The organism is Dactylosporangium roseum (assembly GCF_025264685.1).
In the GTDB taxonomy this organism is placed as follows: Bacteria; Actinomycetota; Actinomycetes; order Mycobacteriales; family Micromonosporaceae; genus Dactylosporangium; species Dactylosporangium roseum.
Genome location: NZ_CP073721.1, coordinates 2043378 through 2100230 on the forward strand (window position 1 = coordinate 2043378; position 56853 = coordinate 2100230).

At 72.4% G+C, this 56853-nt stretch carries 53 protein-coding genes (2 of these 53 running past the window's edge); 27 read left to right on the plus strand and 26 right to left on the minus strand.

The window, feature by feature from the left end:
* The 7 genes from Drose_RS10275 to Drose_RS10305 all read left to right on the plus strand — a co-directional run.
* Positions 1–84, plus strand: the end of a protein-coding gene (locus Drose_RS10275; RefSeq protein WP_260727940.1) for an ABC transporter ATP-binding protein. It extends 618 nt beyond the left edge of the window; only the last 84 of its 702 coding nucleotides appear in the window; its start codon lies off the left edge, out of view; the stop codon is at positions 82–84.
* A 544-nt stretch (positions 85–628) separates the two neighbouring features.
* Complete coding sequence (locus Drose_RS10280; RefSeq protein WP_260727941.1) at positions 629–1327, plus strand: energy-coupling factor ABC transporter permease; 699 nt, start codon at positions 629–631, stop codon at positions 1325–1327.
* Complete coding sequence (locus Drose_RS10285) at positions 1324–1707, plus strand: PDGLE domain-containing protein (protein ID WP_260727942.1); 384 nt, start codon at positions 1324–1326, stop codon at positions 1705–1707. Before Drose_RS10280 ends, Drose_RS10285 begins: the two co-directional genes overlap by 4 nt.
* Positions 1707–2471, plus strand: a complete 765-nt coding sequence (gene cbiQ / locus Drose_RS10290; RefSeq protein WP_260727943.1) for a cobalt ECF transporter T component CbiQ — start codon at positions 1707–1709, stop codon at positions 2469–2471. Before Drose_RS10285 ends, cbiQ begins: the two co-directional genes overlap by 1 nt.
* Positions 2468–3226, plus strand: a complete 759-nt coding sequence (locus Drose_RS10295) for an energy-coupling factor ABC transporter ATP-binding protein (RefSeq protein WP_260727944.1) — start codon at positions 2468–2470, stop codon at positions 3224–3226. The genes cbiQ and Drose_RS10295 overlap by 4 nt, the downstream gene beginning before the upstream one ends.
* On the plus strand, positions 3223–4059 hold the full coding sequence (locus tag Drose_RS10300; protein ID WP_260727945.1) for an AraC family transcriptional regulator: 837 nt from the start codon (positions 3223–3225) through the stop codon (positions 4057–4059). Before Drose_RS10295 ends, Drose_RS10300 begins: the two co-directional genes overlap by 4 nt.
* A gap of 10 nt (positions 4060–4069) precedes the next feature.
* Positions 4070–4975 (plus strand): DMT family transporter, encoded by a 906-nt coding sequence (locus Drose_RS10305; protein WP_260727946.1) that lies wholly within the window; start codon positions 4070–4072, stop codon positions 4973–4975.
* 199 nt (positions 4976–5174) lie between these two features.
* Here the strand turns inward: Drose_RS10305 and Drose_RS10310 are convergent, their stop codons facing one another.
* Positions 5175–5870, minus strand: a complete 696-nt coding sequence (locus tag Drose_RS10310) for a hypothetical protein (RefSeq protein WP_260727947.1) — start codon at positions 5868–5870, stop codon at positions 5175–5177.
* A 146-nt stretch (positions 5871–6016) separates the two neighbouring features.
* Between Drose_RS10310 and Drose_RS10315 the strand changes: the two genes are divergently transcribed.
* Positions 6017–6406: a DUF2795 domain-containing protein gene (locus Drose_RS10315; RefSeq protein ID WP_260727948.1), complete on the plus strand. Its 390-nt coding sequence runs from the start codon at positions 6017–6019 to the stop codon at positions 6404–6406.
* Here the strand turns inward: Drose_RS10315 and Drose_RS10320 are convergent.
* Complete coding sequence (locus Drose_RS10320) at positions 6403–8040, minus strand: RecQ family ATP-dependent DNA helicase (protein ID WP_260727949.1); 1638 nt, start codon at positions 8038–8040, stop codon at positions 6403–6405. The genes Drose_RS10315 and Drose_RS10320 overlap by 4 nt on opposite strands.
* A 126-nt stretch (positions 8041–8166) precedes the next feature.
* On the opposite strand from Drose_RS10320, the gene Drose_RS10325 reads away from it, so the two are divergent.
* Positions 8167–9252: an S-(hydroxymethyl)mycothiol dehydrogenase gene (locus Drose_RS10325; RefSeq protein WP_260727950.1), complete on the plus strand. Its 1086-nt coding sequence runs from the start codon at positions 8167–8169 to the stop codon at positions 9250–9252.
* 313 nt (positions 9253–9565) lie between these two features.
* A complete protein-coding gene (locus Drose_RS10330) occupies positions 9566–10138 on the plus strand; it encodes a PadR family transcriptional regulator (protein ID WP_260727951.1) in 573 nt (190 codons plus the stop codon).
* Positions 10139–10212: 74 nt separating this feature from the next.
* Here the strand turns inward: Drose_RS10330 and Drose_RS10335 are convergent, their stop codons facing one another.
* Positions 10213–12534, minus strand: coding sequence for a putative bifunctional diguanylate cyclase/phosphodiesterase (locus tag Drose_RS10335; protein WP_260727952.1), 2322 nt, complete (start codon positions 12532–12534; stop codon positions 10213–10215).
* A gap of 112 nt (positions 12535–12646) precedes the next feature.
* Between Drose_RS10335 and Drose_RS10340 the strand changes: the two genes are divergently transcribed.
* From Drose_RS10340 to Drose_RS10350, 3 genes are all read left to right on the plus strand, one after another.
* Complete coding sequence (locus Drose_RS10340) at positions 12647–13648, plus strand: glycosyltransferase family 4 protein (protein ID WP_260727953.1); 1002 nt, start codon at positions 12647–12649, stop codon at positions 13646–13648.
* Positions 13649–13845: 197 nt separating this feature from the next.
* The gene (locus Drose_RS10345; protein WP_260727954.1) at positions 13846–15009 is read left to right on the plus strand and encodes a tetratricopeptide repeat protein; all 1164 of its coding nucleotides are present in this window, start codon (positions 13846–13848) and stop codon (positions 15007–15009) included.
* A gap of 57 nt (positions 15010–15066) precedes the next feature.
* Positions 15067–15633: a GtrA family protein gene (locus Drose_RS10350; RefSeq protein ID WP_260727955.1), complete on the plus strand. Its 567-nt coding sequence runs from the start codon at positions 15067–15069 to the stop codon at positions 15631–15633.
* 22 nt (positions 15634–15655) lie between these two features.
* Here the strand turns inward: Drose_RS10350 and Drose_RS10355 are convergent, their stop codons facing one another.
* The gene (locus Drose_RS10355) at positions 15656–16024 is read right to left on the minus strand and encodes an STAS domain-containing protein (RefSeq protein ID WP_260727956.1); all 369 of its coding nucleotides are present in this window, start codon (positions 16022–16024) and stop codon (positions 15656–15658) included.
* 55 nt (positions 16025–16079) lie between these two features.
* Positions 16080–16685 (minus strand): MarR family winged helix-turn-helix transcriptional regulator, encoded by a 606-nt coding sequence (locus Drose_RS10360; protein WP_260727957.1) that lies wholly within the window; start codon positions 16683–16685, stop codon positions 16080–16082.
* Positions 16686–16916: 231 nt separating this feature from the next.
* On the opposite strand from Drose_RS10360, the gene Drose_RS10365 reads away from it, so the two are divergent.
* Complete coding sequence (locus tag Drose_RS10365; protein ID WP_260727958.1) at positions 16917–17390, plus strand: subtilase-type protease inhibitor; 474 nt, start codon at positions 16917–16919, stop codon at positions 17388–17390.
* Here Drose_RS10365 and Drose_RS10370 read toward each other — a convergent pair.
* On the minus strand, positions 17380–18750 hold the full coding sequence (locus Drose_RS10370; RefSeq protein ID WP_260727959.1) for a DUF1501 domain-containing protein: 1371 nt from the start codon (positions 18748–18750) through the stop codon (positions 17380–17382). The genes Drose_RS10365 and Drose_RS10370 overlap by 11 nt on opposite strands.
* A 4-nt stretch (positions 18751–18754) precedes the next feature.
* On the minus strand, positions 18755–20677 hold the full coding sequence (locus tag Drose_RS10375) for a DUF1800 domain-containing protein (protein WP_260727960.1): 1923 nt from the start codon (positions 20675–20677) through the stop codon (positions 18755–18757).
* Positions 20678–20901: 224 nt separating this feature from the next.
* On the opposite strand from Drose_RS10375, the gene Drose_RS10380 reads away from it, so the two are divergent.
* Positions 20902–23211 carry a sensor histidine kinase gene (locus tag Drose_RS10380; protein ID WP_260727961.1) on the plus strand — a complete coding sequence of 770 codons (2310 nt, stop codon included), beginning with the start codon at positions 20902–20904 and terminating at the stop codon, positions 23209–23211.
* Positions 23208–23600: a roadblock/LC7 domain-containing protein gene (locus tag Drose_RS10385; RefSeq protein ID WP_260727962.1), complete on the plus strand. Its 393-nt coding sequence runs from the start codon at positions 23208–23210 to the stop codon at positions 23598–23600. Before Drose_RS10380 ends, Drose_RS10385 begins: the two co-directional genes overlap by 4 nt.
* A gap of 14 nt (positions 23601–23614) precedes the next feature.
* Here the strand turns inward: Drose_RS10385 and Drose_RS10390 are convergent, their stop codons facing one another.
* The 3 genes from Drose_RS10390 to Drose_RS10400 are packed head-to-tail and all read right to left on the minus strand — an operon-like array spanning position 23615 to position 25834.
* Entirely contained in the window at positions 23615–24589 is a 975-nt protein-coding gene (locus Drose_RS10390; RefSeq protein ID WP_260727963.1) for a YihY/virulence factor BrkB family protein, read from the minus strand.
* A gap of 59 nt (positions 24590–24648) precedes the next feature.
* Positions 24649–25044 carry a response regulator gene (locus Drose_RS10395; RefSeq protein WP_260727964.1) on the minus strand — a complete coding sequence of 132 codons (396 nt, stop codon included), beginning with the start codon at positions 25042–25044 and terminating at the stop codon, positions 24649–24651.
* Between the two features lie 55 nt (positions 25045–25099).
* Entirely contained in the window at positions 25100–25834 is a 735-nt protein-coding gene (locus Drose_RS10400) for a copper resistance CopC family protein (protein WP_260727965.1), read from the minus strand.
* A gap of 162 nt (positions 25835–25996) precedes the next feature.
* On the opposite strand from Drose_RS10400, the gene Drose_RS10405 reads away from it, so the two are divergent.
* The 3 genes from Drose_RS10405 (at position 25997) to Drose_RS10415 (ending at position 29730) form a co-directional block, all read left to right on the plus strand.
* A complete protein-coding gene (locus Drose_RS10405) occupies positions 25997–26731 on the plus strand; it encodes a hypothetical protein (protein WP_260727966.1) in 735 nt (244 codons plus the stop codon).
* A 261-nt stretch (positions 26732–26992) separates the two neighbouring features.
* A complete protein-coding gene (locus tag Drose_RS10410) occupies positions 26993–28849 on the plus strand; it encodes an anthranilate synthase family protein (RefSeq protein WP_260727967.1) in 1857 nt (618 codons plus the stop codon).
* The gene (locus Drose_RS10415) at positions 28846–29730 is read left to right on the plus strand and encodes a YihY/virulence factor BrkB family protein (protein ID WP_260727968.1); all 885 of its coding nucleotides are present in this window, start codon (positions 28846–28848) and stop codon (positions 29728–29730) included. Before Drose_RS10410 ends, Drose_RS10415 begins: the two co-directional genes overlap by 4 nt.
* Positions 29731–29890: 160 nt before the next feature.
* On the opposite strand, the gene Drose_RS10420 is transcribed toward Drose_RS10415, so the two are convergent.
* The 3 genes from Drose_RS10420 to Drose_RS10430 form a co-directional block, all read right to left on the minus strand.
* The gene (locus tag Drose_RS10420) at positions 29891–31222 is read right to left on the minus strand and encodes a methyl-accepting chemotaxis protein (protein WP_390891364.1); all 1332 of its coding nucleotides are present in this window, start codon (positions 31220–31222) and stop codon (positions 29891–29893) included.
* A 179-nt stretch (positions 31223–31401) separates the two neighbouring features.
* A complete protein-coding gene (locus Drose_RS10425) occupies positions 31402–32919 on the minus strand; it encodes an MFS transporter (RefSeq protein ID WP_260727970.1) in 1518 nt (505 codons plus the stop codon).
* A gap of 105 nt (positions 32920–33024) precedes the next feature.
* Positions 33025–33600: a TetR/AcrR family transcriptional regulator gene (locus Drose_RS10430; protein WP_260727971.1), complete on the minus strand. Its 576-nt coding sequence runs from the start codon at positions 33598–33600 to the stop codon at positions 33025–33027.
* Between the two features lie 202 nt (positions 33601–33802).
* Between Drose_RS10430 and Drose_RS10435 the strand changes: the two genes are divergently transcribed.
* The gene (locus Drose_RS10435; RefSeq protein WP_390891365.1) at positions 33803–34660 is read left to right on the plus strand and encodes an SCO6745 family protein; all 858 of its coding nucleotides are present in this window, start codon (positions 33803–33805) and stop codon (positions 34658–34660) included.
* On the opposite strand, the gene Drose_RS10440 is transcribed toward Drose_RS10435, so the two are convergent.
* From Drose_RS10440 to Drose_RS10490, 11 genes are all read right to left on the minus strand, one after another.
* Positions 34657–34941, minus strand: coding sequence for a GNAT family N-acetyltransferase (locus Drose_RS10440; RefSeq protein WP_260727972.1), 285 nt, complete (start codon positions 34939–34941; stop codon positions 34657–34659). The genes Drose_RS10435 and Drose_RS10440 overlap by 4 nt on opposite strands.
* Positions 34941–35921, minus strand: a complete 981-nt coding sequence (locus Drose_RS10445) for a pirin family protein (protein ID WP_260727973.1) — start codon at positions 35919–35921, stop codon at positions 34941–34943. Before Drose_RS10445 ends, Drose_RS10440 begins: the two co-directional genes overlap by 1 nt.
* 132 nt (positions 35922–36053) lie before the next feature.
* A complete protein-coding gene (locus tag Drose_RS10450; protein WP_260727974.1) occupies positions 36054–37109 on the minus strand; it encodes a LacI family DNA-binding transcriptional regulator in 1056 nt (351 codons plus the stop codon).
* Between the two features lie 317 nt (positions 37110–37426).
* Positions 37427–37660 (minus strand): hypothetical protein, encoded by a 234-nt coding sequence (locus tag Drose_RS10455; protein ID WP_260727975.1) that lies wholly within the window; start codon positions 37658–37660, stop codon positions 37427–37429.
* Between the two features lie 554 nt (positions 37661–38214).
* A complete protein-coding gene (locus tag Drose_RS10460) occupies positions 38215–39174 on the minus strand; it encodes a hypothetical protein (protein WP_260727976.1) in 960 nt (319 codons plus the stop codon).
* Between the two features lie 261 nt (positions 39175–39435).
* A complete protein-coding gene (locus Drose_RS10465; RefSeq protein ID WP_260727977.1) occupies positions 39436–40836 on the minus strand; it encodes a sensor histidine kinase in 1401 nt (466 codons plus the stop codon).
* 38 nt (positions 40837–40874) lie between these two features.
* Positions 40875–41561: a response regulator transcription factor gene (locus Drose_RS10470; protein ID WP_259862536.1), complete on the minus strand. Its 687-nt coding sequence runs from the start codon at positions 41559–41561 to the stop codon at positions 40875–40877.
* Between the two features lie 357 nt (positions 41562–41918).
* Entirely contained in the window at positions 41919–43217 is a 1299-nt protein-coding gene (locus Drose_RS10475; RefSeq protein ID WP_313900043.1) for an FAD-dependent oxidoreductase, read from the minus strand.
* A gap of 116 nt (positions 43218–43333) precedes the next feature.
* A complete protein-coding gene (locus Drose_RS10480; protein ID WP_313900012.1) occupies positions 43334–44269 on the minus strand; it encodes a threonine/serine dehydratase in 936 nt (311 codons plus the stop codon).
* 223 nt (positions 44270–44492) lie between these two features.
* Entirely contained in the window at positions 44493–44678 is a 186-nt protein-coding gene (locus tag Drose_RS10485) for a hypothetical protein (RefSeq protein WP_260727979.1), read from the minus strand.
* Between the two features lie 264 nt (positions 44679–44942).
* Positions 44943–45959 carry a LacI family DNA-binding transcriptional regulator gene (locus tag Drose_RS10490; RefSeq protein ID WP_260727980.1) on the minus strand — a complete coding sequence of 339 codons (1017 nt, stop codon included), beginning with the start codon at positions 45957–45959 and terminating at the stop codon, positions 44943–44945.
* A 150-nt stretch (positions 45960–46109) separates the two neighbouring features.
* Here Drose_RS10490 and Drose_RS10495 point away from each other — a divergent pair, with 150 nt between their 5' ends.
* On the plus strand, positions 46110–47213 hold the full coding sequence (locus tag Drose_RS10495) for a Gfo/Idh/MocA family protein (protein ID WP_260729684.1): 1104 nt from the start codon (positions 46110–46112) through the stop codon (positions 47211–47213).
* A 47-nt stretch (positions 47214–47260) separates the two neighbouring features.
* A complete protein-coding gene (locus Drose_RS10500; protein ID WP_260729685.1) occupies positions 47261–48019 on the plus strand; it encodes a sugar phosphate isomerase/epimerase family protein in 759 nt (252 codons plus the stop codon).
* Between the two features lie 139 nt (positions 48020–48158).
* Here Drose_RS10500 and Drose_RS10505 read toward each other — a convergent pair whose 3' ends face one another.
* Together Drose_RS10505 and Drose_RS10510 are read right to left on the minus strand one after the other, a co-directional pair.
* A complete protein-coding gene (locus Drose_RS10505) occupies positions 48159–49550 on the minus strand; it encodes a serine/threonine-protein kinase (RefSeq protein WP_260727981.1) in 1392 nt (463 codons plus the stop codon).
* A 281-nt stretch (positions 49551–49831) separates the two neighbouring features.
* Positions 49832–50290 (minus strand): MarR family winged helix-turn-helix transcriptional regulator, encoded by a 459-nt coding sequence (locus Drose_RS10510; protein ID WP_260727982.1) that lies wholly within the window; start codon positions 50288–50290, stop codon positions 49832–49834.
* 484 nt (positions 50291–50774) lie between these two features.
* Between Drose_RS10510 and Drose_RS10515 the strand changes: the two genes are divergently transcribed.
* The 5 genes from Drose_RS10515 to Drose_RS10535 all read left to right on the plus strand — a co-directional run.
* Complete coding sequence (locus Drose_RS10515) at positions 50775–51542, plus strand: DUF72 domain-containing protein (protein WP_260727983.1); 768 nt, start codon at positions 50775–50777, stop codon at positions 51540–51542.
* A 568-nt stretch (positions 51543–52110) separates the two neighbouring features.
* On the plus strand, positions 52111–52581 hold the full coding sequence (locus Drose_RS10520; protein WP_260727984.1) for a hypothetical protein: 471 nt from the start codon (positions 52111–52113) through the stop codon (positions 52579–52581).
* 149 nt (positions 52582–52730) lie between these two features.
* The gene (locus Drose_RS10525) at positions 52731–52865 is read left to right on the plus strand and encodes a hypothetical protein (RefSeq protein WP_260727985.1); all 135 of its coding nucleotides are present in this window, start codon (positions 52731–52733) and stop codon (positions 52863–52865) included.
* Positions 52866–53320: 455 nt separating this feature from the next.
* Positions 53321–56086 (plus strand): ATP-binding protein, encoded by a 2766-nt coding sequence (locus Drose_RS10530; RefSeq protein WP_260727986.1) that lies wholly within the window; start codon positions 53321–53323, stop codon positions 56084–56086.
* A 67-nt stretch (positions 56087–56153) separates the two neighbouring features.
* Positions 56154–56853: the 5' portion of a diacylglycerol/lipid kinase family protein gene (locus Drose_RS10535; protein ID WP_260727987.1), read on the plus strand. It continues 182 nt past the right edge of the window; the window shows 700 of its 882 coding nt (coding positions 1–700); its start codon is at positions 56154–56156; its stop codon lies beyond the right edge, outside the window.

The window sequence follows — 56853 nt, forward strand, 5'->3', positions numbered from 1 at the left end:
GTGGTGGCGACCCACACCGCCGACGAACTCCGCGCCTCCCCTCACCTGGCGGATCGTGTGCTGAGCGTGGCGACCCACGCCTGAGCTTGCCGTCTCCTGATCGAGCAAGGCCCCGGTGCGGTCGTCTGTCCATCCCGGTGGCGCTACTGGACGGCGACGCACAGTCGCACGGGCGGTTGTCTGCCGCTCGTGGTCGCCCCTGGACCCGGCGCGGCGCGTTCCGGCCCGACGACTCCATGATCGTGGGAAAGATGTGGCTGCCCCGATAGCCACATCTTTCCCATGATCATGAGGTCGAGCGGTGCGGCGGTGGATTGCGCCGGAACGTGGACCGGCCGGCGCACCCGGGCGGCGACACCTTCGAGGCCAGCGTCCGAATTATCGGTCTTGTTCGCTCTGTCAAGGAGCCGTGGAGGCTTTACTACGCGGCCTGGGCCCGGTCCGCGCGCCGGGCTGTGCCCGTCACCGGGCACCCGACGGTGCCTCGCCGCGCTTGCTGGCCGGCCGCGATCCATGATCGTGGGGCCTTCTTCGGCGTCCCGGTCAGGCGTGATGTTCGTTTCGACGTTGTTGCAAGGCCTTGGCAACAGCGGACCGTCGGCAATACGCTCCGCGGAGGAGGAGACACATGCCAGCACTCGCCATGCACATCTCAAACGGGATCATCGACAACCGGGTCGCGCTGCTGTTCGCGGGCGTGGCGCTCGCCGGGCTCGCGCTGTGCTTCGTCATGGGCCGTCGTGAGCTCGACGACCGGCTCGTGCCGATGGCCGGCCTGGTCGCGGCGTTCATCTTCGCCGTGCAGATGCTGAACTTCCAGGTCCTGCCCGGGGTCAGCGGCCACCTGCTCGGCGGCACCCTCGCCGCGATGCTCGTCGGCCCGTACCTCGGCGCGATCTGCGTCACGATCGTCCTGGTCGTGCAGGCTCTGATCTTCAGCGACGGCGGCGTCACCGCGCTCGGCCTCAACATCACCAACATGGCGCTGATCGGCACCGCCGCGGGTTACCTACTGGTGGCCACGCTGCTGCGGGTCCTGCCGCGGCGCGCCTGGGCGCTGACCGCGACCGCACTGGCCGCGTCGATCGTCTCCGTGACGTTCGCCTCGCAGGGTTTTGTGCTGCAGTACGCGATGGGCGGCGCCACCGACGTCGGACGGTCCCTCGGCGGGATCGCCGCGGCGATGGCCGGCACCCATGCGCTCATCGGCATCGGCGAGGGGCTCATCACCGCGATCACGGTGGGCTATGTCGCGAAGGTCCGCCCCGACCTCGTGTACGCCGTGCGCAACCTCCAGCGGGCACCGAGAGAGGCATTCGCGGCATGAGGAAGACGACCTGGTTCATCCTCAGCGGCCTGGTCGCCGCGCTGCTGTTCGCCGGCGTCGTCAGCAACTTCGCCTCGCCCCACCCCGACGGCCTCGACTCGGTCGCACGTGAGGGCTGCACCTTCGACGACGAGGGCCAGATCACCGGCGGCACCTGCATCGCCCGGGGTGAGACCGACAACCAGACGAAGGACAGCCCGCTCGCCGACTACGGCGTGCGCGGCCTCACCAACGACTTCCTGTCGACCGGCACGTCCGGCGTGATCGGGGTGCTGGCCACGTTCGCCCTCGGCGGGGGCGTGTTCTGGCTGCTCAGGGCGGGACGTAAGCGCACGCCCGAGGACCGGGCCGCAGATCTGCCCGAGGAACAGAAGATCTAGTGGGCGCCGGGCACAGCCACGCGCTGTACGTGCACCGAGCCTCCCCGGTGCACGCACTGCCGCCCGAGGTGAAGATCGTCGCCAGCGTGCTGTTCACCGTCGCCGTGGTGGCGACCCCGCGCGAGGCGATCTGGGCGTTCGGCGCATATCTGCTGGTCATCGTCGCGGTCGCGGCCGTCGCCCGGATCGGCCTGGGCTGGCTGGCGCTGCGGTCGCTGATCGAACTGCCGTTCATCCTGCTCGCCTTCGCGCTGCCCTTCCTCGGCACCGGCGAGAAGGTCGACGTCCTCGGCATGAGCGTGTCGCAGGACGGCCTCTACGGCGCCTGGAACATCATCGCCAAGGGCACCCTGGGCGTGCTGTCGTCACTGCTGCTCGCCGGCACCACCACCCCGCGTGACCTGCTGCTCGGCCTGGACCGGCTGCGCTGCCCGCAGTTGGTGACGCAGATCGCCACGTTCATGCTGCGATACCTCGACGTCCTCGCAGAAGAGGCGCGGCGGATGCGGGTGGCGCAGCGCTCCCGTGGCTACGACCCGCGGTTCCTGTGGCAGATCAAGGGCTTCGCGACCGGCGTCGGCGCACTGTTCCTGCGCGCCTTCGAGCGCGGGGAGCGGGTCTACCTCGCCATGGTCTCGCGCGGCTACGAGGGCCGGATCCCGCTCGCGCTGACGGGCACCGGCGCCACCGCGGGCCAGTGGGCGGCCGCGGCCGGCGTCCCCGTCGTCGCGGCCGCGATCGCGACGATAGCGTTGGTCCGGTGATCCCCTCTCTCGAGGTCCGCGACCTGCGGTATGCCTACCCCGACGGCCACGTGGCCCTGCGCGGCGTCGACGTGACCGTGCCGCAGGGCGACCGCGTCGCCGTCCTCGGCCCCAACGGCGCGGGCAAGACCACGCTGGTCCTGCACCTCAACGGCATCCTCCACGCGGACGGGCGCGACGGTAGCGGCGGCGCCGTCACCGTCGCCGGGATGACCGTCGACACGAAGGACCGCGCCTGCCTCAAGGAGATCCGCCGGCGGGTCGGCATCGTCTTCCAGGACCCCGACGATCAGTTGTTCATGCCGACCGTGGGGGAGGACGTCGCGTTCGGCCCGGCGAACCTCGGCCTGCGCGGCGCCGACCTGCGAGAGCGGGTCGACGAGGCGCTCGACGCGGTCGGCATGGGCGAGCACCGCGACCGCGCGCCGCACCACCTGTCCTTCGGCCAGCGCCGCCGGGTGGCGGTGGCGACCGTGCTCGCCATGCGCCCGGAGATCCTGGTCCTGGACGAGCCGTCGTCGAACCTCGACCCCGCGAGCCGTCGTGAGCTGGCCACCATCCTGCGGACGCTGCCGGTTACCGTGCTGATGGTGACGCACGACCTGCCGTACGCGCTGGAGCTCTGCCCGCGCTCGGTCATCCTCGACGCCGGCCGCATCGTCGCCGACGGCCCGACGCGGGAGATCCTCGCCGACGGTGACCTGCTCGCACGGCACCGCCTGGAACTGCCGTTCGGGTATACCGTCACAGCATGAGCGAGTCCGCTTCCTGGACAAGGGTGGACGACGGCCGTTTCCAGATGGACATGCTGACGGCCAGCTATCGGCGGCACGTGTTCACGAAGCACAGCCACGTCACGTTCGCCATCGGGGTGGTCGTCTCCGGTGCGGAACAGTTCCACTACCGCGGCGAGCTGCACCGGGCCGGCGTCGGCAGCCTGGCGATCCTCGAGCCCGACGAGCCGCACGACGGCATGGCCGCCGACGACGAGGAGGGCTGGAGCTACCGGGTGCTGTATCCGAGCGCGGCGATGCTGCTCGACGGCCGCTCGGCCCGCCCCGCCTTCCCGGCGCCGATCGTCCACGATCCGCGCAGCGTGCACCTGATCCGCTCGGCGCACGAGGAGCTCACCGCCGGCGTCGACCCGCTCGCCGCCCACTCGAAGCTCGCGTGGGCGTTCGAGGCCGTCGTCCAGCGGCACGGCCGCGGGCCCGCCGGCCCGAAGGCGCCGTCCGCCTCCGACGCGGCCGCGGCCCGGAAGGTCGCCGAGATCCGCGACCGGCTGATGGCCGACCTGCGCTGCGCGCCCAGCCTGCGGGAGCTGGCCGCGGGCGTCGACCTGTCGCCGTACCACATGCTGCGCGTGTTCCGCGAGGCGACCGGCTTCCCGCCGCACACCTGGCTGGTCCTCGAGCGGGTCTGCAAGGCCCGTCATCTCCTGGCCGCCGGCACCGGCCCGGCCCAGGTCGCCGGCGCCGTCGGCTTCGCCGACCAGGCCCACCTGACCCGTTGGTTCAAGCGGGTGACCGGCGTCACTCCGGCCGCTTTCCGCAACAGCGTTCAAGACCCGGTGCGGCGCGACCCGTGATGCTCGGGTCATGAGTCGTCGTGGATGGATCCTCTTCGTCGCGATGTGCGTCGTCTGGGGCATCCCCTACCTGCTGATCAAGGTCGCGGTCCGTGAGGTCGGGCCGGCCGACCTGGTCTTCCTCCGCACGGCGCTCGGCGCGGTCCTGCTGCTGCCGATCGCGTTGGCCCGCAAGGAGCTGCGCGCCTCGCTGCGCCCCTGGCTGCCGCTGCTGGTCTACACCGCCGTCGAGATCAGCCTGCCCTGGCTGCTGCTGTCCGACGCCGAACGGTACGTCGACAGTTCTTTCACCGGCCTGGTCATCGCCGGCGTGCCGTTGGTCGCCGCGATCTTGGCCCGCCTGACGAACCGCGACGAACAGCTCACCGCCGCCCGGGTCGGCGGCCTCCTGGTCGGCTTCGCCGGGGTGGCGCTGCTGCTCGGCTTCCACGTCGGCGCGGCCGGCCCCGTGCCGATGCTCGAGCTGGTCGGCGTCGTCGTCTGCTACGCCATCGGCCCGCTGGTCATCGAGCGCTGGCTCGCCGACGTGCCCCGCTACGGGGTGGCCGCGGCGTCGCTGGTGGTCGGCGCGGTGATGTTCGCGCCGGTGGCCGTGCCGAACCTGCCGGATCTCGCCCGCACGGTGAGCCCGGCCCCGGCGCTGGCCGTGCTCGGCCTGTCGGTGATCTGCACGGCGCTCGCGTTCGTGCTGTTCTTCGCGCTGGTCGCCGAGGTCGGGGGAGTGCGGGCGACGGTCATCACGTTCGTCAATCCGGCGGTGGCGGTGATCCTGGGCTGGATGGTCCTCGGCGAGGACGTCACGGTCCTGACCGGCGTCGCGTTCGTCCTGATCCTCCTCGGCTCGGTCCTGGCGACCCGCCGCAAGGCGCCCGCCCGCACCCCCGCCACAACCCCCGCCCCGGTCCCGACCCCCTGACACCCCACCCCCACGCACCCCACCCCCACGCACCCCAACCCCGCGCACCCCCCGCGCACCCCACCCCCGTGTCGATCTTGCAGTTGTGGTGCCGTGACACTCCCTAGATGTCGGGTTTGTCAGGCACCACAACTGCAAGATCAACGCGGGGGTGGGGGTGGGGGTGGGTCGGGGTGTGGGTGGGGGTGGGTGGGGGAGGTCAGGGCTTGGTCCACGGGAGGTGGGCGGCTAGCCACTCGTGGAGCCGCGCGACCTGGTCGACGTCGCTGTCGAGCCAACTCACCTGGCCGGTGATGGCGAGGATCGCGAAGACGATCGCGGTGCCGTTGAGCAGCACGCCGAGCGAGCCGAGCCCGCGGCCGGCGACACCGGGACGGGCGCCGGCGACGATGCCGCCGAACGAGAACAGCAGGCCGAGCGCGCCGACGGCGATCGCCCACGGCGCGAGCAGGCCGGTCAGCGCGACCGCCACCCCCGCGACGCCGAGGACGAGGCCGAGGGTCGCCGTCACACTGGCCCGGGCGGGCGCCGGCCGGACCTCGGTCACCGGCGGCGGGGGCGGGCTCACCGGAGCCGGCGGCGCCTCGCGGTCGGTGCTGCGGTCCGGGGCGGTCGTGGTGGCGGTCGTGGTGGCGGTCGTGGTGGTCTCGCGGCGGTCCGCGATCCGGTCGTGGTCCGTGTCGCGGTCGAGAACACCCACCGCGGGGATCCGGCTCGTCCGGTCGGTGCTCTCGAGCCGGTCGTCCACGCCGTCGCGGTCGCGGTCGCGGTCGACGCGCCGCGACGTGGTCGGCTCGAGCCGGTCGTCGATGCCGTCGTGGTCCCGGTCGTGACGCGGTTCGACGTCCGCCGCGTCGCGCGTACGACCGCCGAAAAGCTGCCCGATGCGTGCCACGTGTTCACCTCCAACAGAGCGCCCGGCCCACACGCCGGGGGTCGGAGTGCGGTCATTCGGGCGGATGTCGGATCGATACCCAGCGCAGCGAGGTCTCAATCGGGGGTTAGTCGTTTGGGGGGATATTGCCCGGGTATCTCGGCCTCATGGAGCGAGGAAACACCAAACACGGCGTAGCGCTGGACGACCAGATGCGGTACGAGACGGCAGGCCTCCGGCAGGGCGGCGCGAACGATCCCGAGGAGATCGAGGGCGGCGTCTGGGCAGGCGCCGTCAACACCGCCCGGGCGCCGGGCACGCCGGTCGGGATGAGCCCGCAGGACGTCGAGGCGCGCAGCAACCTGGGCCGGTACATCCCGAAGGCGAGCCTGCCCGGCGATCGGGACGACCTGATCGCGGGCGCCAGCGAGCTGAACGCCCCGGACGAGGTCCTGGCGACGCTGGAGCGCCTGCCGGAGGGTGCGGTCTACGAGACGGTGAACCAGGTCTGGGCCGCGCTCGGCGGCCGCAACGAGGACCCGGCCCACCGTCCCTAGGGGACCTGTCGCAAGAGCTTGTGCTCCTCGACGACCGGCACCGAGAGGGTCTTGTAACCGACCTTCTCGAACAGCACCGTCATCTGCTCGCCCGCGTAGGACAGCACGACGCCCTTGCCCCACTCGCCGTGCCGGACCTCGCTGTGGATCGCGAACGGTACGTCGCCCGCCGCCGCCACCCCGGCGGCGGCGCTGCCGTCCTGGCAGTTGTCGCAGTGGCCGCAGTTCGCCGGGAGGTGCTCCCCGAAGTACGCCAGCAACGTCTGTCCCCGGCACAGCTCGGTCTCGGCGAAGTTGCGCATCATGTCGAGCCGTGACCGGGACACCGTCTGCTGCCGCTCCGCCTGTGCCTCGGCGAGCTCGGCCGCCCGCGCGGGGACGGGTGCCCAGCGGGGCGCCTTGACCTTGCCGCCGTTGAGCCGCTGCGCGCCGCCGACCTCCTCGAGCAGCGTCAGCAGTTGGCCCAGCTTGCGGGTGCCCAGGCCGGTCTTCTCCGCCAACTGGTCCCGCGCCAGCGGCTTGTCCGCCGCGCGCAGGAGCGCGGCGAGGTCCGACACCTCGTCGCGGTCGACCGAGACGTTGGTGAAGAACTTGCGCAGCCCGCTGTCCTCGGTGCGGTGCAGCAGCAGCACGTGCGCCGGTTTGCCGTCACGCCCCGCCCGGCCGATCTCCTGTAGGTAGGAGTCGGGGGAATCGGGCAGCGAGACGTGGTTGACCCACCGGATGTTGGGCTTGTCGATGCCCATGCCGAACGCCGTCGTGGCGACCATGATCGGCACCTCGTCGGCGAGGAAGGCCTCGTGCGCCCGCTCGCGCTCGCCGGCGCTCATCCCGCCGTGGTACGCGACCGCCTCGAACCCCTCCTGCTGGAGCCGCTCGGCCAGTTCCTCGGTGGAGCGGCGGGTCGGTGCGTAGATGATGCCGGGCGGCGCCGACTCGCGCAGCCGCGCCACCAGCCGGCGCCAGCGGGTCTCCTCGTCGGGGCAGTGCACCGACTCCAGGAACAGGTTCGGCCGGTCCAGCCCCCCGACCACGATCTCCGGGTCGCGCATGCCGAGGCGTTCGGCGATGTCCTCCCGTACCGGCGGGGAGGCCGTCGCGGTCAGGGCCACCACCGGCGGCCGGCCGAGCTCGCGGATGAACTGGCCGAGCTGGAGGTAGTCCGGCCGGAAGTCGTGCCCCCACGCCGAGACGCAGTGCGCCTCGTCGACGGCGACCAGGCTCGGCTTCAACGCCTTGATCTGGGCGGCCCGCGCCGGGTCGGCGAACTGCTCCGGCGTCAGGAACACGAACTCCGCGTCGCCGGCGCGCAGCGCCTCCATCGCTTCCGCACGCTCGTTCTTGCCCTCGGCGCTCGACAGCCGCACCGCGACGAGCGACTCGTGGTGCCGCGCGGACAGTGATGCGATCTGGTCCTGCTGGAGGGCGAGCAGCGGCGAGATAACGATCGTCGGCCCGGGCAGCAGCGGCGCCGGCACCTGGTAGATCGCCGACTTGCCGGCACCGGTGGGCAGCACCGCGAGCGTGTCACGGCCCGCCATCAGCGCCTCCATGGCGCGGAGCTGCACGTCCCGCAGCCGCTCCCAGCCGAAGCGCTCCCGCGCGACCCGCCGCAAGTCGTCCGTGACCGTCATGGCCGCCTTCCTATCATCCTCGCCGGCGGCCGAGGCGCTCCGGGCCGGGCTTACGTCGAGGCCTCCGGCGACACTCGACCCGCCGAGCCGAGCGCGCACCTCTCCATTGTCTGATAGGACGGAGGCATGCCTATCGAGACGCAGGGTGTGGTAGCACTCGCCAAGGGTCAACCCGTCAGCCTGGAGACCGTCGTCGTTCCCGAGCCCGGCCCCGGTGAGGCCCGGGTCGAGATCCAGGCATGCGGCGTGTGCCATACGGACCTGCACTACCGTGAGGGCGGCATCAGCGACGACTTCCCGTTCCTGCTGGGCCACGAGGCCGCCGGGATCGTGGAGTCGGTCGGCCCCGGCGTCACCGAGGTGGCCCCCGGCGACTTCGTGATCCTGAACTGGCGGGCCGTGTGCGGACAGTGCCGGGCCTGCCGGCGCGGCCGTCCCTGGTACTGCTTCGACACCCACAACGCGAAGCAGAAGATGACCCTCGCCGATGGCACCCCGTTGTCCCCGGCGCTGGGCATCGGCGCCTTCCTCAAGCACACGCTGGTCGCCGCCGGCCAGTGCACCAAGGTCGACCCCAGCGCCCCCGCGATGGTCGCCGGCCTGCTGGGCTGCGGCGTGATGGCGGGCCTCGGCGCCGCGCTGAACACCGGCGGCGTGACCCGCGGCGACGCCGTGGCGGTCTTCGGCTGCGGCGGCGTCGGCAACGCCGCGATCGCGGGTGCGGCCCTGGCCGGCGCGACGACGATCATCGGCGTCGACGTCGACGTGCGGAAGCTGGCCTGGGCACAGGATTTCGGCGCCACCCATGTGGTGAACTCCCGGGAAAGCGACCCGGTCGCGGCGATCCGCGCCCTGACCAGCGGCTTCGGCGCCGACGTGGTGGTCGAGGCCGTGGGCCTGCCCGAGGTCTACAAGCAGGCGTTCTACGCTCGGGACCTGGCCGGGACGGTGGTCCTGACCGGTGTGCCGCGCCCCGAGATGCGGCTCGAGCTGCCGTTCCTGGACGTGTTCGGCCGCGGCGGCGCGCTGAAGTCGAGCTGGTACGGTGACTGCCTGCCGGCGCGCGACTTCCCCACGATGATCGACTTGTACCTCCAGGGCCGCCTGCCGCTGCAGAAGTTCGTGACGGAGACCGGCGACCTGGGCGACGTCGAGGAAGCGTTCCACAAGATGGAGCGCGGCGAGGTCCTCCGCTCCGTGATCCTGGTCTGACGATCATCGATCGGCGCGGTGCAGCCACAGTTTCCTGGCGGTGGATGGCGGCGGAACGTGCGCCGCTCGGCACGCCTCGACGGCGATGCCTCGCGCGCCCCGCGACCGGATTGTCGGTCTTGTCAGAGCTTGATAGAGGCTGTCGGGCTTGACTTCGCGGCCGTTACTCCCCGGCGCCATGATCGCGGGGCGTTCATGACGCCGCTCGCCCGGGAAGCCGCAGGAACGACTATCGGCGGGGGCTTGTCGGCGATAGGTTCCCGATATATCGTCGAACTATCAACGATGGCTCTAAGTGATAAGGGGGGCGATCATGAGATCGCGACACGGAGCACTTTTCGACGCTGGGACCTGGCAGCGTGGGTTCGGCAGTTTCATCCCGCCGTTCCCGCCCGGAGGGGGCCACGGCTGGGGTCCCGGGCGCGGCCGAGCTGGCGGCTGGGGTCGCGGCCGGGGTGGGCGCCCCAATGTCCGCCAGGCCGTCCTCGCCCTGCTGCACGAGCGGCCGATGCACGGCTACGAGATGATCCAGGAGCTGGAGCAGCGCACCGGCGGCATCTGGCGGCCGAGCCCCGGCTCGATCTACCCGACGCTGCAGATGCTCGAGGACGAAGGGCTCATCGTGGCCGAGGAGAGCGGCGGCCGGAAGCGGTTCGTGCTCACCGACGCCGGCCGGCCCGAGGCCGAGAGCGCCGCGCAGAACGCGCCCTGGCAGGAGTACGGCGACGAGAACGTCTCCCAGGCCCAGGAGTTCCGCGACGCCGCGCTCGGCATCATGGACGCGCTGCGCCAGGTGGGCTTCAACGGTACGAGCGAGCAGCGCGCCCAGGCCCTCGAGGTGCTGACCGAGACCCGCCGCAAGCTCTACGCGATCCTGGCGGACTGAAGCGGACCGAAACGGATCGAAACGTTCCTAAACGGAACGAAAGCGATGAAACGACGCCGGACGGCGCGGACCGCTCACGAGCGCAGGGAAGCGCCGTCCAGGACGCCGTTCGTCGACGTGAGCATCGCGTCGAGGTCGCTCGCGGGCAGCGGCCGTGAGAAGTGGTACCCCTGGGCGAGGTGACAGTCGAGCTCGCGCAGCCGCTCCGCCTGCTCCGGGGTCTCCACCGCCTCCGCGATCGACGACAGCCGCAGGCTGTTGCCCAGCTCCACGATCGCGCGGGTGAACGCCATCTCCTCCGCCATCCCGCCCTCCGGGGTGAAGGCGCGGTCGATCTTCAGGATGTCGACGGGGAGGTGCCGCAGGTACGCCAGGGACGAGTACCCGGTGCCGAAGTCGTCGACGGCGATCCGTACACCTTCGGCACGCACCGTCGACAGCAGGGCCGCGACGTCGTCGGCGTCGGCGGTCGACGAGACGAGGACCGTCTCGGTGATCTCCAGGATGAGCGCCTCGCCGGGCAGGCCCGCCTCGCGCAGCGCGCCGAGGACCACGGACGCGAAGTCGGGCTCGCGGAGCTGGCGGCCGGAGACGTTGACGGTGACCGAGATGCCGAACCGCTCGTACCAGGGCCGCGCGTCCTCGCACGCCTGCCGGAGCACCCAGGCCCCGATCGGGACGATCAGCCCGTACTGCTCGGCGATCGGGATGAACTCGAGGGGCGGCACCGGCCGGCCTCCGGGGCTCCAGCGCAGCAGCGCCTCGACGGCGGTCACGCGGCCCGTCGACAGGTCCACCACCGGCTGGTAGTTGACCACGAACTCGTCCTCGGCCACGGCTCGCCGCAGGTCCGCGGCCAGGCGCATGTGCTCGTGCCGCTCGACCGCCAGGCGCGGCTCGTAGGCGGCGAGCCGGTTCTTGCCGGCCGCCTTCGCCGCGTAGAGCGCCAGGTCGGCGTTGCGCAGCGCCTCGGCGGGCGTGGACGGGGCGCTGAAGTGCAGCGAGCCGATGCTGGTGGTCACGTTCAGCTCGCGCTCGCCGACGGTGTACGGCTGCCCGAGTGCCGCGACGACGGACGCGCCGATGGTCGACAGCCGCGGCGGGCTCACGTCCTCGAGCAGGATCGCGAACTCGTCCCCGCCGAGGCGCACGAGCGTGTCCGAGGTCGACACCTCGCCGAGCAGGCGGGCGGCGACCTCGATGAGCAGCGCGTCGCCGACCGGGTGGCCGAAGGAGTCGTTGACGTCCTTGAAGCCGTCGAGGTCCAGCAGGAGCAGGCCGTGCGAGGAGGTCGTCCGCGCGAGCGCGTGCTCCAGCCGCTCCTGGAGCAGCGCGCGGTTGCCGAGGCCGGTGAGCGCGTCGTGCAGGGCCCGGTGGGTGAGCTGCTGCCGGAGCGTCTCCTGCTCGCGCAGCGCCCCGCCGAGCGTGACGGCCTGCGCGTCGAGGTCGGCGGCGCGCCGGTTCGCGAACTGGACGAGCTGGCTGAGCCGGGCGATCAGCAGCACCGACGTCACCACGGAGGTCGCGAGCGGCACGAGGACCCACCAGCGGGACGGCAGCGGCGACCACACCAGCAGCGTGGTGATCGCCACCACGGGTCCGACCAGGGCCAGGATCGAGTACAGGTACACCCGATGCCGCGGGATCACCTGCTCGTGGCGTTCCGGCCGGCCCGCCGCACCGGCCATCGAGGGGTGCAGGGCGGCGGTGCCGATCAGCGCGTACGCGCAGAGGTACAGCGCGGTCGACATGCCGTCCCCGTACGTCTCGCCGGTCCAGGCGAGCGCGGCGTAGTACACGACGTCACCGGTGATCACCACGCCGAGCGCGCACGCCACCAGCGTGTGCGCGGGGGAGCGCACGCTGCTGGTGAAGATCATTCGCGTGGTCAGCACCACGAGGACGAGGTCGGTGGAGATGTACGTGACGTGGCTCGCCGCGTGCCCCATGTCGACGGGCCGCGCGAACAGCAGCGGGTGCACGATGAACGTCCAGGCCAGCGCGGCCACCCCGGACGCCACGATCCCGGAGTCGATGAACCGCTCGGCGCGCGGCCGCGCCGGGTCGGGCCGCACCCAGGCGAGCGTGCCCAGCGCCATGCACAGGTACCCGCCGAGGAAGGGCAGGTCCTTCCAGGCCGGGACGCCGACCCGGCCGGTGACGAGGTATTCCGCCGCGTAGCCCGCGGCGGCGGCCACCGAGCACCAGATGGCCGCGGTGAACAGCAGCCAGCTCCGCCGGTCCGCGGGCCGGTACCGGCGGATTCCGGCGCCGAGCACGACGGCCGCGGACACGCCGACGAGCGTGTAGAGGCCCTGTCGGGGAACCACCGGCAGGAACCCGCCGATCGCGACCACCCCGAGGCCGAGGGTCGCGTACCAGCGCCAAGCGGTCATCGGGCTCCCTGTCGCTTGTTCGGATGATCTGCAGATCGGCAGGCGGGGCCGGAAGCTGAGCCGGGGCCATGATGGTGAGGTTGGTGAACGTGTCCATGGGTAGGGAGGCGCGATGAAGGTCGCACTGCTCGGGCCGATCGCCTGGCGGACACCGCCCCGGGCGTACGGCCCGTGGGAACAGATCGTCTCCCTGCTCGCCGAGGGGCTGGTCGCGCGCGGTGTCGACGTGACCCTGTTCGCGAGCCTCGACTCGGTCACCGCCGCGCGGCTCGACGGGGTCGTCGAACGGCCGTACAACGAGGACAGCGGCTACGACGGCCGGGTCTGGGAGGCGATCCACGTCGCGCACTGTTACGCCCGCAGCGGCGAGTTCGACCTCGTGCACAACAACCTCGACTGGCTGCCGCTCGCGATGAGCGACTTCTGCCGCACCCGCCTCGTCACCACCGTGCACGGCTTCTGCTCGCCGGCGATCCTGCCGGCCTACCAGCGCGCCGACTCGGCGTTCGTGTCCATCTCCGACGCCGACCGCGGGCCCGGCCTCGACTACGCGGCCACCATCTACCACGGCATCGACGTGGGACAGTTCCCGCTCGTCGCGGCGCCGGGCGAGACACTCGTCGCGTTCGGGCGGATCCACCCGGACAAGGGCACGGCCGACGCCATCCGGATCGCCCGCGCGGCCGGCCGGCGGCTGCTCATCTGCGGCCCCGTGCACGACGAGCGGTACCACGCCGAGGAGGTCCTCCCGCTCGTGGACGGCGACACCGTCGTCTACGGCGGAAACGTGGGGCCGCGGCAGCGCGCCGAGATCCTCGGCAACGCGGCGGCGCTGCTGCACCCGATCGGCTTCGCCGAGCCGTTCGGGCTGTCCGTCGTGGAGGCGATGGCCTGCGGCACCCCGGTCGTCGCCTATCCGCTGGGATCGATGCCCGAGGTGGTCGACCAGGGCGTGACGGGCTTCCTGGCGACCTCGGTCGCCGACGCCGTGGCGATCCTCGACGACGCGCTCAAGCTGGACCGCGCCCAGGTGCGCGCCCGCGCCGTCGAACGCTTCTCGGCCGATCGCATGGTCGACGACTACCTGCGCCTCTACGAGCGACTGCTCCGGTAAATCCCCTCAAGGCCCTCCGCGCCCGGCCGAACGTTCACAGTGTGCGGCGCCCGCGGTTCTACAACGCGGTAACGCGGGACGGCTCGGCTCCGGCAGCGACGTGGCAGGCTGCCGGAGCCGACGCCATCCAGCGGTGTGTGATCGAGATCTGGCGCTGCGTCATCACATGCCTCTAAGCTCTCCGGCGGAGGCAAACTGTGAGTGGTGCCGATATCACTGACCGGCTGGACGAGGTCGAGCAACGCATCCACGCGTGGGACTTCACCGGCGCCCGGGACGCGGTCCAGGCGGTGCTGGACGATCCGGCGCTCGGCGACGCCGACCGGCTCACCGCGCGGCGCCTGCTCGCCGAGGTGCTCCGCGAGCTCGGCGACCTCGTCGCCGCCTACGACCTGGCGGAGGCCGTCGCCGCGCAGGCCGAGCGGATTCACGGCCCCGGCGACCCGGTCACCGTGCACGCGCTGGCGGTCCTCGCCGCCGTCCGGCACGACTACGACGAGTGGGACGCGGCCGAGCGGCTGTACCACCGCGTGCTGGACAGCGGCGTCGAGGAGGGTGGCGCGGAGCCGGTGAGCCGCGCGGTGCGGCTGGCGCGAGCCAACCTGGCGCTGCTCCAGCGCGACCGGGGCGACCACGCGCTCGCTCTGGTGATGCTCAACGCCGCGTACGTGGTGCACCGCCGCGAGTACGGCGCGGAGGACCTCGACACGATCCGCATCGCCGCCGAACTAGCCGCGCTGCACCACGCCTGCGGCGACGCGGTCGCGGCCCGGCGCCTGTTCACGCTGGCCCACGCGGCGGCCCGCGCCCGGCTGGGTGTCCGCCACCCCTTCACCCGCGCCGTCGAGTGGGAGCTGGCCGCCGTCGAGCCCCCGATGCCCCCCACCCCCTCCAGCGTTGATCTTGCAGTTGTGGTGCCCGAACACGCCCCGGATGTCCCGGTTCGGGAGGAACCACAAGTGCAAGATCAACGCGGGGGAGGGGTGCGGGTGCGGGTGCGGCTGCGGGTCTGCGTTGTCGGGGCCGTGGTCGTCGTGGCGGGTTTGCTCGCCGTCTGGGGGCGGTACGGCGCGTCGGATCCGGGGATTCCCGTGGCGGGCGGGTCGGTGATCCGGGATCTGCGCCTCCAGGACCGGGGGGACTCCCTCGCGGTCACCTGGACGGACCCGCACTCGGCGGCGGTCGTGGCACTGTCGCGGGCCGGGGCGCCGGCCGTGGTGCTCGCCACCGTTCCCGCGGGCACCAGCTCGTACGTCGTCCGGGACGTCGAACCGGGGGTTGCCTACTGCGTGGTCGTGGGCCCGGTCGACGAGACGCTGGCGATGACCGCCACGGCCTCCGTGTGCACGGGCGCTCGCTGACGGGCGGCCGTGGGCTCGGGCGGTGCGGCGTAAGGTTTTGCCGGTATAGTCCGCCCGGTGCGACTCACTGACCGGGGGCTCAACCGCATGCCCCGACCGTTGGCGAGGACGCTGCGCAAGCACCGCGAGTTGGTGAAGTTCGCCATCGTCGGCGGGTTCTGCTATGCGGTCACGCTCGTGGTGAACTACGGGCTGCGCCTGACCGTGCTGGAGAGGAAGCCGGTCACCGCGCTGATCATCGCCAACGTGGTCGCCTCGGTGGTCTCCTACTTCCTGAACCGGGAGTGGTCGTTCCGCACCAGGGGCGGTCGCCGGCGGCACCACGAGATGCTGCTGTATCTGCTGATCAACGGAGCCGGCGTCGCGGTCAACGCGGCGCCGTTGTTCGTCGCGCGGTATGTCTTCGGGCTCCAGCACCCGGCCGTGAGCGGCCTGGCGGAGGAGGTGTCCGACTTCGCGTTCGGCATGGTGCTCGGCACCGCGCTGGCCATGCTGTTCCGCCTGTGGGCCTACCGCACGTGGGTCTTCCCGCACGACGACGTCCGCCCGGCCCCGGACCGCTCCGAGGTCCACGCCCAGACGGCTCCGGCGTCCCCGCTGGCCACCGACTCCCCGGGCGCCTGACGCGCGGCTCGGCCCCCGCTCGTCAGGGGAACGGGAGGTGGTCGGCGTCCGGCTCGGCCGGGGAGCCGAGCATCTCGTGCACGCCGGCCACGCGGAGCTGGCGGTGCACGAACGGACTCGCCCGGTGGATGATCACCCGGACGCCCTCGGCGCCGGCCTCCCGCTGGGCGCCCACCAGGGCGCCGACCGCGGCCGAGTCCAGGAATGTCACCAGGCCCAGGTCGACCCGCAGGGTGCTGGGGCGGCGCCGGGTGGCGGCTGCCACGATCTCCTGACGCAGCGTGTCCGCGTTGCTGTGGTCGACCTCGCCACGGACCGACACCACGGTCGAACCGTCCATGGTCACGTTGACCGTCACCGACATCGACATCGCGCCCCCCAGTGCTGCCACCCCCGCCACAGCATAGGAGCACGGTGACGACACCGCAGCCGGTGGGGCGCCCGTGTCACCCGGCCCGGGGCGGCGGGCCGCCGGCGATGTGGTCGGGACAGTGCAGGCGCAACTGACGGTAACCGAAGGGTGCGTCGACGAACCAGCAGTGGTGCGGGTTCTCGGTGCCCGGGTGGCGGTACCCGTCGAAGAACCGGCACGACAGGCACATCTTCGTCACCGGGATACCGCCCTCCTGCTGGAGCAGGCCGATCTTCGCGGTGACCAGCCGGAGCAGCCGCTGCTGGGTCTTGTCGTCGAGGTCCTCGACGTGGCCGAGCAGCGACTCCGCCCAGTTGCCGGGGGCGGGTGTGGTGGCCAGGCCGCGTTCGGTGGCGGCGACCCGCATGTCCCGTGCGGCGTATGACGGCGCGGGACGCATCTCCACCAGGCCCTCGGCGATCAGCGGGGAGACGATCGCCATCGTCACCGCCACCGTGGCGCCGAGCTCGGCGGCCAGGTCGGAGAGCCGGTACTCGCGGTCGCGGCGCCCGAGCAGCAACATGACCTGGTGGTAGGCGGGTGGCAGCCCGTGGTCGGGCGCCGGCCCGTCGGGCGGAGCCATCACGGCCACCCGGACCAGCCCGGCGACAAGCTTCTGGGCCTGTGCTTCCAGCGTCACGGCGACCTCCGCCCCACTTCGGGCCGGGCGCACGGCCGAATGGCCGCAAGCCTGCTGGATTGCACAGTAGACCCGTACGTCGATCAACAGGAGACCTGTCGCCGGTTTCCTGGCCGAGGCCGGAAACCGGCGCTCACCCGATGGAGGTACCCGACAAATACGAAAAGTCGGAAAAGGGGGTTTAGCTGGCGTAGGCTACGCGAGCCGAACAGGTGCGGACGGAGGTGCCCCATGGGTGCAAGGCGGTTGGTCGCGACGGCCGCGATGCTGGTGGCGTCGGTCGCGGCGGTGGACGTGGCAGCGGCCGCGCCGGCCCTCGCCACCGGACAGGACCGTGCCTCCGGGGGCGGACCGGGCTGGCTCCCGGCGGACGTCAAGCGGGTCGTGACCGTCGTGCGGCCCACCCAGCTCGTGCTCACCGTCGCGAAGGGGGAGCAGGGCCGGCCCTCACAGCGGCGCGCGGTGCTCACCTGCTCACCCGCCGGCGGCACGCACAAGCAGGCCCGCGACGCGTGCGCCGAGCTCACCGAGGTCGGCGGCGACTTCGCGAAGCTCCGGGTCGGCGACGGCGCTTGCACGATGCAGTACGACCCGGTGACCGTGACCGCCGTCGGCCGCTGGAAGGGCCGGCAGATCGACTATCGGCAGACGTTCGGCAACCGCTGCACCCTGGCGATGAACACCGGCCACGTGTTCAGCCTCTGAACACGTCCAGCGACTTGAACCGGTGGTTCGGGAAGATCGCCCCCGAGTCCGCCACGTTGAACCGCTTCTTGAGCATCTCGGCGAGGACGTCCCGGTAGTCGTTGGCGCCCGCCACGTCGCCCTGGTCGAGCGCCGACTGGGACAGGCCCGGCCAGTTGCCGTGGACCTTGCCGCCGTTGAGCCCGCCGCCGAGGAGCAGCATCGCGTTGCCGTGGCCGTGGTCGACGCCGACGTTGCCGTTCTCCTGCACCCGCCGGCCGAACTCGCTCATCGTTACGATCGTCGTCTGGTCGAGCAGCGGCCCGAGGTCGGTGGCGAAGGCGCCGATCGCCTGGGAGAGGTTGCCCAGCGAGCTGCGCATGTCGCCGCCGTCGACCCGGCCGAGGTTGGTGTGCATGTCCCAGCCGCCGACGTCGAGCGCCGCCACCCGCAGGCCCACGCCGGCCTTGATGAGCTGCGCGATGTCGCGCAGCCGGTCGGCGAACCCGCCGCCGGGGTACTGGACACCCTCCGCCGGACGGTACTGCGTGTTCGCGATCTTCTGCGCCGTGGTGATCGCCTGGATGGTGTTGCCGGCGGTCTGCGCGAGGGGATGGTCCAGTCCCGTGTAGAGCGTCTTGAGCGCCTCCATCGTCTGGCCGCGCATGGCGTCGTTGTCGATCCGGAAGTCCCGGATGCCGTTGAGCACGATCGCCTGTTCGGCGCCGACGAGCGAGCGCGGCAGCGCGGAGCCCTGCGCGATGGCCCGGAAGGTGGTGCCCGGCCCCATCTGGGCGAGTACCCGGTCGAGCCAGCCGGTGCGCACCGCGACCGACGCCGCGCCGCGCTCCAGGGCGTCCTGCGCCTGGAAATGGCTGCGGCTCGCGTCGGGGGAGGCGACCGCGTGCACCGCCGCCATCTGCCCCTTCTGCCAGAACGGGAACAGCGGCTGCATGGCCGGGTGCAGGCCGAAGCCGCGGCCGGCGGGCAGTGTCGCCGCCATCGGCACGGCGATGTTCGGCCGCAACTGCCGGTAGTTGGGGTCGTCGGCCGGCGCGACCAGCGACAGGCCGTCCACGCCGCCGCGCAGGAAGATGACGATCAGCGTGCTCTTGACGTCCTCCGGCGCGGCGAACGCGACCCGGCCGGTCACGAGCTGGCCGCCGAGCGCGGCGACGCCGACGAAGCCGGCGCCCTGCACCAGCCGGCGCCGCGTGAAGCCCTGGCTCCACCGGGCCCGCTCGGCGGCCAGCTCGTCCCGGATCTGCTCGGCTCCGACGCGGATCGCGGCCTCGCACAGGTTGGGGCCGTGCCGCCGCAGCTCCGCCAGGTTCGGCGGCCGGCGCTCGCCCTCGGGCAGGGAAGAAGGATCGCTGATCATGACCTCACCGCAGCGCGTGGTAGATGGAGTCGAGGACCAGCGGGGCCAGGTTGGGCAGCTTGCCGCCGAGGTTGGGGTCGGTGACCCGGGTTTCCGGCCGCGCGCCCAGGAACTTGATCAGCGCGTCCCGCTCGGCCGGCTTCATCGGCTGGAAGATCAGCCGGTTGCACAGGACGTCGAGGTAGGTCGCCAGCGTGGCCGCCGGCTGGGCCACCAGCGTGTCGGCCTTCGGGTTGGACAGGCCCTTCCACTGGCCCTGGACGAACGCGCGGTGCGCGTTCCAGGTCTCGAGCATGCCGGCCGCCGAGCTCCACGCGGTCGCCACGTCGGGGTAGCCGTCCGGCGGCTCCCAGCCCAGCGGCGGCTGGCCCAGCTTGCGCGTGAAGCTGTAGAGGTCATCGAGGGCCCTGGCCATGTCGCTGCCCGGCTTGGTGCCGACGACCCGGGCGGTCGCGACGAAGTTCTCCAGCGGCCGGCGGGTCTTGAGCCCGGCGGCGATCCAGAACTCCAGCGACCGGAACAGCACCTTGAGCACCGGCACGACGGCCGAGCCGCTCTCCTGGTACGTCTTGGCGAGCCGGTCCACCAGCGCCTGCGGCGGCGTGTCGCACACGAAGCGGACCGCGAGCTTGCGGGCGATGTAGCGCGCCGTCGACGGGTGCGTGGCGAGGTACATCAGGTAGGCGTCGCCGACGGCCAGGCCGTCCTTGGCGGACTTGTTGGCATGCTGGAACCCCAGCACCTTCACGGCACCCGTCCAGTGGCGGCCCTGGTCGTACTTGAAGGTGCCGTCCCGCGCCGCCGTGCGCCCGGTCATCAGGTAGGCCGAGTTGCGCACGTCCTTCTCGGTGTAGCCGCCGTCGATCCCGACGGTGTGCAGTTCGAGCAGCTCCCGGCCGTAGTTCTCGTTGACGTTCCGCCGGTCCGACGACGTGTTGTCGAGGTACCGCATCATCGCCGGATCCCGCGCGGACGCGATGAGCATGTCGGAGAACTTGCCCAGGGCGTGCTTGCGGATGACGTTGACGTCGTAGGGCACCCGGGTGTCCCAGCCGCCGTCGAAGGGGCTGGTGATGTTGAGGTGGTTGTTCCAGAAGTCGACCATGACCTCGAACAACTGGCGCGTGCTCCAGATCTGGCGGGCGATGACGGCGCGGCTCAGCTCGTTCATCGCCTTGTTGTCGTACTCCTTGACCGCGGCGCGGATGTCGGCGGCGCCGGCCATCGTGGCCGTCGGGGTGGCCTTGAGCGCGGCGTCGGCGACCGGGTCCGGGAGGTTCGCCGGGTCGAGCTGCTGGTCGAGCCACGCGTCGATGCCTAGCTGCTTGACCGCGGCGATGTCGGCCTGGGTCGGCCCGAACGTGCAGCGGCGCAGGAGGTGCAGCACCGGGTCACGGTTGAGCGGCGACGGGAACCGGGGCGTGGCGCGCATGGCGGCCACCGCGGCGGCGGACGGGGTGTCGGCCAGACCCGACGCGCCCAGGTCGTTGAGGTCGCCCTGCCCGCTGGTGTAGCTGCTGTCGCGGTTGGAGAAGGAGCCGGCCTCCTGGGGCGAGACGTTGCCGCCGCCGTTGCCGGTCTTCACGAAGTCGTCGCCGTCCGTCTCGGGACGGCCGAGCACGGCGGCCGCCCCCGAGCCCAGTCCGCCGATCGCGACGGCGCCGCCGCCGAGGGCCATGAGCGCCTGCCGGCGGTTGCGCGTCAGCTCGTGCAGTGCCGGGCGGCCGGCGCGCAGCCAGGCGGGTGCCGGGCCGCCGGGGCCGCGGCGCGGCTGGATGGCGGCGGTCTCGTCGTCCTGTGCCGTCTGCTTGTCGCGCAGCACCCGGGGGAGGGGAAACTCGCCCGTGTAATCGGCGAACAACGCGCCCTTGGACTTCTTGGGCGCGTCCGCCGACGAGGGGTCGTCCGAGAAGAGCCGCTCCGGCATTCCTGGCTACCACCTTCTGCGCGGTGACGAGGTACTGCGCCGGACAAGAACCCTAGTGAGCACGCTCTTCGCCCTCAAGCCGGGAAACGTGGGCGGAGTTCAACTCTGTCTTTGTTTTTGCTTAAGCGGATTCGTCAATACGGATGGCTACCCAAAGTTACCTCTTCCCTACGTAGCGCTGAAAGGTGTACGCATAAGTGAGGCGACGGTGGGGGAGGCATTGGGTGGAGGTCATCGGTGGCACGCCGGTCCGCCGCCGCCGTGGGGTCCGGCTCGCCGACCTCCCCGTCGCGGGCAAGCTCGGCCTCGTCCTCCTCGTGCCGCTGCTCGGCCTGCTGGGCCTGATCGGCGTCGCGGCCGCCGTCGCCGCGGATCGGGCCGGTCGCGCGGGTGACCTGCGCGGCGTGACCGCTGCCGCGGCCGCGGCCGAGCGGGTCACCGACGGCCTCCAGAAGGAGCGTTTCCTCGCCGCGGCACGAAGCGCGGCCTCGGGAACCGCGGCCACCGCGATCCCGGGAACCGCGGCCTCGGGGGACCCGGCTCCGGGAGACACGCCCTCCGGAGGCGTCGCCACGGCCGGCCCGGCCGCCGGGAGCGCGGGCGGTGCCAGCACGAGTGCCGCGGCGGAGCGCGACACCGACGCCGCGGTGGCCCGGTTCCGGGGCGCCGTGACCCGGCTTGCCGCGAGCGACCCGGCCCGCCCGTCGCTCGACCGGATCAGCGCCGGGCTCGACGGGCTCGGGCCGCTGCGCGCCCGGGTCGCCGGCGGAGTGTCCGACCGGCTCGACCTGTTCCGGTACGACCAGCTCGCCGCCGACCTGATCGCGTTCCGGCAGAGCGTCGCCGACCGGCCCGCACCCGCGGCCGTGCGCACGGCGGCCCGGGCCGCCGGCTGGCTCGCCGCCGCCCGCGAGGAGCTTGCCCTGTGCCAGGTCGCGGTGGTCCACGGCGTCGCCACCCCGGCCCACCAGCAGGCGGTGATCGCACACCGCGCCACGCACCTCGACGCGCTGCGCCGCTTCTCGGCCGACGCCCCGCCGCAGTGGCGGGCCGCGCTCGACCGCGTGCCGTCGGCCGCCGGATCGGCCGCCGTCGACCAGGCACTGCTGCGATCGGAGCCGGCCCCGGACTTCATCGCGCTCGCCCTGGCCCACCTCGACGGCCTGCGTGCCGTCGCCGGCCTCGTCGACGCCGATCTCACCCGGCTCGTCGCCGACGTCCGCGCCGCGCGGCAGCGCATCATGGCCGGCGGTGCCGTGCTGATGCTGGCGATCGTCGCCGGCTCGGTCTGGCTCGCCGTGGCGGTGGGCCGGTCGACGAGCCGGTCGCTGCGCGCGCTGCGGGCCGGAGCGCTCCGGGTGGCGTACGAGCGGCTGCCGCAGACCGCCGGCGCCCTGCGCGACGCCGACGCCGCCACCGCGTACGAGCTCGCCGCTCAGCAGGCCGGCATGACGGAGATACCGGTCGCGGGGCGGGACGAGATCGGCCGGGTCGCCGAGGCGTTCGACGCCGTGCGGCGCGAGGCGGTGCGCGCCGTCGCGGAGCAGGCCGCGCTGCGCGCCGGCACGTCCGCCGTGCTGGTCGACCTGGCCCGGCGCGGCCGGCGGCTCGCCGACGCGCTGCTCGAGCGCATCGATGCCGCCGAGCGCGACGAGGCCGATCCCGGCCGGCTGGCCGAGCTGTTCGGCTTCGACCACCTCGCCACCCGCATCCGGCACGGCAACCAGAGCCTGCTGGTGCTCGCCGGGGCCGACACCGCCCGTGCGCACCCGCGCCCGGTCCCGCTGGTCGACGTGTTGCGGGCCGCCCAGTCGCAGATCCTCGACTACGCCCGGGTGGACTTCGGCCGGGTCGACGGCGACGTCGCGCTCGCGCCGGAGGCCGTCGACGGGGTCGTGCACCTGCTCGCCGAGTTGCTCGACAACGCCACCCGCAACAGCCCGCCCGACCGGCCGGTGCTCGTCGACGGGTGGCGCACCGGCGACGGCACCCTGATCGAGGTGGCCGACCGCGGCCCCGGCCTCGACGCGGACCGGCTGGCCGAGCTCAACCGCCGCCTCGACGAGCCGCCACCGCTCGGCGTCGCCGATCCGGGGTGCACGGGCCTCGTTGTCGTGGCACGGCTCGCGGCCCGCTACGGCCTCGGCGTGACGCTGCGACCGGGACGGGTCGACGGCCTCGTCGCGGTCGTGCGGCTGCCGGGTGAGCTCACCCACGCCGCCGAGCCGGTGCCGATCGTGCCCACTGGGGCGCGGCTGGTGCTGCCCCGGCCGCTGGAGCGCAGTCCCGCCCTGCCCGGCGCGGAGCCGGTCGACGTCCCCGCCCGGCGTGCCGCGGGCGCGGTGCCGGTGATCCCCGGCCCGGCCGCGGGGCCCGTCGTGCGGCCGGACGGTCCCACGGTGGAGGCCGAGGCGGAGGCGGTACGGGAGCTGCTGTCGACCTATCAGCACACCTTCGGAAGATTCGGCTCCGCGCGACGGGTCAGCGTCGCCGAGAAGGCCGCCGACAACACGGAAGGAACCTCCGCGACATGACTCCGAGCACGGGGCTCGACGTGCTGCTGAGCGGCCTCACCCGGCGGGTGCCCGGGATCCGCCACACGGTGGCCGTCTCCGGCGACGGACTGCTCGTCGCCGCCTCCGAGGAACTGCCCCCCGAGCGGGCCGACCAGCTCGCCGCCATGGTCGCCGGTGCGGTGTCGCTGGCACACGGCGTGTCGGCGTGCACGGCGGGCGGTCCGGTCCTGCGCACCATCGTGGCGATGGGGCGCAGCCTGCTGCTGGTCATGGCACTGGGTGACGGCGAGTCGCAGGCCAGCCTCGCCACGCTGGCCGAGCCCGACTGCGACATCGGCGAGGTGGCCTTCCAGATGTCGGGGCTGGTCGCCGAGGTCGGCACGGCACTGATCCCGTCGAGCCGGTAAGTGCCCGCGGGCGGCTACGACAACCCGATGTCGTGGTCGTCCTTGACCTTGCTGTCGTCGCGCAGCGGCACGAAGGGCTCCTCGTCGGCGGGCAGGCCGCGCTCGATGGCCCGGCCGCGCTCCAGCTCGGCGTCGAACTCCGCGCCCAGCAGGATCGCGATGTTGGAGATCCACAGCCAGACCAGGAACGCGATGATGCCGCCGAGCGTGCCATAGGTCTTGTTGTACGACGAGAAGTTCGACACGTAGATCGCGAAGGCGCCGGACGCCACCAGCCAGATGAACACCGCCAGCACGCCGCCGGGGGTGATCCACCGGAACCCGGACTGCCGCGCGTTCGGCGCCGCCCGGTAGAGGATCGCCAGGATCAGCATGACCACCACCAGCAGCACCGGCCACTTGGCGATGTCCCACACCCGGACCGCCTGGCTCGACAGCCCGATCCAGCCGCCGGCCTGCTCGGCGAACCTGCCGGTGAAGACGACGCTCAGCGCGGCGAGCGCGATCAGCGCGCCCACGACCATCGTGATGCCCAGCCGGATCGGCAGCACCTTCCAGATCGGGCGACCCTCCGGCACGTCGTAGATCGCGTTGGCGGCCCGGATGAACGCCCCGACGTAACCGGAGGCGGTCCAGATCGCACCGAGCAGACCGACGATCGCCAGGATGCCGGCCGAGCTGGAGCCACGCTTCAGCTCGTCGACGGCGCCGCTCACCGGACCCGCGATGGAGCCGGGGAACAGCGCCTGGGTGCTCCGCAGTACCGCGTCCTGCGTGGTGTCGGTCAGGAGCATCCCCGACACCGACAGCAGCACCAGGATGCCGGGGAAGATGGACAGGACGCCGTAGTACGTCAGGGCGGCGGCCCAGTCGGTGAGGTTGTCGTTGTTGAACTCCTTGACGGTGCGCTTGAACACCTCGACCCAGGAGCGTTTCGTCAACTGCGTCGGCTTTTCGGGCGCGCCTTCGAGCTTCGGGTCCTCAGTCATCACACGCCACCTCATCCGCCGGGGTCGGTACGCTTTCTATGCCCGGCGAAACTGGGGGGTTAACGTTCCGGTGCGACCCTTCCGGCCCTTACCAGCGCCAGTCGCACCATGTCGACCAGTTCGGTGGCGCGGAAGGGCTTGGCGATGACCGACGCCTCGGGGCCGAGCTCGACGACGGCGGCGTCGAAGTAGGGCAGCCCGGACATGTACATGATCATCGCGTCCGGGCACGTGGCGCGGACCGTTCCGGCGACCTGCACGCCGGAGCCGTCGTCGAGCTTGAGATCGGTGATCGCCAGGTCGATGCCCTTGGGGTGCTCGGCGCACAGCCGCTCGGCACCGGCCAGCCCGGAAGCGGTCAACACCTCGGCGCCGGCGCGGCTGAGCACCCGGCGGACGATCTCACACAGGTCCGGCTCGTCGTCTACGACCAGGATGCGCAGGTGCTCGAGCATGTCCCCACGATAAGCCGCCGACCGGGTGAAATCCGGAGCTTGCGCAGGCTGCGGCCTAGTTCGCGTCACTCACCGGGCTCGTCGGCGGGACGCGCGGCGCGGTGCGCGGCGCGGTGCCCGGCCGGATCCGCCGGCGGCTGAAGCCGAGGAACGCCACCAACAGGCACGCCACGACGAGCACCACCGCGGCGAAGGTCCACCAGGCCGGCGGGCCCGACTTCGGCTCGGGCAGCAGCGCCCCCGGATCGGCGGACGGGCCGGTGCGGAGGTCGGCCGGCGCGGCGGCCACGCTCGTCCCGACCGGCGCCGCCGTCTCGGCCGGGCCGCGGGTGGCGTCGGCGCTCGGGCTCTTGCTGCCGGCGGACCTGCCCGGCTTCGCGCCGGTGGTCACCGTGAAGGAGAAGCTGCCGTGGCTCGCGCGGCCCGCGGTGCTGGTGGTCGAGTAGGACACGGTGTAGCGACCGGCCGCGCCGTCCGGCACCGACACCACGACTCTCGCCATCTCGTTGCGGACCGTCAGGCCGCCCAGCTCGACCGCCGCGCCGGACGGGTCGGTCAAGGTGACCTGCCCCTCGATGAGGGTCTCGTTGAAGTGCAGCTCGAGCTGCCGGGGCAGGTGCGCGACGTGCGTCTCGGCGGCCGGGTCGCTGCTGACCAGGGACAGCCGCGGGACGTATGCGGACGCGTTCGCCGCGAATGCCAGGACGCTGAGCAATCCGGCAACGGCGGCGAACCGCGACGACCACCGGCGCCCGGTGGCCGCGAGCCTGTTCACTAATCGCCCGGTCATGGGCGGAAACGATAGTGCATTGACCGATCGCGGTGCGGATAGCGGGTGCTAGCGTGCCGTTTCATGGCTGCCAGGTGGCGTGAACTGTTGCAAATCGACCGCCCTCCGGCACCCACTCCGGCCAGCCGTCGTCTACGCCGCCTCATATTGATCACCGCCGTCGTGGCTGTGGTCGTGGACGTCGTCAATCTGGAGTATTCGGCGGAGGCGGGATTCGGCCTCGCCGTCCGTACCGTCTGGGCGATGCTGCGCGCATTGGGCTTTTTGTTCCTGATGCGCGAGGTACGGTTCGGCCGGCTCACCGCCCGCCCGTTCGGGCTGATCCTGACGGTCACCACGATCTTCGCCTCGGCCCGGCTCGTGCAACCCCGCGCGGACGGCCTGCTGCCGCCATGGCCGGTGATCGCGGGGCTGCTGGTCGTCGCCGTGCTGTGCGTGGCGATCGTCTGGTACCTGTTCCGCTCGCCCGCCATCGAGGCGCACCTCAGCCGCCGCGCGCCCCGGCGGCCGATCCCGCCCTGGGCGCTCACCGCCCGGGTCGCCGCCCTGTCCTACTCGGCACTGCTGTTCGTGCCCTGCCTGGTCGCGCTGGGCTCATTGTTCGACACGCCGCGCCGGCCGCCGGAGATCGCCGTGCCGCTGGTGCTCTCCTGGTTCGTGCTCGCCCTGGTGGTCGGCTTCGTCGCCGGCGTGATCAGCTTCGTGACGCTCTTCGGCCACGCGTGGGCCCGTGTGCTGCTGGCCATGGTCAGCGTCTTCGTCATGGTGGTGCAGCCGGTCCTGTGCTGGCTGCTGCTCGGCGTCGACGGGCTCCTCCGCGACGGCGTCCCGCTGGTGCTGGCCGCGCTGCTGTGCCTCTACGGGCTGGCGAGGTCCCGGGCCGGCGCCTCGGCGTGAGCACCTGGAGCGGAACGCGGCTGCCCGCGAGGTCCACCCGGCCCCCGAGGACCTCACCGCGCTGGCGCCGGCGGGGCCCGCCTTGTACGCTGCACCACGTGTCCGCGCGACTGAATAGCTGGTGGCCCGCCTGACCAGGCGGCCCACTTCCGCGTGACACCATTTCCGCGGCCGCCAGACGAGGCGGTCGCTTTTCGTTCCCCACAACGGGGGCCGGTCGCCTCGGGACGGCACCGACCGACCCACCCGAAGGGAACGCCCATGCTGCCCGACCTCACCACCGGCACGCCGTTCGCCCTCCTCCGGCGCGAGGGACGCGACGTCGTCGAGGTGCTCACCGGCCCGGTGCGCACCGTCGAGACGCTCGCCGGCATCCCGGACGAGTCACTTGCCCTGGTGCCGTTCCGCCAGGTCCGCGAGCGCGGCTTCGAGTGCGTCGACGACGGCACACCGCTCGCCGTCCTCCGCGTCGACCGGCGGCACGAGGTGCCGGTGGACGCCGCGCTCGCCGCGCTGCCCGACGCGCCGCTCGAACTCACCGGCGGGGCCTTCGACGTGGACGACGAGACCTACGCCGGGATCGTCGAGACCGTGCTGCGCGACGAGATCGGCCGGGGCGAGGGCTCGAACTTCGTGATCCACCGGGTCTTCGAGGCCGATCTCGGCGGCGACCCGGTAACCGCCGCGCTCACCGTCTTCCGCCGGCTGCTCACCAGCGAACGGGGCGCCTACTGGACCTTCGTCGTGCACACCGGCGACCGCACCCTCGTGGGCGCCACCCCTGAACGGCACGTCAGCGTCGACGACGGCCTCGTCATGATGAACCCCATCAGCGGTACCCTGCGCGGCGTCCCGGAGAAGGCCGCGGTGCTCGACTTCCTCGCCGACCGCAAGGAGATCGACGAGCTGTCCATGGTCCTGGACGAGGAGCTCAAGATGATGGCGACCGTCGCCGACCTCGGCGGCCAGGTCATCGGGCCGTACCTCAAGGAGATGGCGCACCTCGTCCACACCGAGTACCTGCTCGCCGGCCGCGGCTCCCGGGACGTGCGCGACGTGCTGCGGGAGACGATGTTCGCGCCGACCGTGGTCGGCAGCCCGATCGAGAACGCCTGCCGGGTCGTGGCCCGGCACGAGCGGCGCGGCCGCGGTTACTACGGCGCCGTGCTCGCCCTCGTCGGTCGCGACGCCGAGGGCCGGCAGACGCTCGACGCGCCGATCCTCATCCGCACCGCCGACATCGACCGCGACGGGCGGTTGCGCGTCCCGGTCGGTGCCACGCTCGTGCGCCACTCGACGCCCTCGGGCGAGGTGACCGAGACACACACCAAGGCGGCGGCGGTACTGGCGGCGCTCGGCCTCCGCCCGGGCCCGGCGTCCCCGGCGTCCACCGTGGATGCCCGGCTCGCCGCCGACCCGGAGGTGCGGGCCGCACTCGTGGCCCGCAACGCGACCCTCGCACCGTTCTGGCTGGAGCCCCGCGATGCCACCGCACCGGAACCGGCGCTCGCCGGCCGGCGCGTGCTCATCGTGGACGCCGAGGACACGTTCACCGGCATGCTGTCGCACCAGCTCCGGGTGCTCGGGCTGGCGGTGACGCTCAGCTCGTACGACTCCATCCCGGAACCCGGCGGGTTCGACCTCGTCGTCCCGGGGCCGGGCCCGGGTGACCCGCGGCTGCCGGACGACCCCAAGATGGCCGCCGTGCGGGGCCTGATCCGGCGGCTGCTCGACACCGGCACGCCGACCCTGGCCGTGTGCCTGGGGCACCAGTTGCTCTGCGGCCTGCTCGGCCTGCCGCTGCGCCGCAAGGCCAGCCCGTACCAGGGGACGCAGCGCGACATCAGCTTCTTCGGCCGCCCGGCGCGGGTCGGCTTCTACTCGACGTTCACGGCCGTCGCCGCCGCGGACCGCGTCCCGACGTCGTTCGGCGAGGTGGAGCTGGCACGTGACCCGTCCAACGGCGACGTGCACGCGCTGCGCGGCGCGACGTTCGCGGGCGTGCAGTTCCACCCTGAGTCGGTGCTCAGCCAGCACGGCATCGACCTGCTGCGGTCGCTGCTCGTCGCGTTGTTGCCCGCTTCGGCGGCGTCCCCGGTGGGTACGTTGCCGGAGTGATCCTTCGGTTCCCGCGACTCGTCGCCCGCTTTTTCCGGGGGCGCGACCTCAACCTGCACGCGGCCGCGGTGACCTTCTACGGCGGCATCGCGGTGGTCCCGGTCGCGCTGCTCACCGTGCGGCTCGCGGGACTGATCGCCGGCGCGGACCGGGTGCGCCACCTGGCCGCGCCGGTGATCGCCGCGATGCCCGACCGGCTGGGCGCGGGCCGGGCCACCGCGGCGCTCGTCTCCGCCGGGCTCGGCATGTCGTGGGTGCTGATGCTGGCGGCCCTGGTCCCGGCGACGCTCTACGGCGAGGGCCTGCGCCGCGCGTTCGTCTCGCTGGCCCCGGCCCCGGCCCCGCCCGCGCGGCCGTCCGCGTCGTCCTCGGCCGCGTCCCCGGGCGGCGCAGTCTCCCGTGGCGCCTCGACCGTCGCGGCCGGCTGGCGGGGGCGGGTGCTCGTCCTGCCGCTCCTGGCAGCCGGTCCGGTGCTGCTGCTGGCGCTGCTCGCCGCCCTCCCCGGCGCGGCACGCCTGCTCGAGGCGGGCGGCTGGTCGAGCGTCGGGGCGGTGGTCCTGTCGTTCCTCGCCGTGTGGCTCGTGCTGAGCCCCGTGCTGATCTGGGTGTACCGCGTGGTCGCGCCGCTGCGGCCGGCCTGGCCGCCGACGGTGCTGGTCGGCTCCTTCACGGCGGCGAACCTGTCCGGCTTCGCGCACGGCTTCGTGCTGTTCTGGTCGCTGCCGCTCGACCTCGGCGTGCCGTTCGGCGGGATGCGGGAGGTCGGCGCGGTGGTGGCGGTCGCGCTCTGGCTCTACCTCCTCCACCTCGTGACACTCGTCGGCTACGCCGCCACGATCCAGGTCCACCGCATGGGGCTCTTGCGTTCGGCGGCGGGCTGAACCATGCTTCCGAAGCATTCTCACTTCTGCCATCCGGGGGCCGGCGATGGATCAGCGGGACCGCCGTGCACGTGTCGCCGTCGCCGGGCCCATCTCGTCCAGGGGCCTGCTCTGCGCCCGGCTCGGCTCCTCACCCGTCCTGCGTGCCGTGTGCTGCGGGCTACGTCCGGCGGGCCGTGGCGCTGACCTGTTCCGCGGCCGTCGCCACCGAGGCCCGCGTCGCCGCCGCCAAGGAAGTCTGCTCCCGCAACGAGTCGGCCACCTCGCGCTGGGCCCCGGCGACCGTGCCCAGGCGGTCGGCCACGCCACCCACCGCGGCCGCGGCCGCCGCCGCGCCGGCCGTCACCTGGCCCACCGTCGCCTCGATGCGGGCCGTAGCCGCCGCCGTCTGCGCCGCCAGCTCCTTCACCTCGTTGGCCACGACGCCGAAGCCCTTGCCCGCCTCGCCGGCCCGGGCGGCCTCGATCGTGGCGTTGAGCGCCAGCAGCTTGGTCTGGTCGGCCACCGCCTGGATCAGCCCGGCCACCTTCGCGATGTCCGAGACCGCCGACTCCAGTTCCCCGATCACCGCCCGGGCGTGGTTGGAGTCGTGCAACGCCGACTGTACGTCCTCGACCGCGCCGCCCACCGTACCGTTCATGCGGGCCAGCGCATCCTCGAACGACCGCATCGCCGCACCGGCCTCGGCGCCGAGCCGGACGCCCGCGCCGGCGACGTCGGCCAGCACCGTCTCGAGGCGCCTGCCCAGCCGTTCGCTGTTCGCGACCTCCTCGGCGGCGCTCGACGCGGCGGCCTCCTCGCGCCGCCCGGCGTCGTCGGCGGCCGCACGCAGTGCCGCCTGGTTCTCGCTCGCGACCAGCGCCCGTTCGGCGTCGGACTCCGCCTCGGCCGTGGCCGCGAATCGCCAGTACGCTAGCTGGGTCAGGCACATCGCGAGGACAAACCCGGCGTGCAGCAGGACGAACAGGACCGGGTGCGCACGCGCCTGCGGGCTGCTGAACAGCATGTCCGGCATCGTGAGCCCGACGACCAGGTGGTGTGCGGCGACGAGGAGCACGGTGAGGGCGAGGGCCGTCCAGTCCTGGTAGAGGCTGACGAGCCCGATCACCACGAAGAAGTGGAAGTGCAGGTCGGTGAGGCCGTTCCCGGCGTGGACGAGCGCCGCGGCGGCCATCGACAGGCCGATCGAGACCGCGATCCCGCCGCCGCGCCGGGTGCGCGTGATGCCCGAGGCGACCGCGCACAGCAGGACGCCGGCGTTCGCCGACCAGACCAGCCAGGCCGCACCGTGGGCGTGCGTCCCGGTGACACTGTGGTCGTTGAGCACGCTGACGCCGATCAGCAGCGGCAGGTGCAGCCACAGGATGACGCGCAGCGCCCGATGCCGCGACGCGAACGCGGCGTCGCTGAGCCGTACCGTGGGCATGAGCCAGTTGAGCAACGCGGTCATGGCTCGCTCCTTCGGGGCGCCGGACGACGACATCCGTCCCATCGGCCGCGATCCGCGCTACTGAAGGCCCGCCCCGGCGCTACTGGAAGCCCACCTCGGCGCTGGAACTGAACCCGGGCGGCGGGTTCCGGGCCGGGCGACTCCAGATCATGGGAAAGTTGTGGCTATCGGGGCTCTTCCGGAGGCGGGGGCTCCCGGCGCGGAGCCCCCGCCGTCCGTCCTCAGTGGACCATGACCGGGACCTGCTCGTCCGTGCCGGCGGTGCGGTCGGCCGCGGTGTTGCGGACCATCACCACCACCAGGACGGCCGCGGCCGCCAGCAGGATCGCGCTCGCCGTGAAGGCCACGTTGTAGCCGTGGATCGCGGCGTGTGCCCGCTCCAGCGGGCCGGTGCCGTGGTCGGCCACGTAGCCGGTCACCGCCGTGGTGAAGATGGTGTTCAGCAGGGCCGTGCCGAGGGAGCCGCCGACCTGCTGCGTCGTGTTCACCATCGCGCTCGCGACGCCCGCGTCGTGGTTGGCCACGCCGGACAGGGCGACGCTGCTCAGCGGGACGAACACCAGGCCCATACCGAAGCTCATCGCGACGAACGACGGCAGGATGTGCACCGCGTACGACGAGTCGAGGTCGAGCTGCGTCAGCCAGATCATCGCCGCCGTGGCGAGCATGCCGCCGGTCGCCATCAGCACCTTCGCGCCGACGCGGGGCAGCAGCCGTGAGGCGACGACCGCCGCGGCGATGATGCCGCCCGAGAACGGCAGGTAGGCCACGCCGCTCTTGAGCGCCGAATAGCCCATGGTCTGTTGCAGGTAGAACGTCATGAACAGGAACATGCCGAGCATGCCCGCGCCGAGCAGGATCGAGACGAGGTACGACGCGCCGCGGTTGCGGTCGAACAGCACACGCGGCGGCAGCAGCGGGTGCGAGGTGCGCGACTCCCACCAGAGGAACGCGCCGAGCATGACGACCGCGCCGGCCAGCCAGCCGATCGTGACGCCCGAGCCCCAGCCGTCGTCGGCGGCCTTCGTGAAGCCGTAGACCAGCGCGATCTGCCCGGCGGTCGCGAGGACCGCGCCCGGGACGTCGTACCGCGTGTCGCCGTACGCCCGGCTCTCCCGCACGATGGGGATCGCCGCGAAGAACGCGATCAGCGCGATCGGGATGTTGACGAGCAGGCACCAGCGCCAGTCGGCGTACTCGGTGAGCAGACCACCGGTGAGCAGGCCGATCGCGGCGCCACCTCCGGCGATGCCGCCGAAGACGCCGAACGCCTTCGCCCGCTCCCGCGCCTCGGTGAACGTCACCGTGATCAGGGAGAGCGCGGCCGGTGCGAGCAGCGCGCCGAACAGGCCCTGGAGGCCACGGGCGGCGAACAGCGTACCGGCGTTGACCGCGGCCCCGCCCAGGGCCGAGGCGCCGGCGAAGCCGAGCAGGCCGATCAGGAACGTGCGCTTGCGGCCGAAGAAGTCGGCGATGCGCCCGCCGAGCAGCAGCAGGCCGCCGAAGGTCAGGGTGTAGGCCGTGACGATCCACTGCCGGTCGGCGGTGGAGATGTCGAGGGCCTCCTGCGCCGAGGGCAGCGCGATGTTCACGATCGTGGCGTCGAGCACGACCATGAGCTGTGCGATCGCGATGATCGCCAGCGCTATCCAGCGTTTCGGATCGGGAGGAGCGGAAGCTGATGTACCGGATATATCGGGAGCGATGGATGCGCGCGATCCCCCGACGTCGTTCGACATGCATGCCTCCAGGGCGAAAATGCTGAAACCGGGAAGTCCGGGCAGGGTGGAGCGGCCCGGCGGAGGCGGTGGATCAGCCTCGCGGGCGGCACGCTGTGTGTGTGGTCAGCAACCCTGTCGCAGGACGGGAAGCAACACCCCGTCGACGGTGCGTTTCACGAACGCCTCGTCGAAGGGGCCGGCCCGCCACAGCCGCCGGCTCATCACCAGGGCGTGCAGGACCTCGTGCAGCAGTTCGGGAGTGCTGCCCTCCGGCAGTTCCCCCCGCGCGACCGCACGCTTGATCATCGTTTCGTACATGACGTGCTTCGTCTCGTAGACGCAGCGGCGCATGACCGCCGACAGCTCCGCGTTGTGCGTGGCCGCCGTCAGCAGGCCGGTGAAGACGGCACCGTCGATGCCGTCCGCAACCGCGCACACCGTCGAGAGGTGGGCGACGAGGTCACCGCGGAGCGAGCCGGTGTCGGGCGGCTCCGCGGATCCGCCGTAGCGGTGCTCGACCGCCGCCATGACCAGCTCGGGCTTGTTGGGCCAGCCTCGGTAGATGGTCGCCTTGCTGGCGCGGGCCCGCGCCGCCACGGCGTCCATCGACATCCGGTCGTAGCCGACCTCTGCGAGCAGCTCGAAGACCGCTTCACAGATCGTGACCCTGCGATCCGCCTTCGGTGCGGCGACGACCACCGGAACCCCCCTCCAAATGCGGTACGGAACCGTTCCGTCTCGAAAACTACCCCCGTGTCGGCTTGGTACGAAACGGTTCCGTACACCTCTTCTGTGAGGGAGGCCACACCATGAGGTTCATGCTGTGACCGGGCCGCGGCCAACTGGTGGCGAACGCCTACCCAGGTGTACTCCGGGGGCCTCCGCCCTTATCGGCAGGTCCATGACCGAGTTGTCGACCGAACGGCGCATGTGGTCGCTCTTCGAGCCCGTGCACGCGGTCACGTACTTCGCCTCCGACGCGCTCGGCGCCTTCGAGCAGGCGGGCCTCCGCGGCTTCTGGCGCGGCTACTTCGCCGGCCGCTGCGCCCCGCTCGGCGCGGTCAACGCCGGTCCGGTGATCGCGGCGTTTTACGGCTTCGCACCCCGCATGGTGATCCGCGCGCTGCCGGACGTCTGGACCCGGATCACCCCCGAGGCCGCCCTGGAGGCACGCCGGACCGGCTCCCGGCGGACCCTCGCGACGGCCGTCGCGGACCTGCCCGGTCGCGACGTCGCCGAGGCGGCCGGGCTCCTGCGCGCCGCGGCCGAGCCGGTCGACGTGGCCGGCCGCGTGCTCGGCGCCGCCAACGCCGCCCTCCCGTGGCCCGAGGACCCGGTCGACGTGCTGTGGCACGCCGCGACCATCCTGCGCGAACACCGCGGCGACGGCCACGTGGCAGCCTTGCTCATGGCGGAGGTCGGCGGCTGCGAGTCCAACGTCTGGCGGGTCGCCCTGCGCGACGGCGACGGGCGCGACTTCTACCAGCCGGCCCGCGGCTGGACCGACGACGAGTGGGCCGCCGCGCTCGACCGGCTGCGCACCCGTGGCTGGGTCGACGAGGACCTCAAGGCAACGGGAGCGGCGCACAGCGCGTACGACTCCATCGAAGGCCACACCGATCGGCTCGCCTCCGGACCGTGGAAGGCGCTCGGCCCCGCCGCCACCGCCCGGTGCGCCGAGCTGCTGTATCCGATCGCGGTCCGGGCGTCGCGACTGCTGCGCCACCCGAACCCGATCGGACTGCCCGAGTTGCGCTAGTTCACGTACTCGGGGTGCTTTCTCAGGTACGCCGCGATGAACGGGCACTGGGCGACGATCTTCAGCCCGCCCTCGTCGGCGAGGGTGAGCGCGCCGGCGGCGAGCTTGCTGCCGATGCCCTTGCCCTCGTACTCCTGCTCCACCTCGGTGTGGGTGAAGACGATCCGGGTCCGCGTGCCCTCCTCCGGGTGCAGTCGGTAGTAGGCCGCACCCGCGAGGGTGCCGTCGACGCGGATCTCGAACCGGTGCTCGCCGGCGTTGTCGACGACCTTGAAGTCCACTAGGACGCCTCTCCCCGAACGTCGGCGTGCGCCGCGGGGATGCTGCCGAGCCGGCCGGCCTGGTAGTCCTCGAACGCCTGCATGACCTCGGCCTTGGTGTTCATGACGAACGGACCATATGCCACCACGGGCTCACGGATGGGCCGACCGCCGAGGAACAGGACGTCCATCGTCGGGTGGCGCGGATCCTGCTTGGCGTCGGCGGTCACCGTGATCGTGTCGCCGGCGCCGAGGACGGCCAACTGGCCCAGCTCCACCGGGCGGCCCTTCACGCCGACGGTACCCTTGCCGGCCAGCGTGTACGCCAGAGCGTTGAAGTCCTTGCGCCAGGGCAGCGTGAGGGACGCGCCGGGTGAGACGGTCGCGTGGACGAGGGTGATCGGCGTGTAGGTGATGCCGGGCCCGGCGTGGCCGTCGAGCTCACCGGCGATGACCCGCAGCAGCGAGCCGCCGTCGGGGGAGGTCAGCAGCGCGACCTGCCCGCCGCGGATGTCCTGGTAGCGCGGGGCGGCGAACTTGTCGCTGCGCGGGAGGTTCACCCAGAGCTGGAAGCCGTGGAAGAGCCCGCCGCTGACGACGAGGTGCTCGGGCGGCGTCTCGATGTGGAGAATCCCGCTGCCCGCCGTCATCCACTGGGTGTCGCCGTCGGCGATGACGCCGCCGCCACCGTTCGAGTCGTGGTGCACGAACTCGCCGTCGATGATGTAGGTGACGGTCTCGAAGCCGCGGTGCGGGTGCCACGGCGTGCCCTTGGGCTCGCCGGGCGCGTATTCCACCTCGCCCATCTGGTCCATGTGGACGAACGGGTCGAGGGCGCGCAGGTCGACGCCGGCGAAGGCGCGGCGGACCGGGAACCCCTCACCCTCGAAGCCTTTGGGCGCGGTCGTCACGGAGACCACGGGCCGCGGCTGCGCGGTGGTCGGGTCCGGCGTGGACACACGCGGGAGCGCAAGAACGTTTTCGACGGTGACCGCTGGCATGTGATGCCTCCAAGGTTCGGGCTCTGTGCCTGGTCAAACGGTAGTTGCGAGGCTAATATTCCGCAAGTCAACAATCTGCCCGTGCGGCGGCCGACCTGGGTGAGTTTCGTGCTCTCGGATCGGCGGCGTGCCTCAGGCCGGTGGCGGGGCCGTGCTGGAGCGGATGACCAACTCGGCCGGCAGCAGGAGGTGCTCGGCCGGCGGCGGAGTGTTGTTGCGCATGCTGTCGATCGAGCGCGTCAGGGCGGCGGCCGCGGCGTGGCCCTTGGCGAGCACGTCCTGGCGGACCGTGGTCAGCGGCGGGCGCATGCGGACCGCCAGCGGGCTGTCGTCGAACCCGACGACCGAGAGGTCCTCCGGCACCCGCAGGTCCAGATCCTGGGCAGCCTGGACGACCCCCCGCGCGAGTGCGTCGGAGAAGCACAGGATCGCCGTCGGGTGATCCGCGGCGTCCTGGGACAGCAGGATCCGCGCGCCGTCGTAGCCGGACTCGGGCAGGCCGTGCGGCAGGCGGACGATCGCCGGCTCGATGCCGGCCGGGCGCAGTGCGTCGAGCCAGCCCGCGATGCGCTGCTGGGCGACGTATCCGTCGATCATGCCGCTCACGTCGGCGATCCGTCCGTGGGCGCCGCGGACGCCCGAGGTGACGATGCCGATGCGCCGGTGGCCGAGGTCGACCAGGTGCTGGGCCGCGGCTCGGGCGCCGGGCCGGTCGTCGACGTTGACGGCGGGCACGCCGTCGGCGGGATGCTGGTCGACGAACACCAGCGGGATCTTGCGCCGGAGCAGCCAGTCGACCGCGGTCGACTCGGGGTCGCACGAGTAGATGAGCGCGCCGTCCATCGCGACGTCGCGCGCCGGGATCACGTCACCGCTCGCCACCGCCGTGAGCAGTGTCAGGCCCAGGCCGGTGGGGGTGAGCTCCTCGGCGATGGCCCCGAGGAACGCGGTCGCGATCTCGTCGTTGAACGCGTCGCGCAACGACTCGGTCAGCAGCACGCCGACGGCGCCGGTGGTGCCCCTGGCGAGGGCTCGGGCGGCCGGGTCCGGCCCGACGTATCCCAGCTCATCGGCGACCGCGAGGATCTTGTCCCGCATGGTGGGGGAGAGCTGGTCGGGCCGGGAGAACGCGTTGGAGACCGTCATCCGGCTGACCCCGACCCGGTCGGCGATCGTCTGCAAGGTCACCCTCGCCACTGTCGCCTCCCTCCGCACAAGCCCTTTTCAAGCACAGTAGCCCGTTGCGAGATCGACCCGCTCGGCCTGCCGGTCGGGCTGGACTTCGTGATGCAGGGAGGGTTCTGGTTGCCGGGGCGCAAGGCCGCGTAGTCAGGCGGTGCGGGCGGGTGTCTGCCGCTCGCGGTCGCCGCTGGACCCGGGCGGCGCGTTCCGGGTCGGGCGCCTCCATGATCATGGGAAACCGGTGGCTGTCGGGGCAGCCGCAGGTTTCCCATGATCATGAGGTCGAGTGGCATGGCCGCTCCACGCACGCGACCGCCGCGGGGTCAGCGTGCGTGGCTGCAGTCCCGGGCCGGCGGGGCGATCGCCGTCGCGGCGCGGCGCAGGGCCGACGCCACGATCGCCCGGGTGTGGTACGCCTTCGGGGCCGGCTCGGGGTGCGGCACCACAGGGGCGTGGGGCAGTGCGCTCCGGAACAGGAAGCCCTCGGCACCCGACCGGGTGCCCGGGAACTTCTCGGCCATCGCGGACTGCGAGACGATCATCGCGAACGGGAACATCGTGGGTCTCCTCCACCTTCTCGCCGCACCTCTGTACCGGTACAGCGCTTATGCCGGTACAGTAGACCGATGTTCTGTACCGGTCAAGCGGACCGCGACGCGGGGTCGGTCAGAAACGGGCTGTCGGCGACGTTCCAGTTACTCGCGAGGCGGCTGCCGGTAGTCGCAGTCCATCCGGCTTGGCCGGGGGCCGTCTCGGGCGCTGGGCGGGCACCTGGGTGCTGGCCGGTGGGCCGCTCACCTTGAAAGCATCTCGACGGCGGCCGGCCCCAGGGCTATGGCGACCGCGCGGCGCTCGCACGCTCGGTTCCGCGGAGGGAAGGGGCGCGCGGCGAGGGCCGGCACAGGGCAGAGGTACCGGGCCTCGCCGCGCGCGGGACGACCGGCCATCGAGGGTGGCAAGGCGGTGAGTGCCGGTCGGTCCACGTGGGAACGGCCCGACCATATCGAGCCGTCGATGGTCCGTTCCAGCCCGAAGCACCCAATTTAAGGAGGTTCTAAGCGAAACTAGGAGGTGAGATGAGGTTGGCCCGTTGCCACGATGGCACGTTGAATCAGTTGTCGGGGTTGCCGTCGAGCGCCGCCCGTTCCGCTGGCGACAGGTCGGCGATCGCCGCCTCGGTGGCTCGGGCGACCTGGGCCCGCAGCTCGGCGTTCTCGGCCTGCAACTGCTCGACGAGACCGGTCACATCCGCGGTCCGCTGGTCGATCCGGGCCAGGACGGCGGCCGTGTCGATGCTGGTGCCACCCTGTGCGAGCGCCTTGAGCGCGTTCAGCATGTCCTGCTCCCGCTGGGCGGACGCCGCGTCGGCGGACTGGAGCTGGGCGAGCGTCGTGTCGATCGCCGCGAGGTGTTCGTAGAGCTTGTTCACACCCAAGGGCTTGCCCATGTACCTGCCGCCGCGCACGGCCGGCACGTTGGCGAAAACGGCGTCAAGGCGCCATTGCATGTCGTCGAACTGTTGCGCCTGGTCGGGGGTCATGTCGTCGCCTTCGGTGGTCGGGGATTTGCCGCCCGCGGCGGCGCGGGCGATGGGGTCGTAGTCGTCGGCGCGGGCGTCGTCGTCGACGTCGCTGCGGCCGGAGATGTGGATGTGGCCGTTGTCGGTGGACGAGCGGGTGGCGTGGCCCGGTGTCCACCGCTCCTGGCGGCAGGTGCCGTTCTCGTCGGTCCAGTTCAGATACTTGATCCACATGACGCCGGGTACGCCCGCGTTGCGATCACGGATGATCTGCCGCGCGATGTCGGCGTTCTCCTTGCGGTGCGCGTACGACTCGGACCGCGGCATGACGTCGAGCGCGCGGGCCTTCCACCTGGCGTTCGGGCCGGGCCAGCCGGTGACGGAGAACGGCGTGTGATCCTCGGGCGTCGACGCCGTGAGATGGGCGTCGTTCGGGTAGTCGTACACGGTCAGGCCGTAGGCACGCAGCTTCTTCTGGAGCGCCTTCGCGGGCCTGATCAAGGAGTACGGCTTGCCGGCCTTGAGCCAGTCGCGGTATCCCTGCGAGGCCATGTCATTCCTCCTCGTCGATCTCGGCGGGAGCTGAGGTCACCGGGGTTGCCTCCTCAGGATGCGGGCAGCATCGATGTGGGGCCAGTCAGATAGGCGGCACCGGCGGCTGACAGAGACACGGCGACGTGTGGAGTCCCGCGCCGAGGGCGGCGACACCTTCCGCTTGATCAGGGCTTCCGGCCGGTGGCGGTACGTGTGCGCGCGGCTACGACCGTCGAAATGTTGTCGTACCCCGGTGGCAGGCTGCGGGGCATGTTCGCGTTAGTTCGCCTTGCTCTTGCGGCGGCGTTCCGACGGCTCGCGGGAGAGCCGGCCGACCAGCCCGAAGCGGCTGGTCGTCGGCTGCTCCTGCGGCGCCGGGTCGGCGTCGGCCATGACGATGACGACGCTCGCCCCGCCGAGGGCGGCCGACGTGCCGATGTTGACCGTGCCGTTGCCCTGCACGGCGACCCGCCGCACGATGTCGAGGCCCAGGCCCGTGGAGCCCTGGTCGCTCTCGCCCCGCTGGACGGCCCGCTCGGGGTCGGGGATGCCGGGGCCGCCGTCCTCGACGCGCAGCACGACGTAACCGTCGTCGCGGCGGGTGACGGCCACCTCGAAGGGAACACCCTGGGGTGTGTACCTGATGACGTTGCCGATCAGCGCGTCCAGCGCGGCCGCCAGTTCGCTCTTCGGCACGGTAACCGGCGCCCGGTTGTCGACGCCGACCGCCTTGCAGTCGCGCTCCTGGTCGCCGGCGACCGCCGACCAGAACGTCATCCGGTCGCGCACCACCTCGGCGACGTCACAGCCCTGCTCACCGGTCGAGGCGGCCGCCCCGTCGCCGCGCTCGCCGCGGTCCGGGGTGGGGGAGTGGGCGTCGATGGGCTCGCGCATGGCGCGGATCAGCTTGTCGATCTCGATCTCGAGCGCCGCGATCGCGTCCCGGATGCGTTCGGCGTCCTGACCGTCGTCGAGGGTCTCGGCGTCGAGGCGCAGCGCCGTCAGCGGGGTGCGCAGCCGGTGCGACAGGTCGGCGACCAGCTCCCGCTCGTTCGACAGCAGCGCGATGAGCCGGTCGGCCATGACGTTGAGCGCGAAGCTCGCCTCGGCCAGCTCGCGCGGGCCCTGCGGGTTGATCCGCACGTCGAGGTAGCCCTCGCTGAGCGCACCGGCCGCACCGGCCAACTGGCGCGCCGAGGCCGTGATCTTCGCGGCCAGCCGGTCGGCCACCCAGACCGAGGCGATGACCAGGCCGAGCGCGACGGCGCCGAGCGCCCACCAGGCGCCGGCCACACCGTTCTCCAGCTCCGACTCGGGGATGAACACCTCGACCACGGCGGTGCGGCCCGAGCCGACGTCGACCGGTTCCAGATAGGAGAGCCCGTGCGACACCTCGGCGATGACCGGCGCGGCCTGGTCGGCGGCGCGGGACAGGTCGCCCGCCGTCGCGTGGCCGGTGCCGATCTCGGTGCCGTCGTCGGCGAGGTTGTGCACGGAGACGCGCGTGACCGCCGGGCCGCCGGTGCTCGCGATGGCCCGTTCGATCGCCAGCGGGTCGGTGGTCACGGTGAGGACCGCCACGACCACGGCGGTCTGGCGTTCGGCGTCGGCGAGCGCGCGCTCGCGGGCGAGCTGCTGGACGACGAGTCCCAGTGGGATCAGGAAGGCAAGGGCCACCATGGTGGTGACCGCGGCGGAGACGTAGGCGAGTGTGCGCCTCAGCCCGGCGCCGCGAACTTGAAGCCGACTCCCCGCACGGTGTGCAGGTATCTGGGCGCTGAGGCGCTCTCGCCAAGTTTCCGGCGCAGCCAGTACAGATGCACGTCGATCGTCTGGTCCTCGCCCACCGAGGGTTGCCGCCATACCTCCTCCAACAGCTCACGGCGTGAGACCACCCGTCCGGGACGAGCGGCGAGGTACGCCAGCAGATCGAACTCTTTGCGGGTCAGCGTCAGCGGCTCTCCGTGCAGGTATGCCTGGCGCTGTCCGATGTCGACACGCAAGCCTCCCACTTCGATGGCAGTGGGTTCCTCGCGGCTCGCCCGGCCGGTGCGGCGCAGCACGGAGGTCATCCGGGCGTCGAGGTGGGCGCTGGTGAACGGTTTGATCATGTAGTCGTCGGCGCCGGCCTTCAGTAACCTGACGATCTCCGCCTCGTCGTCGCGGGCGGTGGCGATGATGATGGGCGTGTCGGCGATGCCGCGCAGCATGCGCAGCGCGTCGGCGCCGTCGAGGTCGGGCAGCCCGAGGTCGAGCACGACGAGGTCGGGCGTCTCCGCGGCGAACCGCCGCAAGGCCTCCAGCGCGGTGCCGACAGCGTGCACCGTGTGCCCCCTGTCCGTCAGCGAACGCAGCAGGGCACCCCGCACGACATGGTCGTCTTCAACCAGCAGCACCGTGGCCATGCGATGAAAATACTGCCTCAGGCAAGAATCCTCCTCCGCAGCGATCGACGAATCCGACATATCCAGGTTTATCATCCGACATCTAGGGTGTAATTGCCGCGGCTTTCGGTGGACTCGACCCCTGCGCTCCGATCCGCGCCCAGGATGACCGCGCCGGCCTCGCCCCGGGGCATGAGAGGCGCCCCGCTCGGCTGCGCGAGTTCATGATCCGATGCCGCGAAGTTCAGCCGCGCGATCGCCTGTCAACACTGGCGTTGCGCAACGGGTCGGTGACGCACGGTCGTGCGGGTGGGTGTCTGTCGCTCATGATCGCCGCTGGACCCTGGACGGCGCGTTCCGAGCCGGGTGACTCCATGATCATGGGAAAGATGTGGCTATCGGGGCAGCCACAGCTTTCCCATGATCATGAGATCGAGCGGTCTGGCGGCGGAACGGGCGCCGGGCGGCATGCCCCGGCGGCGACACCTCCGAGGTCACGTGTTCCGGGCGCAGTCCCATGCCGATCACCCGCGCGGGAAGGGAGCGCAACGCCGGATAACGGTCCAGCACGCGTAGCGGCAGGGGTGGCTCCGAGGGGTGGCCGGACACGGCCGGTGACAGTACCGCGCGCTGCAGTATGCGTTGCACCAACTGTGTGCCGGCCGTCGGGAACGTGCGCCTGCGCTGGATCGACGCCAGTTCGCGCTCCGACGGGGGGCGGCCCGTCGAGTACGCCGCGATGATCACCCGTGCGGCCGCCACCGCGTCCTGGATCGCCAGGTTGATGCCCACCCCGCCGATCGGGGACATCGCGTGTGCCGCGTCGCCGATCAACAAGGCGCCGGGGACGTGCCAGCGGTACAGGCGGTCCATGCGGACCGTCAGCTTCCTGACGTCCGACCAGTCGGTGAGCAGCGAGACCCGCGAAGCCAGGTACGGCACGCTCGACGCCACCGACTCGCGGAACCTGGGCAGGCCGGCCGAGCGGAGGGCCTCGTCGCCGCCCTTCGGCACCACGTACCCGAGCTGCCAGGTGTCGCCCCGGTCGATGCCGACGATCAGGCGGCCGTCGCCGACCCGGCCCACCAGGCCCACCGGATCGCCGTCGTGCCGCGGCAGGCGGAACCACAGCACGTCGATCGGGGCGCCGAAGACCTTCGAGCGCAGGCCGAGATCGTTCCGTACCGTCGAATGGCGCCCGTCGCAGGCGACCGTCAGCGCCGCGTCGACCGCGAACTCCCCGCCCGGCGAGACGCCCGAGACGCCGACGACCCGGCCGCCACCCGCCGAGCGCCGCACCGCGGTGACAGCATGTTGTCGCATGAGGCGGAAGTTTCCGGCCGACGCCAGCAGCTCCAGGAAATCCCACTGGGGCAGGAACATCACGTACGGATGCCGGGTCTTCAACCGCGAGAAGTCGACCGGCTGGAACGTCCCCGAAGAGTAGACGAACCGGAACCGCTCCACGCGGCGGTGCGGCAGCTCGTGCAGTCGCGCACCCAGCCCCAGTTCGTCCATCAGCTCCAGGGTCGACGGGTGGACCGTGTCGCCGCGGAAGTCGCGCAGGAACGTCTCGTGCTTCTCCAGGACCACCGTGCGGATTCCCTGCCGCCCCAGCAGCAGCGCCAGGACCAGCCCGGCCGGGCCACCGCCAACGACGCACACGTCCGTGGAGATCACCGTTCAACCCTCCAGCAACTGTCCGATCACCTGGGGGAAGCTCTCCCCGGTCCGCACCGAGACAAACGCCAGTGTGCGCGCGTCCGGCCGGGCGCAGGGCTGCGTCGAAGACGTCATCCGGTGGCATGCGCCGTCTCGGCCCGCAGGGTCGCCGGATCGGTGTTCGCCCCGCACAGCACCACGACCACCCGCTCGTCCGCGGCCGGCACGTACGCCCCGGTGTCGAGCGCCGCACACGCCGCCGCGGCGCCGTGCTCGACGACGATCCGGTACCTGTCCCACAGCCGCCGCCGGGCCTCGACGATCGCCTCGTCCGTCACGAGCAGGCTCTGTGTCCCGTGTCGTACGGCCAGCGCGTACGCGATGGTGCCGATCCGCCGAGCGCCGAGGGAGTCGGCGGCGATGCTGTCGACCGGCACGTCCACCGGCCGGCCGGCGACGAGGGCCTCGTGCAGCGTCGGCGCGCCGACCGGCTCGACCGAGACCATCCGGGCCCGCCCGGCGAGCGCCGCCGAGATCCCGCCGACGAGGCCGCCCCCGCCGGTCGCCACCAGCACGGTGTCGACCTCCGGCAGCTCCAGCGCGAGGGTGCCCTGCCCGGCGACGATCTCCGGCTGGTCGTAGGCGTGCACGAACAGCGCGCCCGTCTCCGCGACCCGGATCGTCGAGGCGGCGTACGCCTCCGCGTACTCCCGGCCGTGCTGGTGCACCACGGCACCCAGCTCGCGCAGCTTGGCGACCTTCGGCGTCGGCGTGGTCACCGGCACGAACACCTCGGCCGGCACCCCGAGCCGCGCCGCCGCGAACGCGACGCCGAGCCCGGCGTTGCCACCGGAGGCGGCGACCACCCCGGCCGCCGGTAGCTGCCCGGCCTCCCGGGCCGACAGGATGCGGTTGAACGCGCCGCGCGCCTTGAACGATCCGCTGTGCTGGAGCAGCTCCAGCTTGAACCACAGGCCGGGGGACACCTCGCACGACGGGGTGTGCCGGATGTAGCCGCCGATCCGCCGGGCGGCCGCCTCGACGTCGTGCCGGTTCGGTATCTCCACGCTCTCAATCTAGCCGCGCACCGGGGCGGCCCTCACCGGCGAACCGGGCGGCTCGACCGGTTGCCGGCACCCGGCCGCGACCGATGTGCGATCGCAGCGGCGCGGCACGTGCCGCCCGGCGCCGCAGCGCGCGGCGGGGCGGCGTCGAGCGTCTCGGGCCGGTCGGGGACGGTCGTCCGGACCGGCCCGGCGCGCTCGATGCGAACAGCCGTGCGACCGGTGTCTACCGGCGGCGACGCCGGCTGCCCCAGCGGGTGTGCCAGGTGCCGGCACCGGCGAGGTGCAGGGCGACACAGAGGAACCCGGCCAGCGTCAGGGTCGGGACGTCGAAGACCGGTCCGGCGCTCGCGCCGAAGAGGTCCATCAGCAGCGCGACGGCGAACAGGATCACGGCGATGACGGCGAACACGACAGCCTCCTAGGGGGACGAAGTGAGCGCTGTCTACCCATTCGCGCCGAACTTCAATCGACGGCCGTGCTGCCCGGCGGGGGAGACCCCGCACCGCGCGCCCGGTGCCGATCCCGACGACCCAGCCGAGTGCCATGAACCGCTCGCACAGCCGCGCCATGCCCGCCTCGGCTCGCTGCTCTTCCGCGCGGCACCCGCCGCCGCGGCCGACACCGTGGCGGCGGTGCGCTCGGGTGCCGCCGTCCGGACCGACCTGCCCGGCTGTCAGGAGGTCAACGGCTGGCTGCTCGCCCGCCGGACCAGCGTCGCCGCCGCCGGCTCGACGCGTGGTGCTCCCTCGGCGCCGTCGAGGGCCAGGGCCATCGCGCGGGCGCCCATGTCGGCCAGCGGCAGGCGGACCGTGGTCAGCGCCGGGGTGACGTCGCGGGCGATCGGCATGTCGTCGAAGCCGACGACGCTCACCCGCTCCGGCACCGCGATCCCGCGCTCCCGCAGGACGCTCAGCGCGCCGACGGCCATCGAGTCGTTGAGGGCGACGATCGCGGTCAGGTCGGGGGCGTCGTCGAGCAGCAGCGCGGTCGCCGCGGCGCCGCCGTCGCGGTCGAAGGCGGCATGGACGACCCGTTTCGCGGGCAGGGTGCGGCTGTGCGAGCGGGCGGCCCGGCGCAGGCCGGCGAGCCGGTCGGTGGTCGTGGTGAGCACCTTCGGCCCGGCGATGACCCCGACCTTGCGGTGCCCCGAGCCGAACACCTCCACGCCGGCCAGGTAGCCGCCCTCCTCGTTGGCCGGCATGACAGCGTCGCCGGGCAGCTCGTGCCGGCCGATCACGCTGACCCGGCCGCCGGTGCGGGTGTACGCGGCGAGCTTGCCCCTCAACGCCTTCGTGAACGCCGGGTCGTGGTAGCCGGAGCCGGCCAGCACGATCGCGGCGACCTGCTGGGCCCGCAGCAGCTCGACGTATTCCAGCTCGCGGGCCGGATCCCGGTAGCTGTTGCAGATGATGACCAGCTTGCCGTTCGCCGTGGCCACCTGTTGCAGGCCGCGGGTGATCTCGGCGAAGTACGGGTCGGAGACGTCGTGCACGATGACCCCGACGGCCGTGCGCTGGGCGCGTGCCAGGAGCTGGGCGTGGGCGTTCGGCACGTACTGCAGCTCGTCGACCGCCCGGAGCACCCGCGACCGCAGCTCCTCGGTCACCAGCTTGGTGCTGCCGCTGATGATCCGTGAAGCGGTGGCCGGTGACACACCCGCGCGGCGGGCGACATCAGCGAGCGTCGCCATCCTCTGGCTCCCTTCCATTGACCCGTGCTCAGCGTACCGGTTAGCCTCGGGAAAGCGTTTTCCTATCGTCTCGACACACCATCTCTCCTAGGAGCCGCCTTGTCGCACCGCATTCCGGTCGGCATCGTCCTCAACGGTGTCACCGGCCGCATGGGGTACCGCCAGCATCTCGTCCGCTCCCTGCTCGCCATCCGGGAGGAGGGCGGCCTGCCGCTGCGTGACGGCTCGCGGCTGTGGCCCGAGCCCGTCCTCGTCGGGCGCAGCGCGGCCAAGCTGGAGGAGATCGCCACGCGGCACGGCCTGACCGACTGGACGACCGACCTCTCCGCCGCGCTGGCCCGCCCCGACGTGCGGATCTACTTCGACGCGCAGGTGACCCAGCAGCGGGAGAAGGCGATCCGCGCAGCGATCGAGGCCGGCAAGCACATCTACACCGAGAAGCCCCTCGCCGAGGACACCGCCGCCGCCGTCGACCTGTGCCGCGCCGCCCGCGCGGCCGGGGTCAAGCACGGCGTGGTGCAGGACAAGCTGTTCCTGCCCGGCCTGCGCAAGCTCAAGCGGCTCGTCGACGGCGGCTTCTTCGGCCGCATCCTGTCCGTGCGCGGCGAGTTCGGGTACTGGGTGTTCGAGGGCGACTGGCAGGCCGCGCAGCGCCCGTCGTGGAACTACCGCACCGCCGACGGCGGCGGGATCGTCGTCGACATGTTCCCGCACTGGCACTACGTGCTGGAGCAGATCTTCGCGCCGGTCCGCACGGTCCAGGCCACGATCGCCACCCACATCCCGACCCGGGTCGACGAGCAGGGCGTGGCGTACGAGGCGACCGCCGACGACGCCGCCTACGGCGTGTTCGAGCTGGAGGGTGGCGCCGTCGCGCAGATCAACTCCTCGTGGACCGTCCGCGTGTACCGCGACGAGCTCGTCGAGTTCCAGGTCGACGGCACGCACGGCAGCGCCGTCGCCGGCCTGCGCGAGTGCCGTGTCCAGCACCGCGGCTCGACCCCGAAACCGGTGTGGAACCCCGACCTGCCGGCCACCGAGCGGTTCCGCGACCAGTGGCAGCTCGTGCCCGACAACGAGGTCTACGACAACGGCTTCAAGGTGCAGTGGGAGGCGTTCCTGCGGCACGTCCACGAGGGCGCCGGCTTCCCGTGGGACTTCGCCGCCGGGGCCCGCGGCGTGCAGCTCGCCGAGCTCGGCCTGCGGTCCGCCCACGAGGGCCGCCGCATCGAGATCCCGGCGCTCGACCTGTGAGCCTCGACCGCTTCTCCCTGAACCAGGCGACCACCAAACGCTGGCCGATGGAGGCGACGATCGCCGGCTGCGCCGAGCTCGGCGTGCCGGGCATCGGCCTGTGGCGCGACCAGGTCGCCGAGCTCGGCGTCGCGCGGACCGCCGCACTCGCCCGCGCCGCCGGGATCGAGGTCACCTCCCTGTGCCGGGGCGGGTTCTTCGACGCCCCGGGCTGGTTCGACGACAACCGCCGGGCGATCGACGAGGCCGCGGAGCTCGGCGCTGCGGTCCTCGTGCTGGTCAGCGGCGGCCTGCCGGCGGGCAGCCGGGACGTCGACGGCGCGCGCCGGGCCGTCGGTGACGCGGTCGGCCGGCTGGTACCGCACGCGCTGGCGGCCGGGGTGCGGCTGGCGATCGAACCGCTGCACCCGATGTTCGCCGCCGACCGGTGCGTCGTCGCCACGCTGGGCCAGGCGCTCGACCTCGCCGAGCCGTACCCGTCCTCGGCCGTCGGTGTGTGCGTCGACACGTACCACCTGTGGTGGGACGATCAGGTGTGGGCGCAGTTGGCCCGGGCCGGCGCGGCGGGCCGGATAGCGTGTTTCCAGGTCGCCGACTGGATCACCCCGCTGCCCGAGGGCGTGCTGCTCGGCCGCGGCCTGCCCGGGACGGGCTGCGTGGAACTGCGGCGGTTCCGCGAGGCGGTCGACGCGACGGGCTACACGGGCCCGATCGAGGTCGAGATCTTCCACGAGGACGTCTGGTCCCGCCCGGGCGGCGAGGTCCTGAGGGAAACCGTCGAGCGATACGTCGAACACGTCCTCTGAGCACAGCCGCGGGCCGGGATCCCCCGATGGTCCGGCCGGCCGGTGGTCCGCCGCGACGACCACCGGTTGCGCCGGTCGTTGCCGGGTGCGGCTCGGTGCGAGGCGCGGCCCGGACAGGGCACCGGCACCCGCGAGCGCGTCAGCCGACCGGCACTTCGCCGCCCGGCCCCACCGTCGCGGTGGCGGTCGCGGTCGGCGTGGTGCCGGTGGGCGTCGGCTGGGGTGACTGGCTCGGCGACCCGGCCGGCGTCGGTGAGCCGGTCGTGGTCACGACGATCGTCGTCGGGGAGATCGGACCCGAGGGCAGCGGGACCGGCTCCTGCGCGCCGTTGCTCGGGTTGCCGAGCACGGTGCGGGACACCGCCGAGTTGGGACGCTGGCCGGGGTCGACGCCGGTGGCCTGGGGCTGGGGTTGCGGTGACAGGTTGCTGCTGACCTCGTCGCCGGTCGTGGTGCCCTGGCGGGTGCCCGGGCCGGGGGAGCCGCCCATCAGCTCGGACGTCGTCTCGGCCGCCGCGAAGACCAGGGCGAGGGCCATCGGCACCGCGATCGCCATCGACGTGGCCCGGCGCCGCGATAGCTGCGACGTGCCCCGCAGCCAGCGCCGCTGGGCAGGCAGCGTCGCGACGGTGTCGAGGTCGTCGATCGCGAGGCCCAGGAGGAGCTGCCGGGCGTCGGGGCGGTCGGCGGGGTCGCGGGCCAGCGCGGCGGCGACCAGGTCGCGGACCGGGTCGGGGATGCCGCTGAGGTCGGGCTCGCCCTCCAGGATCTTCCACGCCCGGGCGGCCGCCTCCTCGCCGCCGAACGGGTGCCGGCCCGTGGCCGCGAACGCGACCAGGCAGCCCCAGCCGAAGATGTCCATCGCCGCCGTCGGCTCCTCGGCGCGTAGCTGCTCGGGCGAGGCCCAGCCGAGGCTGCCGACGATGTTGCCGGTGCCGGTGACGTCGCTGGCCGCGTCGAGCGCGCGGGCGATGCCGAAGTCGATGACCCGGACGCCACCGAGCGTCACCATGAGGTTGCTCGGCTTGAGGTCGCGGTGGACCAGCCCGACGTTGTGGATCGCCGCGAGCGCGGCCACGACGCCGAGCGCGACGCTGTGCAGCATCGCCGGGTCGAGCGGGCCGTCGTCGGTGACGAGCCGGGACAGCGGGACGCCTTCGAGGTATTCGGTGACGAGATACGGCCGCTCTTCATGGCTGCCGGAGTCGAGCACCCGGGCGGTGCAGAAGCCGGGGACCCGCTGGGCGGCGCGGACCTCCCCGGCGAACCGGGTGCGGAACCGCGGATCGCGGGCCAGGTGCGCGTGGACGAGCTTGACCGCGACCCGCGAGCCGTCGGGCGCCTGCGCCAGGTAGACCGTGCCCATGCCGCCGACGCCGAGCTGGCCGAGCAGTCGGTAGTCGTCGATGCGGACGGGGTCGTTGTGGGTGAGGTCACCGACGGCCGAGCGGCGTGCCGGGGCGGCAGCGCGCAGTGGCAGGTCCGGCGTGCCCGACTCGTCGGCGCCGTCGTTGTGGCCCGCCTCGGTCATCGGGGTCCTTCCACGGTCTTCGTCACGTCCTGCGGAGACAGTTCAAGTGCAGTTTGGCCCCTCCATCGGCAGATGAAAAGACCACCTTGGATGCAACTCTTGTGCCTGTTCGGGCACATTGCGGGGGAGCCGCAGCAGGTGCATGCGGCCCCTGACAGTAGCCCAGCCGGCGGCGATCGTCCGCTCCGGAGGTCACATCAGCGGCGACACTCGGTGCAACGAGCGACGCGCGTCGTGATGACGGCGGTCGGCCCGTCCGGATGATGCCGGCATCGCCGAATTCACCGCGCCCGTTCGAGGTGTTCGATCAGTCCGCGCAACGCCGCGGTCATGAGCGCGAGCTGGGCCGGCTCGAGGTACGACAACACGAACGCCTCCGCCGTCTGTGACTCCGGCAGCAGCTCACGGACCAGTCGCCGGCCCTTGCGGGTGAGCTGCAGCACGACGAGCCGTCCGTCGTCGGGATGGTGGTCGCGGCGCACCAGGCCGCGGCCCGAGAGCGTGTCGACCACACCGGTCAGGGTGGCCTTGGAGATGCCGGCGTGCTCGGCGACGTGTCTGGTCTCCATCCGCCGGGCCGCCCACACGGTGCGCAGCACGACGAATCCGGTCCAGGTGAGCTGGCGCGGGCGGAGCACCACCTGCTCGACGTGCTGCCGCACCGCGTTGGCGGCGCGGTGCAGGTGCAGCACGGCCTCGGTCGCGACCGGATGCCTCTGTGTATCCCTCTGTGTGGACACGGTTACCGTGCGCAACATAGCTGCGCGCGGACCGATCCGTCACCTTTTCTGCCCATATGGGCGGCCCCCCTCCGGTCCCACATCGAACACACAGAATATCGGCAACGCGCCTGGTGTAATGCCCCGTCGTCACACTGAGCAATTCCTCGGGCGCACTCCGTGGCCCGAGATTGGTGGATTCTCCGCTTTTGCCCGCCGGAAATGTCGGCTATCCGAGGCAACCTGGGTCCATTGAAACTTGTCGTGGTCCCCGGAAGCCTGGTCGGCCTGCGTTCCCGGCTGTTCACGGCCGCGCTGCTCCTCGGGGTCATGGGCTGCTCCGCCGCCTGCTCCACCGAACCAGAGCCCGCCCCGCCGGCTCCTGATACATCGCCGTTGCCGGTGCGACGTGGAACCCGCCTGCCGGACGCCTCTCCGTCCCGCATCGTGGTCGCCGGCGGCCTCGCCGGGTTAGCGCCACCCGCCGCCGGGAACTCCGCAGTACATGATGCTCGTCGGCACGTCCGGATGGCAGTACAAGGACTGGCGGGGGCGCTTCTACCCGCGGGACGTGCCGCAGCGGGCATGGCTGGAGCACTACGCGGCGCGGTTCGCCACCGTGGAGGTCAACAACGCCTTCTACCGGCTGCCGGAGCGCTCGACATTCGAGGACTGGCGCGACCGTACGCCGCCCGACTTCACCGTCGCGGTGAAGGCCAGCCGGTTCCTGACGCACGTGAAACGGCTACGCGAGCCGAGGGAGCCCGTCGAGCGGCTCATGGACCGGGCCGCCGGGCTCGGCGACAAGCTCGGGCCGATCCTGCTGCAGTTGCCGCCGAACCTGCGGGTCGACCCGGAGGCGCTGGACGCCACACTCGCCGCCTTCCCCCGGGGCGTGCGGGTGGCAGTCGAGCCGCGGCACGAGTCGTGGTGGATCGGCGAGGTGCGGCAGGTGCTCGGCGCCCACAACGCCGCGCTGTGCTGGGCCGACCGTAAGAGCCGCCCGGTCACCCCGCTGTGGCGCACGGCCGACTGGGGCTACCTGCGCCTCCACGAGGGCCGCGCCAACCCGCGGCCCCGCTACGGCCGCGCCGCCCTCGGCACGTGGACCGCCCGCCTCGCGGCGGCGTTCCCGCGGCACACCTCGTACGTCTACTGCAACAACGACCCCGGCTGCGCGGCCGTCGCCGACGCGGTGGCGGTCGCCCGGCTGGCCGGGCGCCGCGGGCTGCCGGTGGCCCGCGCCCCGCAGCACGTCCCGAACTGGTCGTAGGCTCGGCCGGTGATCGGCAAACTGTGCTGGGTGGTCGTGGTCGTCGCCGTCCTCGCGCTGCTCGTCTGGCAGCGCCGTCGCCTCATGAAGCGCGACCGGCGCGACTGAGCGGACGCGTCCGGTCGACAGCGCAACCGCCGCGTCGTCCGCCGAGCGGGTGGGTGATCCGCGCCGACGCACTCGCGATGGCCCTCGACGTGTACGCCGCACAGCTCGGGGTTCACCGCCACGCGCGCCTCATGGCGGCGGTCCAGGTCTGTCCGTTGACCCGTCAAGGCCGCGTCGTCGAGCCGTGCGGTCGCCTGTCCACCCCAGTGTTGCGCTCCGGGACGGTGCCGCGCGGTCGTGCGGGCGGTGTGCCGGCCGGCACACCTCGGCGGCGACGCCTTCCGAGCCCTCATGCCCGAATCGTCGGTCTTGGCCCAGGTCGGCAAAGGGCTGCGGGGTCGAACTTCGCGGCCTTGGTCGATCCGTCGTGGGCCGCTGAGCACATCGAGGTGCCGCCGGCCGTCGTGGCTGGCACGGCCGTCCGGCGCGTCTGTTGCGGCAGACTGGCATGCTGGCGAGCATGTACGAGCTTGTCCGGCTCGCCGGCTACTTCGCCGCTCACCAGGTCCGGAACATCCGGAACCTCTCCGACGGCGAGACCCTCTTCCCGATGCTCGGCTACGAGCACGCCGACCACGGGCGGGGAATGACCTGCTTCGTCGGCGAGGTCGGCCGGGAGGTTCTCGCCGCCAACGAACAGGGTGCGCGGCGGGCGGTGTTCGTCGTCGACGGCTACATCACCCTCGACGCCGGCAAGTTCGACGCGCTCGTCATCGAAGCGGTGGAGTACGGACCCGGCGGGGCGTCACTGACGATCGCCGTGCCCTACCGTCCGCCGGCGAGCCCAGGCGGCTTCGCCGTCCACCGGCCGAAGTTCTTCGAGCTCGTCGGCGTCGACCGGGCCGGGCTCCGCGAGGCGTTCCTCGCCGGCGTCGACACCCACGACCAGGCCGCCGCGGTCTGGCACACCCACCTCGATGACTCGATCTAAGGCCTGTTCTCGAAACACGCCGTAGGCATACGTACGCGCCCGGCTCCCCGACTACGTATGTCCCCGTTCCGCGAATACGTAAGAGCTACCGATGGAAGGCGGGCCGTACGGGGCGAGGATGGTTCCACGAGGTCGAAAGGAGCCCCGAGATGAACGCCAACCACCCGGTCATCCTCAACGAGCTGGTCCGCCAGCGGCAGTTGCACCTGCTCGACGAGGCCAGGCACTGGACAAGTGGGGTGCGGCTGCGCCGTCGAGCCCACCGCACGGGCCTGCCCGCCTGACGGGCGAGGCGCCCGCGGCATGGCCGGCCCGACCCGGCCCGACCCGGAACCGATCGGATCTGACCGCGACACGGGGGATTACAGCCCCGGTGCGCGGCGCGGACACCACCCCCTCCAGGTGGTCGCGCTCGCCGCACCGGGGCTGTCGTGTGTGCGAGCCGCGGCACCTACCTAGATCACGGCGGCATGACTAGACGGTCGCCGGGCCGCAAGATACGTAACAGGTGCGGATGGCAATGGCTCCTTACTTCGCGAGCATTGGAGATACCACCGACGAAGGAGTTCACGATGATGCATCCGGCGTTTCTGTACAGCCAGCTACGGCACCGCCAGCAGGGCCTGCTCGGTCTCGGGGTCCGCGCCCGCCGCGCCACGGGCGACGAGCGCCGGTTCTGGTGGCACAGGTCGCGACCGTCACAGCCGGTACACCGGCCTCCCGCCGGTAGGCTGGTGGCGTGCGGGCCAGCCGTAGCGGAATGAGCCAGGTGATGGTCGGCCGCGACGACGAGCTGCGCAGACTGCGCCGCCTCGTCGACGGGTCCGAGCCGTCCATCGCCATGCTCGGCGGTGAGCCGGGCATCGGCAAGAGCCGGCTGGTCCAGGAGTTGATCGCGGGACTTCCCGACACCCTCCCGGTCCTGGACGGCCAGGCCGATCCCGGCACGCTCAGCCGGCCGTTCGAGGTGCTGTTCGACGCCATCGATAGCTGTCATCGGTCCGGCGGCCTCGACCCGGAACTGTTGCGCACCGTCACCGACGCGTCCCGGTCGATGATCGACCGGATCCAGGCGGGTCTGGAGATCGTGCGGCTGCTGACGACACCGGGCCCGTCGATCGTCGTCTTCGAGGATCTGCACTGGGCCGACTCGGAGAGCGTGGCGCTGTTCGAGCGGATCGCCGACCTGGGCGGCGGCCGCCTGCTCGTCGGCACGTATCGGCCCGACGAGATCACCCGGCGGCACCCGCTCGCCGACCTGCTGACCCGGCTCGAGCGGCGCTACACGGTGACCAACGTGCGCCTGGAGCGGCTCAGCCTGGCCGACACGTCGATGTTCCTGAAGTCGGCGACCGGGCGCCCGCCGACCTACCGGACGGCGCTGTCGCTGCACAACCGCACCGGCGGCAACCCGTTCTTCCTGGAAGAGCTGCTCAAGGCCAACGGCGAGGCCGACCTCGATACGCTCTGCGACCGGCCGCTGCCGTGGAACGTCGCGGAGGCGCTGCGCCGCCAGCTCGACGACCTCGACACCGGGGAGCAGCGCATCGTCGAGGCCGCCGCCGTCCTCGGCCGCAAGGTTCCCTTCGACCTGCTCGCGGCGGTGACCGGCCACGACGAAAACGAGCTGATCTACGCCCTGCGCGACCTCGTGCGCCGGGGCCTCATGGTGGAGACCGGCGATGACGAGTTCAGCTTCCGGCACGCCCTGACCCGCGAGGCACTCGTCGACGAGATGCTCGGCCGGCAGCGCCGCCGCCTCCACGAGCTGGCCCTGGAGACGCTGCTGTCCACCGGCAGCAAGGACTACGCGCTGGTGGCGCACCATGCCAGGGGTGCCGGACGCTACCTCGACATGGTGGAGGCGGCCCGCCGCGGCATGCACGTCTACCTCGGGATGGGCTCGCCGTACCAGGCGTTGCAGCTCGCCGAGATGGGCCTCGACGAGCTGCCGGACGACGTGGAGCTGCTCTCGCACGGCGCCCGCGCCGCCTGGCTGGCCGGCCTCCTCGACGACGCGCAGGAGCTCGGCCGCCGCTGGTTCGACACCGCCGCCACCCGCGAGGAGCGCGCCGACGCGCTGCGGCTGCTGCTCCGGCTGAGCTGGGAGGTCGGCAGCAGCGGCAGCATGCGGCAGCGCGTCGGCGAGCTGCGCGCCGAGATCGAGCCGCTCGGCGACGTCCCGGCGAAGGCGCACGCGTTCGCGGCGATCGCCCAGGCGTGCATGCTCCACGACGACACCGAGCAGGCCGTCGCGTGGGCCGACAAGGCCATCGCGCTCGGCGAGAAGCTCGGCCTGCCCGCGGTGTGGGTGGCCGGCAAGCTGGAGAAGGGCTCCGCGCTGGTCAACGTGGCCGCCGGCGTCGACGACGGGATCAAACTGCTCAACGAGGCGGCCCAGGAGGCGGAGCAGGCCGGCGAGTGGCTGCTCGCCGCCCGCTCGCTCAACAACCTGTACAACCTCCTGCCCGGCGGCCCGGCCGACTGGGCGGCGGCGCTGGAGCGGATGCGGACCTTCGCCGAGCGGGCCGGCTTCGAGTCGCTGGCCGGCGCCGCGTACTTCCAGGGCCGGGCCCGCCTCGCGGTCCAGGAGGGCAACCTCGGCGCGGCCCTCGCCGAGCTGGAGTCCGCGCGCCGGCGGGACCGGGGCCTGCTGCGCACCCGCAACGGCAGCGACTACCACGGCGTGTTCTTCGCCGGGCTGCTGCTGGAGTCGGGCGAGCTGGACAAGGCCGAGACCGTCGTCCGCGGCCTCGTCGAGCAGTCCACCGACGCCTACACGATGCTCACCCAGGTCTCGGTGCCCGGCCTGCAGTTCCATCTCGCGTGCAAGCTCGGCCGGCCCGACCAGGCCCGCGAGCACCTGCGCGTGGTCCTCGACGCGGTCGGCACCGTCGGCATCACCGGCCGTGACTTCGCCCACGACCTCATCTCCGCCGGCCTCGCCGCGAGCCTCTCCGCCGACGAGCTGCGGCCCGTCGCGGAGGCCATCGACGACCCGCTGTTCGACGACGCGTGGCGCTGGCTGGCCGACGGGCAGCTCGCCGAGGCCTCCGGCGACCACACCGAGGCGCTGCGGCTGTATCGCGCGGCGGTCGCCGAGCCGTCGCTGCTTCTGCCGGCACAGCGCGGCAGCGGCCACCTCGGCGCCGCCCGATGCCTGCTTGCCACCGGTCACCTGGCGGAGGCCCGCGAGCACGTCCGTGCCGCCGAGCGGCTGCTGGCCCGCTGGGCCGGCTGGCGGGTGACCGAGCTGACGGCATTGCGTGGCCGGCTCGGCCTGGCCGCTCCCGTCCCCGCCGGCGCCGGCGACCAGGCCCTGACCCCGCGCGAGCGGGAAGTCGCCACGCTGCTGGCCGAGGGCCTCACCAACGCGGAGCTGGCGCGCCGCCTGTACATCTCGCCGCGCACCGCCGCCGTCCACGTCTCCAACATCCTGAGCAAGCTCAACCTCGAGTCGCGCACCCAGATCGCGGCCTGGGTCCGGTCCCGCGAACCGGCATGACCGGGCCGGAGCGAAACGGAGGGCGCATGTCCGGCTGCTGAAGCGCCCTTGCCGTAGCGTGGGACGCGTGCTGGTCGTGACGAACGAGCTTGCCGGTCGCACCGAGGCCGGTGCCGTCGATGAGGTCGTCGAGGTCCTCCGCGGCGGCGGCGCCGACGTCGAGGTGATGGCGTGCGCCGATGCGTCCGACATCGACCGGATCCTCGACGCCAGGGCCGGGCGCAGGCTGGTCGTGGTCGGCGGCGACGGCTCCCTGCACACGATGATGGGCGCGCTGTGGCGCCGGGGCGAGGCCGCCACGTGCGAGGTCGGGCTGATCCCGCTCGGCACCGGCAACGACTTCGCCCGCGGGGTCGGCATCCCCGTCGACGACCTCCGCGCGGCGGCACGGATCGTCGTGGAGGGCACGCCGCGCCCCTTCGACCTCATCGTCTCCGACCGCGGCGGCGCCGCGGTCAACGCCGTCCATGTCGGCGCCGGTGCCGAGGCCGCGCGCAGGGCGCTGCCGCTGAAGCGCCGGCTCCGCATCGCCGCGTTTCCGATCGGGGCCGTGCTCGCCGGGTTCACCACCAAGGGCTGGCGGCTGCGGGTGAGCATCGACGGCCGGCCGGTGATGCGCGGCCGGCGGCGCGTGCTCATGGCCGGGTTGTCGAACGCGCCGACGATCGCCGGTGGCACCGGCCGGCTCGGCCCGGGCGCCGACCCCACCGACGGCCTCGCGGACGTCACGGTGTCGTACGCGGTGGGTCCGCTCGCCCGCGTCGGCT

Coding starts and splice junctions, on each gene's coding strand:
- Drose_RS10280 (WP_260727941.1), top strand. CDS start 629: ATGCCAGCACTCGCCATGCACATCTCAAACGGGATCATCGACAACCGG.
- Drose_RS10285 (WP_260727942.1), top strand. CDS start 1,324: ATGAGGAAGACGACCTGGTTCATCCTCAGCGGCCTGGTCGCCGCGCTG.
- Drose_RS10300 (WP_260727945.1), top strand. CDS start 3,223: ATGAGCGAGTCCGCTTCCTGGACAAGGGTGGACGACGGCCGTTTCCAG.
- Drose_RS10305 (WP_260727946.1), top strand. CDS start 4,070: ATGAGTCGTCGTGGATGGATCCTCTTCGTCGCGATGTGCGTCGTCTGG.
- Drose_RS10315 (WP_260727948.1), top strand. CDS start 6,017: ATGGAGCGAGGAAACACCAAACACGGCGTAGCGCTGGACGACCAGATG.
- Drose_RS10320 (WP_260727949.1), bottom strand. CDS start 8,040: ATGACGGTCACGGACGACTTGCGGCGGGTCGCGCGGGAGCGCTTCGGC.
- Drose_RS10325 (WP_260727950.1), top strand. CDS start 8,167: ATGCCTATCGAGACGCAGGGTGTGGTAGCACTCGCCAAGGGTCAACCC.
- Drose_RS10330 (WP_260727951.1), top strand. CDS start 9,566: ATGAGATCGCGACACGGAGCACTTTTCGACGCTGGGACCTGGCAGCGT.
- Drose_RS10335 (WP_260727952.1), bottom strand. CDS start 12,534: ATGACCGCTTGGCGCTGGTACGCGACCCTCGGCCTCGGGGTGGTCGCG.
- Drose_RS10340 (WP_260727953.1), top strand. CDS start 12,647: ATGAAGGTCGCACTGCTCGGGCCGATCGCCTGGCGGACACCGCCCCGG.
- Drose_RS10365 (WP_260727958.1), top strand. CDS start 16,917: ATGGGTGCAAGGCGGTTGGTCGCGACGGCCGCGATGCTGGTGGCGTCG.
- Drose_RS10370 (WP_260727959.1), bottom strand. CDS start 18,750: ATGATCAGCGATCCTTCTTCCCTGCCCGAGGGCGAGCGCCGGCCGCCG.
- Drose_RS10375 (WP_260727960.1), bottom strand. CDS start 20,677: ATGCCGGAGCGGCTCTTCTCGGACGACCCCTCGTCGGCGGACGCGCCC.
- Drose_RS10385 (WP_260727962.1), top strand. CDS start 23,208: ATGACTCCGAGCACGGGGCTCGACGTGCTGCTGAGCGGCCTCACCCGG.
- Drose_RS10390 (WP_260727963.1), bottom strand. CDS start 24,589: ATGACTGAGGACCCGAAGCTCGAAGGCGCGCCCGAAAAGCCGACGCAG.
- Drose_RS10395 (WP_260727964.1), bottom strand. CDS start 25,044: ATGCTCGAGCACCTGCGCATCCTGGTCGTAGACGACGAGCCGGACCTG.
- Drose_RS10400 (WP_260727965.1), bottom strand. CDS start 25,834: ATGACCGGGCGATTAGTGAACAGGCTCGCGGCCACCGGGCGCCGGTGG.
- Drose_RS10410 (WP_260727967.1), top strand. CDS start 26,993: ATGCTGCCCGACCTCACCACCGGCACGCCGTTCGCCCTCCTCCGGCGC.
- Drose_RS10420 (WP_390891364.1), bottom strand. CDS start 31,222: ATGGGACGGATGTCGTCGTCCGGCGCCCCGAAGGAGCGAGCCATGACC.
- Drose_RS10425 (WP_260727970.1), bottom strand. CDS start 32,919: ATGTCGAACGACGTCGGGGGATCGCGCGCATCCATCGCTCCCGATATA.
- Drose_RS10435 (WP_390891365.1), top strand. CDS start 33,803: ATGACCGAGTTGTCGACCGAACGGCGCATGTGGTCGCTCTTCGAGCCC.
- Drose_RS10445 (WP_260727973.1), bottom strand. CDS start 35,921: ATGCCAGCGGTCACCGTCGAAAACGTTCTTGCGCTCCCGCGTGTGTCC.
- Drose_RS10455 (WP_260727975.1), bottom strand. CDS start 37,660: ATGTTCCCGTTCGCGATGATCGTCTCGCAGTCCGCGATGGCCGAGAAG.
- Drose_RS10460 (WP_260727976.1), bottom strand. CDS start 39,174: ATGGCCTCGCAGGGATACCGCGACTGGCTCAAGGCCGGCAAGCCGTAC.
- Drose_RS10465 (WP_260727977.1), bottom strand. CDS start 40,836: ATGGTGGCCCTTGCCTTCCTGATCCCACTGGGACTCGTCGTCCAGCAG.
- Drose_RS10470 (WP_259862536.1), bottom strand. CDS start 41,561: ATGGCCACGGTGCTGCTGGTTGAAGACGACCATGTCGTGCGGGGTGCC.
- Drose_RS10490 (WP_260727980.1), bottom strand. CDS start 45,959: ATGGCGACGCTCGCTGATGTCGCCCGCCGCGCGGGTGTGTCACCGGCC.
- Drose_RS10495 (WP_260729684.1), top strand. CDS start 46,110: ATGGGGTACCGCCAGCATCTCGTCCGCTCCCTGCTCGCCATCCGGGAG.
- Drose_RS10500 (WP_260729685.1), top strand. CDS start 47,261: ATGGAGGCGACGATCGCCGGCTGCGCCGAGCTCGGCGTGCCGGGCATC.
- Drose_RS10505 (WP_260727981.1), bottom strand. CDS start 49,550: ATGACCGAGGCGGGCCACAACGACGGCGCCGACGAGTCGGGCACGCCG.
- Drose_RS10515 (WP_260727983.1), top strand. CDS start 50,775: ATGATGCTCGTCGGCACGTCCGGATGGCAGTACAAGGACTGGCGGGGG.
- Drose_RS10520 (WP_260727984.1), top strand. CDS start 52,111: ATGTACGAGCTTGTCCGGCTCGCCGGCTACTTCGCCGCTCACCAGGTC.
- Drose_RS10525 (WP_260727985.1), top strand. CDS start 52,731: ATGAACGCCAACCACCCGGTCATCCTCAACGAGCTGGTCCGCCAGCGG.